This is a genomic window from Halomonas sp. 72 (assembly GCF_052379785.1).
In the GTDB taxonomy this organism is placed as follows: domain Bacteria; phylum Pseudomonadota; class Gammaproteobacteria; order Pseudomonadales; family Halomonadaceae; genus Vreelandella; species Vreelandella citrativorans.
Genome location: NZ_JBQSYY010000022.1, coordinates 1 through 57486, shown reverse-complemented (window position 1 = coordinate 57486; position 57486 = coordinate 1). Strand labels below are relative to the sequence as shown.

52 protein-coding genes and 1 pseudogene (1 of these 53 only partly in view) are annotated in these 57486 nt (G+C 55.5%); 18 read left to right on the top strand and 35 right to left on the bottom strand.

Translation table 11 applies throughout. From position 1 onward, the window contains the following. The 6 genes and pseudogenes from ACT3T6_RS15865 to ACT3T6_RS15840 all read right to left on the bottom strand — a co-directional run. A pseudogene (locus tag ACT3T6_RS15865) lies at positions 1-156 on the bottom strand (YifB family Mg chelatase-like AAA ATPase); its annotated part reaches 693 nt to the left of the window's first position; the annotation flags it as partial. Positions 157-293: 137 nt separating this feature from the next. Beyond that, complete coding sequence (locus ACT3T6_RS15860) at positions 294-1175, bottom strand: ABC transporter substrate-binding protein (RefSeq protein ID WP_193054106.1); 882 nt, start codon at positions 1173-1175, stop codon at positions 294-296. 141 nt (positions 1176-1316) lie between these two features. Beyond that, on the bottom strand, positions 1317-3434 hold the full coding sequence (locus ACT3T6_RS15855) for a TonB-dependent siderophore receptor (protein WP_193054105.1): 2118 nt from the start codon (positions 3432-3434) through the stop codon (positions 1317-1319). A 111-nt stretch (positions 3435-3545) separates the two neighbouring features. Then, complete coding sequence (locus tag ACT3T6_RS15850) at positions 3546-4469, bottom strand: helix-turn-helix transcriptional regulator (protein ID WP_193054104.1); 924 nt, start codon at positions 4467-4469, stop codon at positions 3546-3548. 19 nt (positions 4470-4488) lie between these two features. Then, positions 4489-6618: a TonB-dependent receptor gene (locus tag ACT3T6_RS15845; RefSeq protein WP_193054103.1), complete on the bottom strand. Its 2130-nt coding sequence runs from the start codon at positions 6616-6618 to the stop codon at positions 4489-4491. Between the two features lie 113 nt (positions 6619-6731). Next, positions 6732-7094, bottom strand: coding sequence for an accessory factor UbiK family protein (locus tag ACT3T6_RS15840; protein ID WP_193054102.1), 363 nt, complete (start codon positions 7092-7094; stop codon positions 6732-6734). Positions 7095-7459: 365 nt separating this feature from the next. On the opposite strand from ACT3T6_RS15840, the gene ACT3T6_RS15835 reads away from it, so the two are divergent. The 3 genes from ACT3T6_RS15835 (at position 7460) to glnK (ending at position 9594) form a co-directional block, all read left to right on the top strand. Continuing rightward, positions 7460-7798 carry a P-II family nitrogen regulator gene (locus ACT3T6_RS15835; protein WP_172116897.1) on the top strand — a complete coding sequence of 113 codons (339 nt, stop codon included), beginning with the start codon at positions 7460-7462 and terminating at the stop codon, positions 7796-7798. A gap of 46 nt (positions 7799-7844) precedes the next feature. Continuing rightward, positions 7845-9092: an ammonium transporter gene (locus tag ACT3T6_RS15830; protein WP_193054101.1), complete on the top strand. Its 1248-nt coding sequence runs from the start codon at positions 7845-7847 to the stop codon at positions 9090-9092. A 163-nt stretch (positions 9093-9255) separates the two neighbouring features. Continuing rightward, a complete protein-coding gene (glnK, locus tag ACT3T6_RS15825) occupies positions 9256-9594 on the top strand; it encodes a P-II family nitrogen regulator (protein WP_027337179.1) in 339 nt (112 codons plus the stop codon). 155 nt (positions 9595-9749) lie between these two features. On the opposite strand, the gene ACT3T6_RS15820 is transcribed toward glnK, so the two are convergent. Next, positions 9750-10526: a ferredoxin--NADP reductase gene (locus ACT3T6_RS15820; RefSeq protein ID WP_087110558.1), complete on the bottom strand. Its 777-nt coding sequence runs from the start codon at positions 10524-10526 to the stop codon at positions 9750-9752. Positions 10527-10692: 166 nt separating this feature from the next. Here ACT3T6_RS15820 and ACT3T6_RS15815 point away from each other — a divergent pair, with 166 nt between their 5' ends. After that, positions 10693-11619 carry a LysR family transcriptional regulator gene (locus ACT3T6_RS15815; protein WP_087110560.1) on the top strand — a complete coding sequence of 309 codons (927 nt, stop codon included), beginning with the start codon at positions 10693-10695 and terminating at the stop codon, positions 11617-11619. Between the two features lie 4 nt (positions 11620-11623). Here ACT3T6_RS15815 and ACT3T6_RS15810 read toward each other — a convergent pair whose 3' ends face one another. The 8 genes from ACT3T6_RS15810 to phnD all read right to left on the bottom strand — a co-directional run bounded on the left by ACT3T6_RS15810 (position 11624) and on the right by phnD (position 21723). After that, entirely contained in the window at positions 11624-13480 is a 1857-nt protein-coding gene (locus ACT3T6_RS15810) for a methyl-accepting chemotaxis protein (protein ID WP_193054100.1), read from the bottom strand. Positions 13481-13632: 152 nt separating this feature from the next. After that, positions 13633-15744, bottom strand: a complete 2112-nt coding sequence (locus tag ACT3T6_RS15805) for a methyl-accepting chemotaxis protein (RefSeq protein ID WP_193054099.1) — start codon at positions 15742-15744, stop codon at positions 13633-13635. A 51-nt stretch (positions 15745-15795) separates the two neighbouring features. Beyond that, positions 15796-17667 carry a methyl-accepting chemotaxis protein gene (locus ACT3T6_RS15800; protein ID WP_193054098.1) on the bottom strand — a complete coding sequence of 624 codons (1872 nt, stop codon included), beginning with the start codon at positions 17665-17667 and terminating at the stop codon, positions 15796-15798. Positions 17668-17786: 119 nt separating this feature from the next. After that, a complete protein-coding gene (locus ACT3T6_RS15795) occupies positions 17787-18218 on the bottom strand; it encodes a host attachment protein (protein ID WP_172116903.1) in 432 nt (143 codons plus the stop codon). A gap of 65 nt (positions 18219-18283) precedes the next feature. Next, positions 18284-19093 carry a phosphonate ABC transporter, permease protein PhnE gene (gene phnE / locus ACT3T6_RS15790; protein WP_172116904.1) on the bottom strand — a complete coding sequence of 270 codons (810 nt, stop codon included), beginning with the start codon at positions 19091-19093 and terminating at the stop codon, positions 18284-18286. Beyond that, positions 19087-19899, bottom strand: coding sequence for a phosphonate ABC transporter, permease protein PhnE (phnE, locus tag ACT3T6_RS15785; RefSeq protein ID WP_193054097.1), 813 nt, complete (start codon positions 19897-19899; stop codon positions 19087-19089). The genes phnE (ACT3T6_RS15790) and phnE (ACT3T6_RS15785) overlap by 7 nt, the downstream gene beginning before the upstream one ends. After that, complete coding sequence (gene phnC / locus ACT3T6_RS15780) at positions 19886-20683, bottom strand: phosphonate ABC transporter ATP-binding protein (protein WP_172116906.1); 798 nt, start codon at positions 20681-20683, stop codon at positions 19886-19888. The genes phnE (ACT3T6_RS15785) and phnC overlap by 14 nt, the downstream gene beginning before the upstream one ends. A gap of 53 nt (positions 20684-20736) precedes the next feature. Then, complete coding sequence (phnD, locus tag ACT3T6_RS15775) at positions 20737-21723, bottom strand: phosphate/phosphite/phosphonate ABC transporter substrate-binding protein (protein ID WP_172116907.1); 987 nt, start codon at positions 21721-21723, stop codon at positions 20737-20739. Between the two features lie 182 nt (positions 21724-21905). Here phnD and ACT3T6_RS15770 point away from each other — a divergent pair, with 182 nt between their 5' ends. Then, complete coding sequence (locus ACT3T6_RS15770; protein WP_193054096.1) at positions 21906-22502, top strand: histidine phosphatase family protein; 597 nt, start codon at positions 21906-21908, stop codon at positions 22500-22502. A 20-nt stretch (positions 22503-22522) separates the two neighbouring features. Here ACT3T6_RS15770 and ACT3T6_RS15765 read toward each other — a convergent pair whose 3' ends face one another. From ACT3T6_RS15765 to ACT3T6_RS15705, 13 genes are all read right to left on the bottom strand, one after another. Then, on the bottom strand, positions 22523-23251 hold the full coding sequence (locus tag ACT3T6_RS15765) for an amino acid ABC transporter ATP-binding protein (RefSeq protein ID WP_193054108.1): 729 nt from the start codon (positions 23249-23251) through the stop codon (positions 22523-22525). A 95-nt stretch (positions 23252-23346) separates the two neighbouring features. After that, on the bottom strand, positions 23347-24447 hold the full coding sequence (locus tag ACT3T6_RS15760) for an amino acid ABC transporter permease (protein WP_193054095.1): 1101 nt from the start codon (positions 24445-24447) through the stop codon (positions 23347-23349). A 20-nt stretch (positions 24448-24467) separates the two neighbouring features. Continuing rightward, positions 24468-25658: an amino acid ABC transporter permease gene (locus tag ACT3T6_RS15755; protein ID WP_193054094.1), complete on the bottom strand. Its 1191-nt coding sequence runs from the start codon at positions 25656-25658 to the stop codon at positions 24468-24470. Positions 25659-25746: 88 nt separating this feature from the next. After that, on the bottom strand, positions 25747-26772 hold the full coding sequence (locus ACT3T6_RS15750; protein ID WP_193054093.1) for an amino acid ABC transporter substrate-binding protein: 1026 nt from the start codon (positions 26770-26772) through the stop codon (positions 25747-25749). A gap of 224 nt (positions 26773-26996) precedes the next feature. After that, positions 26997-28007, bottom strand: a complete 1011-nt coding sequence (locus ACT3T6_RS15745) for an amino acid ABC transporter substrate-binding protein (RefSeq protein ID WP_193054092.1) — start codon at positions 28005-28007, stop codon at positions 26997-26999. A gap of 83 nt (positions 28008-28090) precedes the next feature. Further along, positions 28091-28951: a polyamine aminopropyltransferase gene (speE, locus tag ACT3T6_RS15740; protein WP_193054091.1), complete on the bottom strand. Its 861-nt coding sequence runs from the start codon at positions 28949-28951 to the stop codon at positions 28091-28093. Then, positions 28951-30063, bottom strand: coding sequence for a uroporphyrinogen decarboxylase (gene hemE, locus ACT3T6_RS15735; protein WP_193054090.1), 1113 nt, complete (start codon positions 30061-30063; stop codon positions 28951-28953). Before hemE ends, speE begins: the two co-directional genes overlap by 1 nt. 221 nt (positions 30064-30284) lie before the next feature. Further along, the gene (gene mnhG / locus ACT3T6_RS15730; RefSeq protein ID WP_193054089.1) at positions 30285-30692 is read right to left on the bottom strand and encodes a monovalent cation/H(+) antiporter subunit G; all 408 of its coding nucleotides are present in this window, start codon (positions 30690-30692) and stop codon (positions 30285-30287) included. After that, on the bottom strand, positions 30689-30967 hold the full coding sequence (locus ACT3T6_RS15725) for a K+/H+ antiporter subunit F (protein WP_087110601.1): 279 nt from the start codon (positions 30965-30967) through the stop codon (positions 30689-30691). Before ACT3T6_RS15725 ends, mnhG begins: the two co-directional genes overlap by 4 nt. A gap of 12 nt (positions 30968-30979) precedes the next feature. Beyond that, entirely contained in the window at positions 30980-31477 is a 498-nt protein-coding gene (locus tag ACT3T6_RS15720; RefSeq protein ID WP_193054088.1) for a Na+/H+ antiporter subunit E, read from the bottom strand. After that, positions 31474-33093 carry a monovalent cation/H+ antiporter subunit D gene (locus ACT3T6_RS15715; RefSeq protein ID WP_193054087.1) on the bottom strand — a complete coding sequence of 540 codons (1620 nt, stop codon included), beginning with the start codon at positions 33091-33093 and terminating at the stop codon, positions 31474-31476. Before ACT3T6_RS15715 ends, ACT3T6_RS15720 begins: the two co-directional genes overlap by 4 nt. Next, the gene (locus ACT3T6_RS15710; RefSeq protein ID WP_172116917.1) at positions 33093-33434 is read right to left on the bottom strand and encodes a Na+/H+ antiporter subunit C; all 342 of its coding nucleotides are present in this window, start codon (positions 33432-33434) and stop codon (positions 33093-33095) included. Before ACT3T6_RS15710 ends, ACT3T6_RS15715 begins: the two co-directional genes overlap by 1 nt. Continuing rightward, complete coding sequence (locus tag ACT3T6_RS15705; protein WP_193054086.1) at positions 33434-36340, bottom strand: monovalent cation/H+ antiporter subunit A; 2907 nt, start codon at positions 36338-36340, stop codon at positions 33434-33436. The genes ACT3T6_RS15710 and ACT3T6_RS15705 overlap by 1 nt, the downstream gene beginning before the upstream one ends. A 260-nt stretch (positions 36341-36600) precedes the next feature. On the opposite strand from ACT3T6_RS15705, the gene ribA reads away from it, so the two are divergent. From ribA to trhA, 4 genes are all read left to right on the top strand, one after another. Beyond that, the gene (gene ribA, locus ACT3T6_RS15700) at positions 36601-37236 is read left to right on the top strand and encodes a GTP cyclohydrolase II (RefSeq protein WP_172116919.1); all 636 of its coding nucleotides are present in this window, start codon (positions 36601-36603) and stop codon (positions 37234-37236) included. Positions 37237-37395: 159 nt separating this feature from the next. After that, positions 37396-38565, top strand: a complete 1170-nt coding sequence (locus tag ACT3T6_RS15695; protein ID WP_193054085.1) for a zinc-dependent alcohol dehydrogenase — start codon at positions 37396-37398, stop codon at positions 38563-38565. A gap of 22 nt (positions 38566-38587) precedes the next feature. Then, complete coding sequence (locus ACT3T6_RS15690; RefSeq protein ID WP_193054084.1) at positions 38588-39124, top strand: hypothetical protein; 537 nt, start codon at positions 38588-38590, stop codon at positions 39122-39124. A gap of 156 nt (positions 39125-39280) precedes the next feature. Then, positions 39281-39952 carry a PAQR family membrane homeostasis protein TrhA gene (gene trhA, locus ACT3T6_RS15685; RefSeq protein WP_193054083.1) on the top strand — a complete coding sequence of 224 codons (672 nt, stop codon included), beginning with the start codon at positions 39281-39283 and terminating at the stop codon, positions 39950-39952. Between the two features lie 14 nt (positions 39953-39966). Here trhA and ACT3T6_RS15680 read toward each other — a convergent pair whose 3' ends face one another. Both ACT3T6_RS15680 and djlA read right to left on the bottom strand, forming a co-directional pair. Further along, positions 39967-40587 (bottom strand): glutathione S-transferase family protein, encoded by a 621-nt coding sequence (locus tag ACT3T6_RS15680; RefSeq protein ID WP_193054082.1) that lies wholly within the window; start codon positions 40585-40587, stop codon positions 39967-39969. A gap of 158 nt (positions 40588-40745) precedes the next feature. Further along, positions 40746-41513: a co-chaperone DjlA gene (gene djlA / locus ACT3T6_RS15675; protein WP_193054081.1), complete on the bottom strand. Its 768-nt coding sequence runs from the start codon at positions 41511-41513 to the stop codon at positions 40746-40748. A gap of 660 nt (positions 41514-42173) precedes the next feature. Here djlA and cheZ point away from each other — a divergent pair. Next, positions 42174-42857, top strand: a complete 684-nt coding sequence (cheZ, locus tag ACT3T6_RS15670) for a protein phosphatase CheZ (RefSeq protein WP_192527760.1) — start codon at positions 42174-42176, stop codon at positions 42855-42857. 125 nt (positions 42858-42982) lie between these two features. On the opposite strand, the gene dxs is transcribed toward cheZ, so the two are convergent. The 3 genes from dxs to ACT3T6_RS15655 are packed head-to-tail and all read right to left on the bottom strand — an operon-like array spanning position 42983 to position 46077. Next, a complete protein-coding gene (gene dxs, locus ACT3T6_RS15665) occupies positions 42983-44905 on the bottom strand; it encodes a 1-deoxy-D-xylulose-5-phosphate synthase (RefSeq protein WP_193054080.1) in 1923 nt (640 codons plus the stop codon). Beyond that, the gene (ispA, locus tag ACT3T6_RS15660) at positions 44906-45796 is read right to left on the bottom strand and encodes a (2E,6E)-farnesyl diphosphate synthase (protein WP_193054079.1); all 891 of its coding nucleotides are present in this window, start codon (positions 45794-45796) and stop codon (positions 44906-44908) included. Further along, positions 45790-46077: an exodeoxyribonuclease VII small subunit gene (locus ACT3T6_RS15655; protein ID WP_193054078.1), complete on the bottom strand. Its 288-nt coding sequence runs from the start codon at positions 46075-46077 to the stop codon at positions 45790-45792. Before ACT3T6_RS15655 ends, ispA begins: the two co-directional genes overlap by 7 nt. Before the next feature lie 263 nt (positions 46078-46340). Here ACT3T6_RS15655 and serA point away from each other — a divergent pair, with 263 nt between their 5' ends. After that, positions 46341-47585: a phosphoglycerate dehydrogenase gene (serA, locus tag ACT3T6_RS15650; protein WP_172116927.1), complete on the top strand. Its 1245-nt coding sequence runs from the start codon at positions 46341-46343 to the stop codon at positions 47583-47585. A 120-nt stretch (positions 47586-47705) separates the two neighbouring features. Here the strand turns inward: serA and ACT3T6_RS15645 are convergent, their stop codons facing one another. Beyond that, complete coding sequence (locus tag ACT3T6_RS15645) at positions 47706-48395, bottom strand: pirin family protein (protein ID WP_172116928.1); 690 nt, start codon at positions 48393-48395, stop codon at positions 47706-47708. Between the two features lie 240 nt (positions 48396-48635). Between ACT3T6_RS15645 and trhO the strand changes: the two genes are divergently transcribed. From trhO to ybiO, 4 genes are all read left to right on the top strand, one after another. Then, positions 48636-49595, top strand: coding sequence for an oxygen-dependent tRNA uridine(34) hydroxylase TrhO (gene trhO / locus ACT3T6_RS15640; RefSeq protein ID WP_193054077.1), 960 nt, complete (start codon positions 48636-48638; stop codon positions 49593-49595). Positions 49596-49772: 177 nt separating this feature from the next. After that, the gene (locus ACT3T6_RS15635; protein WP_172116930.1) at positions 49773-50594 is read left to right on the top strand and encodes an IclR family transcriptional regulator; all 822 of its coding nucleotides are present in this window, start codon (positions 49773-49775) and stop codon (positions 50592-50594) included. Between the two features lie 18 nt (positions 50595-50612). Further along, positions 50613-51050, top strand: a complete 438-nt coding sequence (locus tag ACT3T6_RS15630) for a YqaA family protein (RefSeq protein WP_193054076.1) — start codon at positions 50613-50615, stop codon at positions 51048-51050. 171 nt (positions 51051-51221) lie between these two features. Further along, entirely contained in the window at positions 51222-53609 is a 2388-nt protein-coding gene (gene ybiO, locus ACT3T6_RS15625) for a mechanosensitive channel protein (protein ID WP_193054075.1), read from the top strand. A 107-nt stretch (positions 53610-53716) separates the two neighbouring features. Here the strand turns inward: ybiO and ACT3T6_RS15620 are convergent, their stop codons facing one another. Continuing rightward, a complete protein-coding gene (locus tag ACT3T6_RS15620; protein WP_193054074.1) occupies positions 53717-54463 on the bottom strand; it encodes an SDR family oxidoreductase in 747 nt (248 codons plus the stop codon). A 160-nt stretch (positions 54464-54623) separates the two neighbouring features. On the opposite strand from ACT3T6_RS15620, the gene folK reads away from it, so the two are divergent. The 3 genes from folK to ACT3T6_RS15605 all read left to right on the top strand — a co-directional run bounded on the left by folK (position 54624) and on the right by ACT3T6_RS15605 (position 57444). Continuing rightward, positions 54624-55070, top strand: a complete 447-nt coding sequence (folK, locus tag ACT3T6_RS15615; protein WP_193054073.1) for a 2-amino-4-hydroxy-6-hydroxymethyldihydropteridine diphosphokinase — start codon at positions 54624-54626, stop codon at positions 55068-55070. A 105-nt stretch (positions 55071-55175) separates the two neighbouring features. Continuing rightward, positions 55176-55994, top strand: a complete 819-nt coding sequence (locus tag ACT3T6_RS15610; protein WP_193054072.1) for a flagellin N-terminal helical domain-containing protein — start codon at positions 55176-55178, stop codon at positions 55992-55994. Positions 55995-56184: 190 nt separating this feature from the next. Beyond that, entirely contained in the window at positions 56185-57444 is a 1260-nt protein-coding gene (locus ACT3T6_RS15605) for a 2-aminoadipate transaminase (protein ID WP_226913509.1), read from the top strand. Positions 57445-57486 lie beyond the last annotated feature (42 nt).

Below are 57486 nucleotides of genomic sequence, written 5' to 3'. Positions count from 1 at the left end.
TGCGCTACGCACGCGTTCACGACTTTCCTTGACTGCTGTTTCGGGTAACCCAACCAGCGTAAGCCCCGGTAAGCCGTTGGCAAGATGTACTTCTACATGGACGGCTGGTGCATCCAGGCCCACGCCCGCACGCGTGGCCACAATGGCTAAGGTCATTCCGCTTCCTCGCTTATTTCCTAATTCTACTTGACGTTAGCGGTTAACTTAACGCAACTAAGAAAACTTTGATAGCAGGCAGGGTTTTCAGCGTTATGATTTTGGCGGGAATATGACGCGAAGTGCGAACGTCATTTCTAAGGAGTGGGCTGGTTGTGGCGGGAAAAGTCATCCAGGGCGGTAGCCAACACACGGGCAAAGCGCTGGGCTGAGGGCAGTGCGCCAAAGCTCCATACGGGTGGCAGGCGCAAAAAGTTGCCGCTTTGCACAACGGGCAGCTGTTGCCACAGGCCACTTTCTGCCAGCTCTTCTTCTACGCCCATGGGCACCGGGTCAACAATTACCAGCGTCGCTTCTGAATAGCGGGCAAGCACTTCGATACCTGCTAAGGCGAACCCCCAGGCGTTGGTGGGTTGGTCCCAGGCATTGTCCAGGCCAAGCTGCTCAAGCACCGCATTGTAAAGGCTGTTATCCCCGAAGATCCGCACATGGCGTGCATCCATAAACTGCACCATCAATAGCGGTGCGGTGTCAGGTTGCGCTTCACGTAGTGATGCCATTAGCGTCTGTGTGTCGGCAATTAACTGTTCTGCCTGGGGCTGTCGCTCGGTGAGCTCACCCAGTTGGCGCGTTAATGCCTGGATTTCCTGCCAGGTATCGGCGCCGGGAGAGTAAAGCGGAATGGAGGTTACCGGTGCGATGCGCTCCAGACGAGGCGTGAGTGCAGCAAACATCGGCGAGATCAATATCTGCTCGGGAGCCAGCTGGGCCAACAATTCAAAATTGGGCTGGGTGCGCAGCCCAAGGTCGGCCACACCTTCTGGAAGTCGCGGCTCGCCGACCCAGTCGTAGTAGTCCTTCTGTTGGGCCACGCCGCTGATCGGCGCGTCGATAGCCACCAACGTCTCGGCAATGGTCCAATCCACCGTGGCAAACTGGGCATGGGCGCTGGTAAATGCTAGCAGGCTGGTGAGCAGAAGCGCGGCTCGGGCGAAAAAAAGCGTCACGGTACGGCGCATGAGAAAGAGCCATTTTGAAAGAAGAGCTTTATTTAAACGATAATCTTTCTTGCTTGCAACGCCGTGCAGGCTTGTCGTTAGCTAAACCCCGACGACGTGTGGTTAAACAGGGCGACGGGGCTCAGCGGCTCTCTTAAGTGTTTAGAAACGGTAGTGAACGCTTGCTGTAATCCCGCGCTCAGCGCCAAAGTAGCAGTAATCCAGCGAGTTGCATGACGCTACGTAGGATTTATCCAGTACGTTGTTGACGTTAAGGCGGGTTTCGACGTCGTTAACGCCCACATGGCTGAGGTCGTAGCCGATGGTGGCATCGACCAGCGTGTAGTCGGGTACGCTTTCGGTATTTGCGCGGTCTGCGGCGATATCCGCGTAATGCCTCACACCAACGCCTACATCCACGCCGTTTAGCCAGCCGCTGTTCGCTTCATAATGTCCCCATGCCTGTAGCTGGTGCCGGGGCGAGTAAATCGCATTGTTGCCCTGGTTGCCGTCGTCACTTTTAGCGTAGGTAATATCGGTAAAGCTATAGCCTGCCTGAAGCGAGAGCGTTTCGGTCAGTTGGGTCTGGGCTTCCAGCTCAAGTCCTTGGGATTCAATTTCACCCACGGCGCGGTAAGGGTCAGAGGGCTGCTCTTTGGTGGCTACGTTTTCCTGGCTGATATGGAAAATGGCCGCGCTGTACTGGTTGGCGCTACCGCTGGGTTGGTACTTCACCCCGGTTTCCCACTGCTCGCCTTCCATGGGCGAGAGCAAATCGCCGCTTTCATCCACAAAGCTTGTGGGCGTAAACGCGGTGGAGTAACTCAAGTAAGGCGCTACGCCGTTATCGAATAGATACACCACGCCCGCACGGCCGCTAAGCTGAGTATCGTTTAGTGAGCTTGAAGCGTCGGTATCCTTGTTCGTGTTATCAATGCTTACCCAGTCATAGCGTCCGCCCAGCGTGAAGCGCCAGTTATTAAGCGCAATTTGGTCCTGTAGATAAACACCGGTCTGTTCAATGTTATGTTGTTCCCGAGTAGGGGCATAAAATGCGACGGGATCATCGCCATAAACGGGCTCAAAGGCGTTAATGGGCTGGAAGGCACCGGAAGGCCATGACACGTTGTTTTCGCGCTGCTGGTAGTCCACGCCAAAGAGCAGTGTATGCGCCATAGCAGCGCTATCAAATCGAGCTTCAAGCTGATTGTCGATGGTCCATGCTTCAAGGGACTCGTCGCTGCCGGAGTAATAGCGGGTTAACTCATTGGAAGTGGGCGATGTCCAGCCAAAGCCATATACCTGATTGAGTACTACGTCCGAATTCAGGTAACGCAGCATCTGACGGCCAGTGACCTGGTCATTAAAGCGGTGCTCAAGCGAGTAGCCGAACATACGCTGGGTGCGCTCGTAGGCGTCGTAATCTTCTTCTCCGTCAAAGAAATTATTGCTGATTTTACGCCCATTGCGGGGTGTTACGGCACCTTCATAAGGCACGCCGGAGTGATAGCCGCCTTCAGGTTCATCCTGCAGGTAGGCTTCAACCGTTAGGCTGGTGTCGTCGGTCATGTCCCATGTCAGGCGTGGTGCGATGGCGTAGCGCTGCTCTTCGGCGGACCCGAACTGGGTGTCCGCACCGCTGGCAATACCCGTTAAGCGAAATGCTATGCGCTGCTGCTCGTCAATCGGCCCGGTGAGATCGAACGCAGCGCTACGCTGGTTATTGTTGCCCACTCGCAAGCGCAGCTCGCCGCCTTGCTCAAACTCAGGACGCTTGCTGTTCAGCGCTACCATGCCGCCCGGAGAGGCGCGGCCATAGAGCACGGAGGCAGGTCCGCGAACGACTTCGATGCTTTCCAAAAACCAGGGGTCGATACGCATCGAACTGTGGGAGTTGGCATCGCCCATCACTTTCAGGCCATCCAGAAACGTATTGCTTAAGCTGCCATCGGAAAAGCCGCGCAACACTAAATAGTCGAAGCGGTTTGAAGCGCCCACCTGATTGGAGTAAACGCCTGGCGTGTAGTCGGTTGCGCGCTGGACGGTCGTTACGCCACGCTCTTCCATCTGCTTCTGGGTAATGGTTGACACACTTTGTGGCGTCTCGATAAAGGGTGTTTCTACCTTGGTGGCAGCCTGCTGAGCAGTGACCGTGACTGTCGTTAATTGATGAGCAGCATCCGGTGATGCTTGGGCGTAGGCGGCAGATACCGAGCCGCCTGCCAAGGCAATGGACAGCGCAAGGTGGCGATAGGAAAAGCGGTGCGGGAGCATAAGCATGACAATAATTCTCTACCGGTTATAGTAATGAGAATTATTGCTTTTTAAGGATCTGTTGAGCTATGCAATATGCCAAATCAGCTATGCGTGATGCCAGTGTTGATGATGCGCTTAATGTGTTCTGGCCCTGCTGCTCACTTCTGTTGGCGCAACACCGAAGTGGCGTTTGAAAGCCGTTGTAAAATTGGTGGCATGGCGATAGCCACAGGCATGCGCTGTCTGTTGAACACTATAGCCTTTTTCCAAGTGGCTATAGGCTTGTTGAAGCCGACAGTGGCGTAAGTGATCAAAAATTGAGCAGCCGTAAAGTGCACTAAATTTCTGGCGCAAGCTGCTGGAGCTCATCGCCGCACGACGAGCCAGGCCGCTCAGGCAGTAATCGGTCATTGGGTTATTGCGCAGCTCGGCATGTAATTGAGCAAGCTGTTCGCGTTCGCGGGCTTTGATGCCTCGTGCAGGTTTACCCTCTCTGGCAGGCGGCGCGGGTAAGCCGTGCCCAAGAAGCTGGAGGGCAAGCCCCTGCCAGACTAATGAATGCCGCCAGTCGTCCAGTGGCGCTTCGCAGGTGGCGCGTAGCTGAGCAAAGAGTGTGGAAGGTGGCGCCCAGGCATGCAGCTGAGGCGCTTGAGCGCTAGGCAACGCATTAGGAATAGTGGCCAGTACCGCAATATTGAGAGTACGCAGCCGTGGCTGTGCCGGTTGTTCAACGATCAACGGCGCCTGCGGGGTAAAGTGCGCGCAAAGCCCCTGCCCCGCGCCTATAGTCAGCCGCTTCTGGCCTTGGGCGATGTCAATCCAGCCTTCCAAAACAATACTTAGAAACCAGGGCACTGTCTGCGTGGAACGTGAGGCGTAGCGTTGGCGTACTTCAAGATCGGAGAGTGTGATATGCAGCCCTGGGGGCAGTGGTAAGTCGCTAACGCTACCCAGCGCAATGGGATGATCATGCCCTTGATAAGCGTGTAAGTAATCGATGCCGAACTGATGCCCCAGTTGGCTAAGTGTCGACGGTGTGAGAGACGTAATAGTCGGCATCGAAAGACTGACCTGTGGCTTAGTAATCCAGTGACCAACTCAGCGTGAATGTGCGGCCACGACCTTGGTAATCGTAGAGGTATTCCGGACCGTAGGTGGGTGAATAAAAACCCACAGCGCGTTGCCCCCAAGGCGTTGAGTACTGCTCATCGGTCAAGTTGCTGATGCCCAGGCTCATGGTGCCAAAGTCGGTGTTTTGGCTGCCGATCACATCAAAGGTGGTGAAGCCATCAATGCGGTCACCGTCGCTGTCCTTGTAATCGCGTGCATGGTTGCTCTGAAGGCGCAGCGTTCGATCATTGTCTGACCAGGCGATATGAGTGGTCAGGCTATCCTGAGAAGGATAAGGCGATACGGTAATGCCACGATCCTGCCAACTGCCATTCTCCTTACTCTCTGAAACGAGGGTGTTTAATGTACCGCCCACTTCCCAATGGTCACCGATAAACCGGGTGACCGACGCTTCCAGGCCGTAATCGCGGCGGTCGTCGTCGACCTGAGCGATGTTTAAGTCACTATCAAGCTCCATGGCAGTATCCGACCAGGCGTAGTAAACCGCAGCTTGAGTTATCCAGTCGCCGCCACGGTAGCGCCAGCCCAGTTCCATCTGCTGGGTCTTGATACCATTCAGCGGGTTGTCAGCAACGGTTTGCCCTGCTTTTCCGTAGTATTTAGACGGGTCGGGTAGCTCAAAACCTTCTGAATAGCCGAGCCAGCTTTGGTGGCCGTTATCGAAGTCGTACAGGGTGCTGATATTATATAGCGTGACGTTGTAGTTGCTTGAACCGCCGGGTACGTTATTGTAATCGTCGATATCCACATCCATGCGCTGGTGGCGAATGCCGCTGCTAAGCTGTAACTGATCGGTGATCCACCAATCGCTTTGGGCAAATAGGGCTATTGTGTCGATATCGAAACCTGGATAGCGCGGTGTTACGCGGTCGGCTCGTTGTATAAGGCCGCCTGACGCATCGCTTGCCGCGCGGTCAAAACGCATTTGCGTGGCATCGAAGGATTCTCGATCCATATCGGCGCCGTAGGTTAGGTTGAGGCTGTCGGTCAAATCTGCCGAGAAGAGCCCCTTCAAACCACTTAACGTGGTATTTTGCTGAGAGGCCGCAAAGTAGTAGCCGCCGTCTTGGGCTGCGTAAGGGAAGGGATGGAAGCTGGATTCCTCCTCACGATGAAAAGCCTGGAGATAGAAATCCTGGTTCAGCAGATTGGCATGATGGTAGTTGACGCTGAACATCTTGCGGTCGGTGCGCGGGTCGCGGTCGGCGGCAAAGCCGTCACGGATATTGGCATCGTTAAGATTAGGCGCAGCAGTCGCCAAGTTTGGATAGTAAACCCCGCGGTCACCTTGCTTGCCTGATTCGTAAAGTTGGCCACTGAGCATCAGCGTTTGTTCGTCGCTTAGCTCAACGCGCACATTGCCTAAAATATCCAGGCTACGGTTGTCCTGCAGATCGCTCTGGGCGATATCTGGAAAGATCTCATCGCCATGAGCATCGTACTGGCGACCATTTTCGACCAGAGATACGCCAATACGCCCCTGCACCGTTTCGTTGCCACCGCTTGCTGACTGAGAGAGGCGCCGGTCAAGATCATGACTATGGTTAAAGCCGCTGGTCACGCTGGCCTGGGTTTCGAAATGTGGGCGGCCGCTTTCACCCTGTTTAGTAATAATATTGATCAGCCCGCCCGTGGCACCACCGCCATACAGGCTAGTGGCGCCGGAAAGTACTTCGACCCGCTCGATATTGAACGGGTCAATGGCATCGAACTGGCGCGACAAGCCGCGTGAGTTATTCAGTGAAATGCCGTCAATCAATACTTGAACGCTGCGCCCGCGCATATTCTGCCCTGCATTGGTGCGCCCTTGCGGGCCAAAATCAAGCCCCGGTACCAGTCGGCCTAGCGACGTTTTCAGATCGGCTCCTGAGTTGATCTGCTGTTGAAGCTCGGCACCTTCGACCACATAAACCGCACCAGGAATCTGGCTGATCTGCGTAGGTGCGCGCGAGCCAACTACCACCATGGTTTCCTGTGAGATACTTTCAGTTTGTGGCGGTATCTGAGACTGAGAAAAGGCGAGCATAGGAAAAGCGCCGCTCAAAAGGCCGGCGCTTAACAAGGCAGTACGGTTCATGGGTTCTCCAGAGAACAGGTTTTGTTAACCGTGATCCTACCATTGGCGGCATGAAACGCAATGATAGATGTTCTCATCTCTGGTGATGACTGGCTGTTAAAAAAGCCGTAGCGCTACTTATCGTCTTGCAGATCACTATCCGGTGCGGGCTTTTTCGCGTCGGCAGTTTCAGCCCGGGGCGAAACGTTATTGGTCGCCGCAGTAGCGACTGGTAGGTGCTTCTCAGGCTGACTCGCTTCCATCGTAGCTTCCAACTGCGCTACTTGCCTCTCCAGGGCTTCTACCCGCGAACGCGTGCGCTGTAGAACGTCCATCAGGATATCGAAGTCTTCCCGCGATACGAGCTCCAGCCGATCAAAGGCACCACGAACCACCTGTTGAACGCCTTTCTGAATATCTTCGGGCGCTTGTGACGCATTTTGTAAGCGGTCGCCAATCTGTTGTGCCAAACGGCTAATACGGTCCTGGGGCGTCATGGTTCTCTCCTTAAATAATGATGCTTTAAAAGTGGGCACTATTTTAAGGATACGCAACCCGCCGCCAGTACGCATGTATTGCGTATGGCATTGGTGCATTTATTCGTTTATCTCGTTGCCCAGTCATGGTGCGCCAACCGTTCGTGCCGGTTCTTTTTTGGTGCAATCGGTTGCGTCCTACGCCTTTCGCGATCTTGGGGTGTGCGTAAAAGCGCCTTATTTTTTGTTAAACCACTAAAAATTAATAAGAAATTAGCTAATGGCACGGTATGCGCATTAGTAGAGCATCGCCATTTTCAGCGGCAATGCCGCTAGCTATCTAGCAGGACTTATCTAGCAGGACTTATCAGCAGGAGAGATATGGGATGAAACTCATCACCGCCATCATTAAGCCATTCAAACTTGACGATGTCCGCGAAGCACTGGCCGACAACGGCGTGCAGGGCATTACCGTGACAGAGGTAAAAGGTTTTGGGCGTCAGAAAGGGCATACCGAGCTCTACCGGGGTGCTGAGTACGTGGTCGATTTTCTGCCCAAGGTAAAAGTAGAAGTGGCGGTTGACGATGCGCGCCTGGAAAGCGTGATGGATGCCATTTGCAATGCCGCCAACAGTGGAAAAATCGGCGATGGCAAAGTATTCGTTACGCCGCTCGACGATGTTATCCGAATTCGTACCGGTGAACGCGGCGTTGATGCCGTTTAAACAGGGGCTTACCGGGCTACTTCGTAGTTCAACGGGGAACTAACAAATGAACGAACTGGCTGATCTGAGCTACGCGCTCGACACGTTTTACTTCTTGATGTGCGGTGTATTGGTCATGTGGATGGCCGCAGGCTTCTCCATGCTTGAAGCAGGCATGGTGCGCGCTAAAAACACCGCCGAAATTCTGACGAAAAACATCGCGCTGTTTGCGATTGCCTGCACCATGTATCTGCTGGTGGGGTATCACCTCATGTACTCCAGCGGCGCAGGTGGCTTCTTGCCAAGCCTGGGCTTTCTGCTGGGTACTGAGCACAGCGTAGATTCAGTGCTGGCGGGTGGCGAAGGTGCGCCGTACTACTCCATGCGCGCTGATTACTTCTTTCAGGTTGTCTTTGTGGCTACTGCCATGTCGATTGTCTCCGGTGCGGTCGCTGAGCGCATGAAACTATGGGCCTTTTTGGCCTTCGCTGTGGTCATGACCGCCTTTATCTATCCGGTTTCTGGCTACTGGACCTGGGGTGGCGGATGGCTGAGCAGCGTGGGTTACTCGGATTATGCCGGTTCGGGTATCGTCCACATGGCAGGCGCTGCCGCTGCTCTGGCAGGCGTGCTGATTCTGGGGCCGCGTAAAGGTAAGTACGGTAAAGATGGCGCTATCCATGCCATTCCCGGTGCCAACATGCCGTTGGCAACGCTGGGTACGTTCATTTTGTGGATGGGTTGGTTCGGTTTCAACGGTGGCTCTGAGCTAAAAGTCTCGGATATCGAGTCGGCCAACAATGTCGCTCAAGTGTTTGCCAATACCAATGCGGCCGCTGCTGGCGGTGTGATTGCCGCGCTGGTCTTGGCCAAACTGTGGTTCCGTAAAGCGGACCTGACCATGGCGCTTAACGGTGCGCTGGCAGGCCTGGTGGCGATTACCGCTGACCCGCTCTCGCCAACGGCATTAGGTGCCACCATTATCGGTGCGGTGGGCGGTGCCATTGTGGTCGTAGCGATTGTATCGCTTGATAAGCTCAAGCTGGATGATCCGGTCGGTGCTATTTCCGTTCACGGCGTGGCGGGTATCTGGGGCGTGCTGGCGGTGCCTATCACCAATGATGGCGCGTCCTTCAGTGCTCAAATGATGGGTATTGCCGGCATCTTCGGTTGGGTGTTTCTGACAAGCCTGGTGGTCTGGTTGGTGCTGAAAGCCATCATGGGCATCCGGGTGAGCGAAGAAGAAGAGTATGAAGGCGTGGATATCGCGGAATGTGGTCTTGAAGCCTACCCTGAGTTTAGCGTTAAGAAATAAGCATAATACTAAGCAAGTGAGCTGGCGTGCTCCTTATGGCCTTCCTTTCGAGGAAGGCCTTTTTATTCTCCGCCTGTAGCGGTGTATGCTTAGCACCAGAGGTGGCTGGCTTTCGCCGCACCCAATAGACAAGACAATGGCCACCAAGCTAGAGGATGTCGCAATGAAATTGATCTCAGCCATTATCAAGCCGTTTAAGCTTGATGACGTACGCGAATCGCTCTCCGATATCGGCGTGCAGGGCATTACTGTCACAGAAGTAAAAGGGTTTGGTCGTCAAAAGGGCCACACGGAGCTTTATCGTGGCGCTGAGTACGTGGTGGATTTCCTGCCCAAAGTGAAGCTGGAAGTCGCTGTCGATGACGATATGGTTGAGCAGGTAATTGATGCGATTACCCAAGTCGCCAACACGGGTAAAATCGGCGATGGTAAAATCTTTGTGATGCCGCTTGAGCAGGTCATTCGTATTCGTACCGGCGAAACGGGTAAAGACGCGGTTTAAGCGGGTGAAGGGTGAGTCGTGAGGGATAAGTAGTAAGTCATGAATCAAAGCCCTGCGGAGTATCTCCGCAGGGCTTTTTATCAGCGAGTGACGTATGAGAGGGCAGTGATCAGGTTCGACTATTCACACCTCGCTCTTCACGCCTCGCCAATCCATCACTTCTCAACAAACGCACGCTCAATCACGTAGTCACCAGGCTCACCCATGCGCGGTGAGATATTCAACCCCAGCTCATCCAGCAGCGCGCTGGTGTCATCCAGCATTGCGGGGCTGCCACAAATCATGGCGCGGTCCTGGCGCGGGTCGATCGGTGGAAGGCCGGTATCTTCGAAGATTTTACCGCTGCGGATATGGTCGGTTAAGCGGCCCATGGTATGGAACTCTTCACGCGTTACCGTGGGGTAATAGACCAGCTTATTGGTGATATCTTCGCCCAGATACTCGTGGGCAGGCAGCTCTTTGGTAATAAAATCAGCGTAGGCCAGCTCAGACACTTCACGCACACCGTGTACCAGCACGACTTTCTCATAGCGCTCATAGACTTCCGGGTCCTGAATCAGGCTCATAAACGGTGCAAGGCCCGTTCCGGTCGAGAGCATATACAGGTTGCGACCCGGCAGCAGGTCGTCGCACACCAGCGTACCGGTCGGCTTACGGCTGACCATGATTTGATCGCCTACTTTCAGATGCTGTAAGCGTGAGGTCAGCGGGCCATCGGGCACCTTGATGCTGAAAAACTCAAGGTGATCTTCATAGTTCGGGCTGGCGATGGAGTAAGCACGCATTAGCGGTTTGCCGTTCACTTCCAGACCGATCATGACAAACTGGCCGGTTTTAAAGCGCAGGCTGCGCTCACGTGTAGTGCGGAAGCTAAACAGGGTATCGTTCCAGTGGTGAACGCTGAGAACTTCTTCCAGAGCAAACTTACTCATACCAATGTCTCCCTATAGCGATGCTGGCAGGAAATCACAGCATCTATATTCTTTAAAAGAATAAAAAATCATGAAATATGTTGTCATCAATTCTAAGTAAAGGTGGTATATCTGTTAAGCGAATTATATTGATAACACTTATCTTTAAAATCGATATAGGCCCTGTATGCACTATACCCTTCGGCAATTGGAAGTCTTTGTCGCGGTTGCTCAGCACGAGAGCGTCTCGCAAGCGGCGCGTGCGCTGGCCATGTCTCAATCGGCTACCAGCACGGCGCTTGCCGAGCTTGAGCGCCAGTTCGACTGCCAACTGCTTGACCGCATGGGAAAGCGGTTAAAATTAAATGCGCTGGGCTTTCAACTGTTGCCCAAGGCGGTAGCGTTGCTTGATCGCGGCGAGGAGATCGAAGAGCTTCTTCGTGGCCAGCAAGGCGTTGGGGCGCTGGACGTGGGGGCCACACTAACCATTGGCAACTACCTGGCAACGCTTCTGATCAGTGATTTTATGCAGCGTTACCCAGGCAGCCGGGTGCGCCTTTCGGTACGTAATACGCGCCATATTATTGAGGGCGTGCGCCAGCACTCACTGGACCTGGGTCTGATCGAAGGCCAGTGCGATGACGAAATGATCATCAGCCAGCCTTGGGTTGAGGATGAGCTGTGTGTTTTCTGCTCGCCGCGCCACCCACTGGCGGGAAAAGAGCACCTCGAACTTGAACAGCTGCTGCGCGAAGACTGGATCATGCGTGAAGAGGGGTCAGGCACCCGCATGACACTAGAGCACGCCGCACGCCACCGGCGCAGCCGGTTTAATACGTTGCTGGAGCTGGAGCATACGGAAGGGATTAAGCGGGCGGTAGAGTCGGGGCTTGGCATCGGTTGTGTCTCGCGGCTAGCGCTACGCGATGCCTTCCGGCGGGGAAGCCTGGTACCGCTTCCCACGCCGGAGTTGGATTTAAAGCGTCAGTTCACCTTTATCTGGCACCGCCATAAATACCTCACCACGGGCGTGCGTGAGTTCCTGCGCCTGTGTCGTGAAATGACCGCAGGCGCTAAACGCAGTGACGATATTGAGCTGCCGCCGGTGCCTTAAGTGCTCAATGCTCGGTCACCGCGTTGGGCGAGTGTAATGCCAGGGGCGCTGATGCGTGCTGCGATAATTTAAAGCTGCCAATGGTGGTGGCTAAATGATCAGCCTGCTCTTTTAACTGCTCGGCGGCGGTGGTGGACTCTTCCACCATGGCGGCGTTCTCTTGGGTCATGCGGTCCAGTTCGGCAACTGCAATGTTGACCTGGTTGATACCGTCGCTTTGCTCGCTGGTGGCCGCTCTTATCTCTTCTAGTACGTCCGAGACGCGTGTGATGTGGGCCACAATATCCTTCATGGTGACCCCCGCATTACGAACAAGCGTGGTGCCGTTATTGACCTTGCTTTGTGAATCTTCGATCAGCTTTTGGATATCGTTGGCCGCTTCGCTGCTGCGTCTGGCCAGCTTGCGTACTTCCTCGGCGACCACTGCAAAACCACGCCCATGTTCGCCTGCGCGGGCGGCTTCCACCGAGGCGTTGAGTGCCAGAAGGTTGGTCTGAAACGAAATACTGTTCATCAAGGTAACGATGTCACCGATTTTATCGGACGCGCGGGTAATGTCTTCCATGGTGGTGACAACATTCGCGACCACTTGGCCGCCTTCATTGGCGACTTCTGAGGCGGTCTGCGAGAGCTTGTTGGCTTCCTGAGCCGAGGCAGCGGTGTGCTGTACGGTGCTGGTGATCTCTTCAATAGACGCCGACGTTTGCTGCAGGCTGGCCGCGGTGTTGTCGGTCCGGCGGGATAAATCCTGACCACCCATGGCGATTTCATTCGCTGCGTGATGCACCGATACGCTGCTGGTGCGTACATCGATCAACACAGCTTCCATTTTGCCGACAAAACGGTTGAAGGCACCACTTATCTGAGCGACTTCGTCACGCCCATGCTCGGGAAGTCGACGAGTCAGATCCCCTTCGCCGCTGGCAATATCGTCCAGCGCGTCCCGCGCTCGTTCAAGGCCAGAAAAAGCACGTTTGAGCCACAGGCTTAGCAGCAGCACCGTCACGGCGATGATTGCTAACAGGGTGATCAGCGAAGAGCTCAGAATAGCGCGCAGGCCAGACGTCGCTTCATGCTCATCAAGCGCGACACCTAGCTCCCAGTTGGTACCGGCGATAGACGTCACAGACAAACGTTTGGTCTGGCCGCTTACGTCAATAGGCTCCCAAGCGCCCTGGGTGGCACTCAGTCGTTGAAGGGCGCTAGGCGTTAAGGCGTTGCTGATTTGGCTTAGCGGCGCAAGCGTTAGCGCCGCATCAGGGTGCGCAATCACCGTCTCGCCACCGCTACTCAGGAAAGCGAAGCTTGATGGGGTGGGTTGAATAGCGTTGACCTGACTAACTAGATTATCAATCACCACATCACCGCCGATGACGCCGTAAAGGCGGCCATCGCGTTTGACCGGTGTTGCGAACGTAACGACCAATTGATTGCTGTTGGCATCCACGTAGGGTAGCGAAACGATAGTGCCATCCTGGGCCACCGCCGCCTGGTACCAGTCGCGCTGGCGCGGGTCATAATCATCACCGGGTATCCAGCCATCGGACGAGAGATGGCTGCCATCAGGCTGGCCAAAAAACGCCGCCAGAAACCCGCCAGATTCCGCTAGCTGCACCAGCGGTGCGAGCGGGTCGTTATCAATCACCGGCGTGCGCGCTGCTTCCAGTATGGCTGCACGGGCGGCCACCCACTCCTCAATGGCTAGCGCGTTACCCTGTGCGATGGATTCGAGCTGCTGGGCGACCTGCTCGTCGTTATGAGTTTGTAGGGTCGAATAGCTGACAAAAGCGTTGATGGTTAACGCCAGAGTGATCACAACCAACGTGATTACCAGAATGCGCAAGCGTAGGGACGACAGCATGAGTAGAGCCTCATTAATAAGGAAAGCAAGGGGTAAGGCCTTCGTGAGTGTAATATCTTCGCTCGTCGGCTTTGGATGTTCAATGGCGCGGATATAACCGGTATCCACCCAATACGGCGGCGATATAGCAACCTATCGCCGCCACTGATGGGTTAGTAGGACGAAGAGGGTGGAGGCGGCAACTGATGGCGAGAAGAAGTGTTGCTGGCTTCAAGCGTAAAGCCACTGACTAATGTCGAGAGCCGTTCAGACTGATCCTTGAGCTGCTCGGCAGCCGTAGTGGACTCTTCTACCAGCGCCGCGTTTTGCTGGGTCATCTGGTCCAGGTCGGTCACGGCGATGCTGACCTGGCTGATGCCGTCGCTCTGCTCGCTTGCCGCGGTGCTTATCTCGGCCAGCATTTGGGTGACGCGTGTGACACTTTCCGCCAGCTCATGCATGGCCGTTTCAGCGCTCCGGACCAACTGGGTGCCACTTTCCACCTTGCCCGTTGAGGCATCAATGCGCTGGCGGATATCTGCGGCGGCGTCGCTACTGCGAGACGCCAGTTTGCGGACCTCATCGGCGACCACCGCAAACCCACGGCCATGCTCACCCGCACGCGCCGCCTCTACCGACGCGTTCAAGGCCAGCAGGTTGGTCTGGAAGGCGATGCCGTCAATCACGGTTACAATTTCCTGAATTTCAGCCGAGGTAGTGCGAATGTCATCCATTGTGACCACCACCTGCTCAAACGCCGAGTTGGTCCGCGAGGCCAGCTGTGACGCTGTCTGAGAAAGCCCGCTGGCTTCCTGGGAGGCACTGGAGGTATGGCCGACGGTGCTGCTGATCTGCTCCATGGCCGAGGACGTTTGTTGCAAGCTGGCCGCGGTCTGGTCGGTGCGCCGTGAAAGGTCCTGGCCGCCCTGGGTAATCTCACTGGCGGCATGGTGAACGGATTCACTGCTGGCGCGTACATCCACCAGTACATCGTGGATCTTGACCGCAAAGGCGTTGAACTGAATGGCAAGTTCGGCGCTTTCATTGCGTCCACGCACTGGTAGGCGTTGGGTTAAGTCGCCATCGCCTGAGGCAATGTCACGCATACGCTCGGCGAGGGTTCGCAGCGGGCGAGAAATGCTGCTGCCCAACACCCAACTGGCCAGCAAGCCCAGAAACGCGATGACGAGGCCCATGCCCAGCATGCTCAACATGGAGGCCGTGCGTTGCTCATGCATCTGCTCCTGCATGTTGTTTAAGCCAGCAAACACGGCTTGCTCGGGTAAGCGAAGCATCAATACCCAAGGCGTTTCAGTACCGCCGATGGTAAAGGGCCAATAGAGTTCGATCATCCCCTGCGCCTGGTCAACGTTACGGACCACGTCGCCCTGTTGGGCGCTGCGAATATGTGCCTGTAGGGAGGGGTTAAAGGCTTCGTTTGCTGATTTTCCAACCAGGGAGGCATCGCTGGTGTAGGCCGTGATGCCTCCCTGTGAGGCGATAAGTGCTATTTCGCCTGCGCCGCTGTATAGCGTTTGGTTAGCCTCGTTAAGTATCGACTGAATAAAGTCGACCGTATAATCAACGCCTGCAACGCCACGAAACTCTCCATCAACAACGATAGGGGCATTGAACGAGGTGACCAACGTGAGCTTGCCGTCGTAATCGAACTGCGCCGGGTCAACGATACAGGGGGCTAGCGTTTCACGCGGGCATAGATAGTACTCGCCGCTGCGCACGCCGCTTGCCTGAATAGCCTCACTCTCCATAGTCTCTCCTAGAGGAAGCGCGGCTAAATCACCGTTCTCGGTGCGATACCACCAAGGTTGGAAACGGCCATCGTCACCGTAGCCAAGACCCTCGCGCCCGGCAAACCGCGCATCCAGACCAAAGGCGTTTGGTTCCCAGCCGATATAGGCATCCAATATTTCGGGGTTGGTGATCACCGTTTGGCGTACCAGCAGCGAAATTTCACGGCGGCTGAGGTTCAGTGCCGGTCGGCCGTTGTTATCCCGCTGTCCCAGCATGGCATTGGTGGCGGCCAGATTTTCGGCAATCTTGAGGGTTTTTTCAAACTGGCCCTGGATAAGCTCAGCCTGCGCTGAGGCAACCGCCGTTAAGCGTGCTTCGATATTGCGCTCAAGCAGCTCTTTGGTCTGGTCTTCTACCACCGCCTGAGAGCGCTCATTGGCAACCAGTGAGTAGGCGGCCAATGCCGCCACCACCAGCAAGATACAGCCGCCTACCAGGAGGGTAATTAACGTACGGACTGACTTGAAATTCATGGTTTTTATTGCCCTCAGCACTTGGTTATGTCGTGACTAGCCATGCCGTGATTAGCGATGGCGTGACGCGAGGGTGGGAGAGGGCGGTATAAGCCGGCCATGTTGGGATGCTGAACCGTTTGATAGGGTGAAACCGCCAACGACATCGGAAAGGCGCAGTGACTGCTCTTTTAGATGCTCGGCGGCGGTAGTGGACTCTTCCACCATCGCGGCGTTTTGTTGGGTCATGCGGTCAAGCTCAGCCACCGCGATATTAACCTGATGGATGCCGTCGCTCTGCTCGCGCGTGGCGGCACCAATCTCACCCAACACATCGGTGACACGGGTAATACTCTCCACAATGTCACGCATGGTGGCACCGGCGCTTTGAACAAGTTCGGTGCCGTTGGTGACCGTCTGGTGTGAGGTATCGATCAGCGTTTTGATGTCGTTGGAAGCATCGCTGCTGCGCTGTGCAAGCTTACGAACCTCATCCGCCACGACCGCAAAGCCCCGACCATGTTCACCGGCACGGGCTGCTTCAACGGAGGCATTCAGGGCTAGCAAGTTGGTCTGGAAAGCAATGCCATCCATCAGTGACACAATATCACTGATTTTATGCGACGCTGCCGAGATGTCGCCCATGGTGGCCACTACCTGATCAACTACTTGACCGCCTTTGTTGGCCACTTCAGAGGCATTCATCGAAAGCTGGTTGGCCTGTTGTGCAGCCTCTGCCGTGTGTTCAATGGTGCTGGTAATCTCTTCAATAGATGCCGAGCTTTGTTGCAGGCTGGATGCGGCATTATCGGTGCGGCGAGACAGGTCCTGCCCGCCCATGGAAATTTCATTGGCGGCGGTCTGTACCGACTGACTACTATCGCGAATGGTCAGCATCACCTCATCCATTCTGGCGACGAATCGATTGAAAGAGTGGGCGATTTGGGTGACTTCATCGTTGCCTTCTTCAGGCAGGCGTTGGGTCAGGTCCCCCTCACCAGAGGCGATATTGTCCATGGCGTTACGCACACCCAACAGGCGGCGCAGCAGCAGCGACAGCAGTAGGCCAAAGGCGAGCGCCGTTATAACCGCGACCACCACCAGGATAATAAGGGAAGAGGTAGCAATGGCGCGTAATCCTGCGGTGGCTTCGTACTCGTCCAACGCGACAATAAGGCGCCAGCCGTTTTCACCGCCAATCACGTGGCCTAGCAATAGCTTGTTGTCGCCTTGCAGGGCAAGAGGCAGAGGCGTGGTAGCGCCCATTAATTGATTGATGGAGCCTGCCGTAAGCTGTTCGTTAATGGCTGACACAGGCGTCAGTATCAAGTCAGCATCGGGGTGGGCGACCAGCGTGCCATCGTGGGTGGTGAGAAAGCCAAAGCTTGAAAGGGTCGGCGAAATGCCTGTCACTGTCTCGACGATGTTGCTGATAGGAATATCAGCACCTACCACGGCAGTCAGTTCACCATTCAGGTAGAACGGGCGAGCGAACGTGACCACCAGCTCGCGAGTTTGAGCGTCAATATAGGGCGCGGTAATAATCGCTTCTTGTGTGCTTACTGCCGCTTTGTACCAAGGGCGTTCTCGTGCGTCGTAGCCGCTTGGGGGCTGAAAGTCGTTATCATAGGTAATCTCTCCCGCCCCAGGGTAGCCAATATAGGTGGAAATAAACCCACCTGAAGTAAGGAGCTGACGAAGTGCCGGGCCGGGGGCGTTACTGGTGGCTGCTGTTTCCATGCTTTCCAGCATATCCAGTCGAGCGTTAAACCACTCGTTCAAGGCTTTGGCATTGCCGCTGACCACCGCTTTAAGGTTACGTGCTATCTGTTCATCGTTGTGATGTTTTACCGTTGCGTAGTTGACCACGCCATTGATTATCAAGCCAAGGGTGATCGCTGCAAGAGCGGCCAGAAGAATACGTACACGAAGGGAGGAAAACATGATCGCTCTCTTTGTCGATAAGCAACCGTATGCGCTGCTGCATACGGAGTAAGGGTGATTAGCTTATCGGCGAAAGCGACCACTACTTTAGTAGAAACCCCATCATTGCCAGAAATTATTTACCGCATGTCGCTAACGGCTTCCTGGATGTCGTTAAGTGATGCTTTGCTAAGATCTTTCGAGAGCGTATGGAGTACCAGTTTCTGGGTTGGCGCATCAAGCTTTTCGCGCAGCAGGCCCAGGAATTTGGGCGGTGCGACGATAATCAGTTTTTCCATACTGTTATTGACGCGGGCATTATAAAGGCATTGAGCCACCTCTTTGGCAAACAGCTCGTTCTCATGTTTTAACGCTGTCCCCCCTTCGGCAGACGAACGTGAACTCGATGACATGGACTCATGTACATCCGCGCCTGCACTGTCTGTAATCAGATCCCCCTCATGCAGGCGCCCTTCGGCATGAACCAGGCTCTCTTTCTCCTTCAGATGAAGAAAGTCACGAGTGAAAATGCGTGCTCGAGCGGCATCCGCTACCACGATATAGGTTGTCATCAGTCAACGTCCTCCATGCCGTTAGGGATATATTAACCATGGCAAGCGTTTGGCATTCGGTCAAACTAGAGCACTTTACGTCGTAAGAGACTGGTTATTGCTTCACCAATCAGCACTAGCACAATAATTGCGATCAGAATGGTCGCCACGGTAGGCCAGGCAAAGGTATCAATGGCACCCTGCAGAATGACGCCGATCCCGCCTGCGCCCACCAGTCCCAGCACGGTAGATTCGCGAATGTTGATATCCCAGCGCAGGATCACGATGGCGAAAAACGCTGGCATCACCTGGGGCACGATGGCATAGACAATTACCTTGGCCTTGGAGGCGCCGGTGGCTTCCATGGCTTCGACCGGTCGCTTATCGATTTCTTCGATTGCTTCGCCCATCAACTTGCCGATAAACCCGATAGAGCGAAACACAATGGCGAGAATGCCTGCCAGCACGCCGGGGCCGAAGATCGCCACGAACAAGAGCGCCCAGATGATGGTGTTCACCGAGCGGCTGGAAACCAGAATGAACCGCCCCAGCCACAGGCAGGCCCGGTTGGGCGTAGTATTCTGTGCGGCGATATAGGCCACCGGCAATGCCAGAAAAATGGTCAGGAAGGTGGCAAGCGTGGCTATGTGTACCGTTTCGATCAGGGCATTTACGATATTGCCAAGCCCGGCAGCGCTGGGGGGCCACATGCGCGCGCCCAGCCCGGAAATCTGGTTGGGCGCATCCCACACCCAGGGCCAGAAGATATCGATATCGCGAACCGCCCATACCACCACCATCAGAGTGATGAGCAGCACGGCAAAGCGAATAAGACGTTCCTTGCGATCAAAACGTTGCCAAACGTGGTCGGCGAGTTTCTGTGCATGATCTACCATATTTTTTTCCTCACCCAGCCGCTGATACCTTCACTGAGTAAAATGACCGCGATGATGACCAGCAGGATCGCAAAGGCGAAGTCATAGTCATAGCGCCCGAAGGCGTTCATCAGCGTGCCGCCAATGCCGCCGGCACCCACGATACCCACCACGGCAGACGCCCGCAGGTTGCTGTCCAGCTGGTACATGGAAAGCCCTACCTGGCGCGGTAGAATCTGCGGGAATACGGCGTAGAAGAGCGTGGCCAGATACCCGGCGCCAGCGGCGCGCATGGCCTCTACTTGGCCCCAGTCTATCTCCTCGATCTCCTCGGCCAGAAGCTTGCCGACAAAGCCGATGGAGTAGAGCGTGAGCGTCAAGATGCCCGCCAGTGGGCCAAACCCCACGGCGGCAACGAACAGAATCGCCACGATCACCGGGTGAAAGCTACGCGAGATAATGATGACTGCACGGCCAATCAGGTAGATCGGCATGGGCGCAATATTACGCGCCGCCATCACGGCAAAAGGGATCGACAGGAAGACGCCCAGTAGCGTGGCCAAAATGGCGATCTGAAAACTCTCCTTGAAGCCGGTCAGGAGAAGTTCGTAGCGCTCGAGGTTGGGTGGAAAGCCGCCGCTGAAGATACGTGCGGCGCGGGGCAATCCTTCAGAGATGCGCGCCCAGTTGAACGGTAGCGAACCAAATGCCCACACCAGATACACTGCCACGACGATGATCAGCCCGTAGCGAAGTAGAGGATTGGCAATGAACGGCGGTTTCTTCCAGGTGCGCGGCGTGCTGGATGAAGCCTCAGGCGGGGTCATGGGCGCGCTCCTCTGATGGGGCGTCGCTTATCGCATCGTCCGGTGCTTCGATGCCGCCGTAAATGGCGTCCAGCGCGTCTTTATTGAAATCACTTGGCACGCCATCAAAAATCATCTTGCCGTGGCGCAAACCCACAATGCGCTCTGTGTAGGTTTTGGCCTGGGCCACGTTGTGGATATTGATCAGCACCGGCAGTGAAAGCTCGCTTGCCAAGCTCTGCAGTAGCATCATGATCTGCTCGGAGGTGCGCGGGTCAAGCGAGGCGGTGGGTTCGTCGGCCAGCAACACGTCGGGCTCCTGCATCAGCGCCCGTACCACGCCTACCCGCTGGCGCTCGCCACCGGAAAGCTCATCGGCGCGCTTGTTGGCGTAGTGGGCAATGCCCACACGCTCCATCAGCATAAATGCGCGCTCAATATCCGCCTGCGGGTAGCGGCGGGTAATTGCCTGATAGAGATTCACGTAGCCCAGCCGCCCAGCCAGCACGTTCTCCATTACCGTCAGGCGGTCCAGCAGGTTGAAGCCCTGAAACACCATGCCGATCTTGCGGCGCGCACGGCGCAGGTCAGCGCCCCTGAGATGCACAAGCTCGGTACCGTTGAGAGTAATGGAGCCGGAGGTCGGCTCCACTAGGCGATTGATACATCGCAGCATGGTACTTTTACCGGCGCCGGAGGCGCCCACAATCGATACCACGCTATTGCCCTCAACCTTCAGGTCGAGACCTTCCAGCACGGCTTTGTCGCGGCCATACCGTTTGACCAGATTCTTGATTTCCAGCATGTTTTCGCTTCCATCGGTAGCTAACAAACCGCGCCACGCGGGCGCGGTACGTTTTACTCTTCCAGATTGTCAGGCGTATAGCTCACGCCATTGGCAGCCTGGATGGTGCGAATTACCTGCCAGTTATCCTTGTAATTGATGGGAATGAACTTCTCGACACCCTCAAACTCTTCGCCAAGCTCTGTGCCTTTAAAATCGAAGCTGAAGAAGGCCTCTTCGATCTTCTCGACCAGGTCCGGGTGCAGATTGTAGGCGTAGTTATAGGAGGTGGTGGGGAAGCGGTCGGATTCAAAAATCATGCGGACGTCGTCGGTGTCGTAAAGCCCGCGCGCGGCCATTCGATCAACCACTTCCGAGGCCACTGGGGCGGCGTCGTAATCGCGCGCCACGACGCCCAACATGGATTGGTCGTGGCTGCCAGAGTAGACCACTTCGTAATCTTCGTCAGGTGTTATACCCAGTTCAGGCAGTAGTGCCCGAGGCGCCAGATTGCCTGAATTAGAAGTGGGTGATGTATGGGCAACCCGTTTACCTTTCAGGTCTTCCAGTTCATGGATGTCGGAGTCTGCGTGGGTGAAAAGCTGTAGGGTATAGCCAAACTGGCCGCTATCTGAGCCCATTAATGCAAAGGGAACTGCCCCTGCCAGGTTGACTGCAAAGGGCGTGGGACCGGTAGAAAAGCCCGCGATATGCAGTCGCCCGCTGCGCATTGCCTCCACTTGGGCCGCGTTGGACTGAACGGCGAAGAAGCGCACATCGCGGCCGGTCACCTCTGACAGGTGGTCGATAAAGGGCTGCCATATATCGGAATAGATGGCTGGATCTTCCACCGGGGTATAGGCAAAGATAAGCGTGTCGGGATTTAGCCATTGCGCCTCATCGGCGGGACGGTCCGCGACCATATCGGAGTTTTCGTCACAGTAAAGCGCATCAAGGTCGCCGCGTTCGCATTCGGCGTAGGCATGACTGGAAAGCAGTGCCAAGAGCGTAGTTGTGGTCAGTAGGGCAAGCGGACGCTTGCAAAACGTCATGGAAGTCATAAGGGGCCTCATTCATGAATTATTTTTGTGTTCTTGCAGTTGCTCAGCAGGCTAATGATGTTCTTTTATATACTTTGTGCCATGATCAAAAGGCGTCAAGTGTTTCGAAAATGTACATTTAGCCATCAAAATATTTATTTTTCGAAAATCGACACTCTCAATCTAGGGTTTGTTACAAAGTTATGTCAAACACTTTTCTTGCCGCCTCCTACCATTGGCGTAATCGTTACCTGTTGATGCGTCATGGTCATAGCCAGGCAAACCAGCAAGCGTTGATTATCAGTAGTCCCGGGCGGGGTGTTGAAGCGTTTGGACTCTCCACTATCGGCGAGCAGCAACTGGCGAGCGCCGTGCATGCATGGGCCTGGCCGGTGCCAACGCAGGTGGTGCATTCTGATTTTTTGCGCACCACCCAAACGGCTGCCCGCGTGGCCGAGGCCTTTAAGCTTACGATGACGGCCGACAGGCGCCTTAGAGAGCGTTCCTTCGGTGAGTTGGAGGGCGGCTCGGACGAGCGTTATCCGGATGTGTGGGCGCTGGATGCCCAGAATGCCGACCACACTTCACACCAAGTGGAGGCTGTGAGCGCGGTGGCTGCGCGCATGATGGCGGTGATAGAGGAGCGGGAGCAGCAGTGCGAGGGAGAAACCATCCTGGTCGTTAGTCACGGCGACCCGCTACAGATACTGCTGACCGCCTTGCAAGACAGGCCACTCACCCAACACCGTGAGCAGCCTGCTCTGTTACCGGCCAGCATTACCCAAGTGGGCGCGCCTTAGATCGCGCCTCCCCGTATGCCTTAGTGCCCCAGGATCTGGCTCAGGAACAGCTGGGTGCGCTCGGACTGCGGGTTATTGAAGAGCGGCTCCGGCGCATTTTCTTCGATGATCTGCCCCTGATCCATGAAAATCACTCGGTCGGCGACGGTTTTGGCAAAGCCCATCTCGTGGGTCACGCAGAGCATGGTCATGCCCTCTTCGGCAAGCTCGACCATGACGTCCAGCACCTCTTTGATCATCTCCGGGTCGAGTGCCGAGGTAGGCTCATCAAATAGCATCACATCCGGGTGCATGCACAGCGAGCGGGCAATCGCCACGCGCTGTTGCTGGCCGCCGGAGAGTTGGCCGGGGTACTTTTGAGCCTGCTCGGCGATGCGTACGCGCTCCAGGTAGCGCATGGCCTGCTCTTCGGCCTCCCTGCGCGGCTTCTTTTGAACCCACATGGGCGCGATGCAGCAGTTCTCCAGCACTGTCAGGTGGGGGAACAGGTTGAAGTGCTGAAACACCATACCCACGCTGCGGCGTATCTGCTCAATACGTTTTACGTCTTGGGTCAGCGGCACCCCGCCGACTACGATATCGCCCTGCTGGTGCTCTTCCAAGTGATTAATGCAGCGAATCAGCGTTGATTTACCCGAACCGGACGGGCCACAGATAACGATCCGCTCGCCGCGTTTTACTTCGAAATCTATATCGCGCAGTACGTGAAAGTCGCCATACCACTTGTTAACGCCGCGCATTTCGACCATTAGGTCAGACGTGCTTTTAGACATGCTGTTGCCAGAGAGGTTGGTGGCTGCTTGTGTCATGATTAAATCCTGCTCAAATTCTTGAAAAAGCGGCGTTAGCGCTTGTGGCCGGTGTTCAACTTGCGTTCCAGATACTGGCTATAGCGCGACATGCTGAAACAGAAAATCCAGAACACAAACGCGGCAAACACGTAGCCTTCCAGCGAAAAGCCCAGCCAGTTGGAGTCGGAAAGCGCCGCCTGCACGATCCCCAGCAGGTCAAACAGCCCAATGATCATGACCAGCGTGGTGTCTTTAAATAGCGAGATAAACGTATTCACGATGCCTGGAATCATCATCTTCAGCGCCTGGGGCAAAACGATCAGGCCCATGCGCTTCCAGTAGGTCATGCCCAGTGCCGCGGCGGCCTCCTCTTGGCCCTTGGGGATCGCCTGAAGACCGCCACGAATGACCTCGGCCATGTAGGCACTTTGAAACAGCGTTAAGCCAATCAGCGCCCGCACCAAGCGGTCAACGCTAATACCAGAGGGTAGAAACAGCGGCAGCATCACCGAGGCCATGAACAGTACGGTGATTAGCGGTACACCGCGCCAGAACTCAATGAAAATCACACAGAAGCTTTTCACGATGGGCATGTTAGAGCGCCGCCCCAGAGCCAGCACGATGCCAATCGGCAGCGCCCCGATCATGCCTACAGATGCCAGCAGCAGGGTCAACATCAAACCGCCCCAGCGATGGGTAGGTACGCGTGGCAGGTCAAAGTAGCCGCCGTGAAGCAATACGTAGGCCGCGATGGGAAAGCCCACCAAGGCAAACACGGCTACCCAGCGCTTGAATGGCAGGCGCGGGATAGCAAGCCAGGCGATCAGGGAGAAAAAGCCGCCAAACACAATATTGGCGCGCCAGATCTCGTCACGCGGGTAAAGCCCATAGATGAACTGCGTAAAGCGCGCATTAACGAACACCCAACAGGCGCCCTCTCGCGAGCAGTCGTCCCGGGTGGTGCCTACCCAATCGGCGTTGATGAACGCCCACTGAATGGTCGGTACCAAAAGCAGGTAAAGAACGTACAGCCCTACCAGCGTAAACAGCGTATTGAGCGGGCCGCTGAACAGGTTGGCGCGCAGCCAGGCCACGGGCCCCAGGGTATTGCTGGGGGCAGGCCGCTGATCAATCATTGTTTGATTATGAATCATAAAGCTATCCTCACCGGCGCCTAGCGCTCAACCAACGCTACGCGGGCGTTGAACCAGTTCATGAACATGGAAACCAACAGGCTGATGGTCAAATACACCGCCATGGTCATGGCGATTACCTCAATGGCCTGCCCCGTTTGGTTAAGCGTGGTGCCCGCAAACACGGAGACCAGGTCGGGGTAGCCGATGGCCGTGGCAAGTGAGGAGTTCTTGATCAGGTTCAGGTACTGGCTGGTGAGGGGCGGAATAATGACCCTCAGCGCCTGCGGAATGACCACTAAGCGCAACACCAGGTTACGCGGCAGGCTCAGTGCCTGGGCGGCTTCGGTCTGGCCATGGGAAATGGCCTGAATACCCGAACGGACAATTTCAGCAATGAACGCGGCGGTATAGATGGAAAGTGCCAGCCACAGCGCCAGAAATTCCGGGATCACGGTAAAGCCACCGCGGAAGTTAAAGCCGCGCAGTTCCGGAATATCCCAGGTGATCGGTACGCCGGTGGCGACCGTAATCAGCAGCGGCAGCCCCAGAATCAGCGCAAGCGATATCCACCCGGCTGGGATGCGTTTACCGGTTGCCTCTTGGCGACGCTTGTTCCACACACACAGCGCAATACTGGCGATAATCGCGACGATAAAGGTCGCTGGAATCATCCCAAAGCCTGACTCAAAAAGCGGCTCAGGCAGATACAGACCGCGCACGTTAAGAAAAATAACCTCGCCAAACGAGAGGCTGTCCCTTGCACTGGGTAGCGTGCGCAGCACGGCGAAGTACCAGAAAAAAATCTGTAGCAGTAACGGGATATTGCGGAAAGTTTCGATATAGGCGGTGGCCAGGCGTGCCAGTAGCCAGTTGGGCGACAGGCGAGCAATGCCGACAATAAAGCCAATCAGCGTCGCGGCCACCACACCCAAGGCGCCGACCAATAGCGTATTGAGCAAGCCCACCAAAAAGGTGCGGCCGTAGGTATCCTGAGAGGAGTAGTCGATCAGGCTTTGTACGATACCAAAGCCTGCGGTGTTATTTAAAAAGCCAAAACCGGTGGTGATACCCCGGGCGGATAGGTTGTCCTGAGTATTGCCGACGATATACAGCAAAAATACGACAACGGCTGCCGTTAAAAGCAGCTGAAAAACAAGTGCGCGTTTGGCACGGTCTCGCCAAAACGGTGGCTTGTGGCCAGCGGGGCGAGTGTTGGGTCTTACGGACATGGGTGGCGTCTCCGCTACACGGAAGGTCAATCAAATGGCCCGTCGGCACTCATCTGCTAAGCGCGACGGGCCGGGTCAAGCGAGACGCTTAGCGAATCGGCGGTGCGTACTGGAAACCACCCTGGTTCCATAACGCGTTGGCACCGCGTTCAATCTCAAGCGGTGAGTCCATGCCAACGTTGCGCTCAAAGCTTTCGGCGTAGTTACCGACCTGGCTAATAATGTTGTAAGCCCAGTCAGCGTCAAGCCCCATGCCTTCACCGTAGTTACCGTCTTGGCCAAGCAGGCGGGCGATGTCGGGGTTTTCGGAGCTGGTCATTTCCTCTACGTTTTCACTGGTCACGCCGTACTCTTCAGCATTAAGCATGGCAAACAGTGACCATTTCACGATGTTGAACCAGGTGTCATCGCCCTGGCGAACCACCGGGCCCAGCGGCTCCTTGGAAATGATATCGGGCAGAATGACGGCGCCATCCGGGTCATCTAACTGAATGCGCAGCGCCGCCAGCTGAGAAGTATCCGAGGTTAGAACGTCACAGCGGCCAGCCTGGAAGCCGCCCACGGTCTGCTCTGAGGTATCAAACACGATAGGATCAAATTCCATATCGTTGGCGCGGAAGTAATCGGCCACGTTAAGTTCGGTGGTGGTGCCCGTTTGGATACAGATCGCCGCACCGTCCAGCTCATCAGCACCGCCGATGCCCAGGTCACGGCTAACCATAAAGCCGATACCGTCGTAGAAGTTGACGCCTGCGAAGTTCAGGCCCAGCGTGGTATCGCGGGTGGTGGTCCAGGTCGTGTTACGAGAAAGCAAATCGACTTCGCCAGACTGCAGCGCAGTGAAACGCTCAACGGCATTGAGAGAGATGTAGTTGACGGCATCCGCATCACCCAGCACGGCAGCGGCGACCGCACGGCAAACATCGACATCCAGCCCTTGCCAGTTGCCATCACCATCGGGTGCTGAAAAGCCTGGCAAACCGTCGCTGACGCCACACTGCACGGCTCCACGTTCAATGGTTTCTTCAAGTGTTGCTGCGTTAGCGTTAGTGGCGCCTGTCAGTGTGATGGCGCCTGCAGAGGCCAGTAATACCCAGTGTTTCTTGTTCAACATGGTAATTCCCTTCCTCGATTAATATTGTTATGCATGCGAAGGCATGACATATAAAGCTAGCAAGGAAGATGCCAATGTGGGTACAACGCCAAATTCAGCGCTTTTCAACGCAAAATGATTCTGCTTCTACGAAAGTTTAGGTGCAAAAAAATAGAAACGGTTGCCGCATGCGCTGTTTTGGTGCGACAACCGATGGTTGATGGCAGACAGCTGACCGGTAAGCCCTAGCGAATGGGCGGGGCATACTGAATGCCGCCATCGCGCCACAGAGCATTTAAACCACGAGTAATATTGAAGTTAGAGTCCACGCCCACGTTGCGATCATACATTTCGGCGTAGTTGCCCACCTGTTTGACGATTTGGTAAGCCCAGTCGTCATTGAGTCCCATGCCTTCACCAAAACTGCCGTCCTGGCCCAGCAGGCGGGCAATATCTGGATTATCGGAATCCGCGTGTTCATCAATATTGGTGCTTGAGACACCCAGTTCTTCAGCATTGAGCATGGCAAACAGCGACCATTTTACGATATTGAACCACTGGTCATCGCCCTGGCGTACGGCGGGGCCAAGCGGTTCCTTGGAAATAATCTCGGGCAGCACTACCGCCATGTCGGGGTTGGCAAGCTGCATGCGTTGGGCATACAACTGAGAAGCATCGGAGCTTAAGACGTCGCAGCGCCCGGCTTCAAAACCGGCAATCGACTGTTCGGGAGAATCAAACACCACTGCGTCATAGTGCATGTCGTTAACACGGAAATAGTCTGAAAGGTTCAGCTCGCTGGTCGTGCCTGACTGCGTGCACACCGCCGCGCCGTCCAGGTCTTCGGCACTTTGCACGCCCAGGTCGCTTGCGACCATGAATGCTTGGCCATCGTAATAGCTCACTCCGGTAAAGTGCATACCTTGGGTGGTATCGCGGCTAGAGGTCCAGGTCGTCGTGCGCGAGAGCAGATCCACTTCGCCGGATTGCAGGGCGGTAAAGCGTTCCACCGAATCGAGTGGTACGAAATCAACCTTGCTGGCATCGCCTAATGCCGCCGCGGCAATCGCGCGGCAGACATCGGTGTCCAGGCCGCGATACGTATCGTTATCGTCCAGTGAGGAGAAGCCGGGCTGGGCGGCGTTCACCCCGCAGCGTACGCTATCGCGGGATTGAACGGTTTCTAACGTGGTGCCCAAGGCAACCGTCGGGGCCAGGGCGCACGCGCCAATGCTTATCCATTTAAGGGTTTTCATTGTTGGTTCCTTAACGTGGTGACACAAAAAAGGCCGAGCAGTGCCCGGCCTCATCGCTTACTGGCGTGCTATTCAAATAAACGTCAGCCGAACGCTTTACGCATGAACGGTGGCAGCGCCAGGGCGCCCCGGTGGGCATCCACTGTGTAGTACTGTAGCGGCATTTTGTGGCTAGCGGCAGCCTCTTCGCGGAAGGTTTCCACGTTGGTGCCTTTACCGGCAAGCGTCACACTCCACCAGCCGGAAGGATAAACCGGCTGGGGGAAGGGCAGTGTGGCGACACTGGCAAAGCCCGCTTCGCGCATGTCATGGCGCAGCTCACGAATAATCGAGCCGCTGTGATAAAGCGGTGATTCGCTCTGCTGTACCATCACGCCATCGGCTTTCAGAATGCGGTGGCAGCGCTTAAGGAAGTCAGTCTTGAACAACCCTTCGGCGGGGCCGACCGGATCGGTAGAGTCGATAATCAGCACGTCGATGCTTTCATCGGCAGCGTCATCCACCCACTTCACACCATCAGCGAACAGCAGCTCAGCACGCGGGTCGTCGTTGGCTTCCACCAGCGCCGGGAAGAAACGCTCTGCGGCCTTGGTGACTTCTTCATCGATATCGATCTGGGTGACTTTTTCAACGCCCGGGTGGCGCAGCACTTCTTTCAGTGTGCCGCAGTCGCCGCCGCCGATAATCACCACGCGCTTGGGCGCCGGATGAGTAAACAGTGCCGGGTGGGCGATCATTTCGTGATACAGGAAGTTGTCACGGTCGGTGAGCATCACGCAGCCGTCCAGCACCATCAGGTTGCCGTAGGTCTCGGTAGCGTACACTTCCAGGTGCTGGTACTCACTCTGCACATCCAACAGCTTTTCAGAGATCTTCAGCGAGAAGGCGCTGCCGTGGCTATCAAACACTTCGGTGAACCACTGGTCGCCGCGTAATTCGCTCATCAATTGGCTCCTGGTTGTGATGGGGTGGATTGGGCCGGAATGCCTTGGTGATACTGCGGGCTTAACTCGTGCAGCGCTTCCATAAAGGCGGTGACGTTATCCGGATTGGTAAACTGGCTGATGCCGTGGCCCAGGTTGAACACGTGGCCCGGCCCGTGACCGTAGCTTTCCAGCACGCGGGCGACTTCGGCACGAATCGCCGACGGGCGTGCAAACAGCACGTTAGGGTCGAGGTTGCCCTGAAGCGCAACCTTGTGGCCCACACGGGCACGGGCGCTGGAGAGCTCGGTCGACCAGTCGATACCCAGTGCATCAGCACCAGCGCAGGCGATGTCTTCAAGCCACTGGCCGCCGTTTTTGGTGAACAGAATCACCGGTACGCGGCGCCCGTCGTGCTCGCGGATCAGCCCGGAAACAATTTGCTCCATATAGCGTAGCGAGAACTCCAGGTACGCGGGGGTGGAAAGCGCTCCGCCCCAGGTATCGAAGATCTGCACCGCCTGGGCGCCTGCGCGAATCTGCGCGTTCAGGTAATCGGTCACCGACTGGGCCAGGGTATCCAGCAGTTGATGCATGGTGTCTGGCGTATCGTAAAGCATGGTTTTCAGGTGACGGAAGTCTTTGCTGGAACCGCCCTCCACCATGTAGGTTGCCAGCGTCCAAGGGCTTCCCGAAAAGCCGATCAGCGGCATGCGCCCGTTCAGCTCACGGCGAATGGTCGATACCGCACGCATGACGTAGTCCAGGTCGCGCTCGGCGTTGGGCACGCTTAGCGCCGCCACTTCTTCCGGGGTGCGCACGGTTTTGCGAAACTTGGGACCTTCACCGGTTTCAAAATAGAGCCCCAGACCCATGGCATCGGGGATCGTCAAAATATCTGAAAACAGAATCGCCGCATCCAGCGGGTAACGCTCCAGCGGCTGGAGCGTTACTTCGCAGGCCAGGTCCTGGTTGCGGCACAGGTCCATAAAACTGCCCGCATCGGCGCGGCGCTCACGATACTCAGGCAGATAGCGGCCTGCCTGACGCATCATCCATACCGGCGTGCGGTCAACGGGCTGGCGCGCCAGGGCGCGGAGAAAACGATCATTTTGCAACGGTGTGGAAGTCATAAACACGTGCCCTTGGGGAATTTACCTGTAGTGTATTTTAAAGGGTATACAAACCAGTGCTGATACTTTACTTGAAACATGATTGAAAAGGCGCTTGGCTCGGGTCTCTAAAGCTTAAGGCAGAGGTGAGAGTGTACTTGAGAACGCCCAACTAAGCGGCATGGCGACGTGTAAAACGTGCCCAAACCTATCCGCTACGCAGAGGCCGGTGTGGCACGAAGCTACGGCTCTTCCTTCGCAGAAAAGGGATAAACCTCGGTCGTTGTCTTGCTCTTGTTCTCGTTTGCGCTAATGGTTGGGCGGCGGTCACGAGCACGCAGGTCACGATAAACAGCGGTGCGCATCAGCAGCATGGCCACCACCGGCGCAGTGAGCATCACAAAGGCAGTGATTAATAGCTCATGAATGACCAGTCGTGACTGTAGCACCGAGAAGTAGATCATGGAGGCAATCAGAATGGAGCCGGTGCCTAGGGTGATCGTAATGGCGGGGCCGTGAATGCGCTGGAAGAAGTGCGGCAGCCTAACAAGGCCCAATGCACCGATCAGTACAATCGCGCTTCCAAGTAGCAATAGCAGGGTAATGGGCAGGCTGGCCCATAGCGGCAGTGACTCCAGCTGTGGGTTCATTCAATTACCTCGCCACGCATAAGAAATTTGGTAAGCGCGATGGTTGATACAAAGCCCGTCAGGGCAATCAGCATCGCGGCCTCAAAATAGATCACGCTGCCAAACCGGATGCCCAGCGCTAGGGCAAACAGCATGGCGCACATCCATAGTGTATCGAGTGCCAGTACACGGTCTTGTGCGGTTGGCCCACGCAGTAAGCGCACCGTACACAGCAGCATGGCTAACAAGACGCTAAGTAGCGTGATATTAATTGCCAGAGAGAGCAGTGTGGTCATACTGAGCGCCTTTTATTCATGTTCAAAGATCTCGATTAATGGCTGTTCGTAGCGCGTTTTAATCGTGTCGATCCACCACTGCTCATCGTGGAGGTCAAACACATGCAGCGCCAAATCATTAGAGTCTGGCAGCTGTTCTACCCACACGGTGCCGGGAGTTGAATTGATCAGGCACGAAAGCAACGCCAGGCCGTACGGGTCTTTAAGATCCAGTGGCACTCGGACGAACTGTGATTTTACACCCTTGGCATTGAACAAGATGATGCGGCTGACGTTAAAGCAGGAGCGTATGATTTCGATCATCGACATAAACAGCAGGCGTGCCAACACCAGCGGTTTACGCAGTGGTGCTGGGGCGAGTGGGCGCAGTGGTCTGGCGAGCAGCGGTGCGGCAATGGCCAGGACACTGCCCAGCAACACCTGTGCAGGCGCAGTGCTTTGATTCAGCAGTAGCCACATGATTAACAAGGCGCCCGATAAGGCAGGAGAGGGAAGCCAGCGCAGTGTCATTGGTCCGACTCCCCGAACGTACCGCCCACCGCAGCGGTTGATCCTAGACGGTTCAAATAGACCTCAGGCTGGTTGAGCGCTTCTGTGCTGCGCTCCAGATACGCCATCGTCGGGCCTGCTTGAACGGTGAGCAGCAGGCAGGCCAGTAGCAGGGTGATGACAGGCATGACTTCGGAGCGCTGCAGATGAGGCGCGACCGGGTTCTGGACAGCCCAGAAGGTCCGTACCCCAAAACGCATTAACGAAATAATGCCTGCCAACCCGGAAAGTACGACCAGCGCAATAACGACCCAAGTGACGATTCCCCGCTCAATCAGCAGGTCGGTAGGATTCAACAGCCTATGAAAAAGACTGAATTTGGCGATAAACCCTGACAGCGGCGGCAGCCCGGTAATAATCAGGGCGCAGCAGGCGAAGGCCAGCCCCAAAAAGGCCAGCGCGCCAGGAATCGCCTTGCCGACGGGCTCCTCCGGCTTATCCTCCACCGCGAAAGCCTCCATGGTTAATGCCAGCATCGCGGCTCCCGGTGTGCGGATACGCTCAATTAACTCTATCAGCAGCAAAAACGCGGCAACTGCCAGTGTCGAGCTGATCAAGTAAAACAGCGCCACGTTGATAAGCGCCGGTTGGCCATAACCAACGGCGGCCAGCAGCGTGCCTGATGAGATGACCGCCGCATAGCCTGCCATGCGGCCAGGTTCCTGGCTTGCAAGAATACCGATGGTGCCGAAAGCAAGCGTGACAAGGCCTCCCCAGAGCAGCAGGTCAAAGCCGAAACCGGCGGCAGGGCCTTCCGAGAACAGCAGTAACCACAACCGAATCAGCACGTACACGCCAACTTTGGTCATCAGTACCATCATGGCAGCCACCGGCGGCGAGGCCGCCGAGTACGTCGTGGGCAGCCAGAACCCCAGTGGCCACATGGCGCTTTTGGTGAGAAAGGCTAACGCCAGAATAACCACGCCAATTTTTAACAACATGAGGTCTTCCGGCGATAGCATGCTCAAGCGCATCGCCAGGTCGGTCATGTTTAGCGTGCCGGTCGTCGCGTAAATCAGGGCCACGCCAATCAGGAAGAAAAACGACGCTAACAAATTCACCACAATGTACTGCATGCCTGCTCTTATACGCATGCTGTTATAGCCATGCAGTATCAAGCCATACGAGGCCGCCAACATGACCTCGAAGAACACAAACAGATTGAACAGGTCATTGGTAAGAAAGGCCCCGTTAATGCCCATTAACAAAAACTGGAATAACGAGTGAAAGTGCACACCAATGCGGCTCCAGCGGATCATGGCAAAGATCAGAGAAGCGCTCGCCAATATTGACGCAAGCAGCAGCATCACCGCCGTTAGCCGGTCAACCAACAAGACAATGCCAAAGGGGGCTGTCCAGTTAGCAGAGAGGTAGAGGCCAATGCCATCGGGCCAGTATTCGTGGTCCGCCAGCAAAAGCAGTGCGACAGAGGTCGCCAGCATCGCCAGCGTGCTGGCCAGGTTAATAAAAAACTTTTTTTGGTGATGACGTTCATTCACCAGGATCAGCCCTGCCCCGAATATCAAGGGCAGTAAAACAGGTGCCAACATTAAATGGTGCAGCCAAGGAAGACTCATCAATGGGGCTCCTTGCCATCAACGTGGTCGGTGCCGGTAAGGCCGCGAGCACCAATCATCACCACCAGATAAAGGGCTGTGGTGGCAAAGCCGATCACGATAGCCGTTAAGACCAGCGCCTGGGGCATCGGGTCGGCATACAAAGCGGGATCAATAGTGCCTTCGGCAAGCGTTAAGGGGGGCTGGTTGATGGAGAGACGCCCCATGATGAAGATAAATAGATTAACGGCATACGAAATAAGCAATAAGCCCGTAATGACCTGAAAGGTACGTGGACGCAGCAGCAGCCACACCCCGGAGCCAAACATGATGCCCATTGCCATGGCCATAACAGCTTCCATTAGCGGGTCTCCTGTTGAGGGTTGAGGGGCGCTGGCGCCGTGGTAGCGGGTAAGCGGTGGCTGCGTACGGATTGGTGTGCCAGCGCCACAAGCATCAGTATCGAGGAGCCAACGACCACGCCAAAGACACCTAAATCAAACAGGAATGCACTCGGCAGGTGCACCTCGCCAAGCACAGGAAGCGTGAAGTGTGCGGTGTGGGTGGTCAGGAAAGGATAACCCAGCAGCCATGCGCCCAGGCCCGTTGCGCAGGCCGTCAGTAGGCCAAATGCAATCCAGCGGTGAGGGCGTAGGCGTAGATGCGTTTCAACCCACTGCGTACCGGCCAGCATGTATTGAACAATAATCGCAACCGCAAAGATCAAACCGGCAACGAAACCGCCGCCGGGCAGGTTGTGGCCCCGAATAAAGAAGTAGGCCGCGATGACGCCCATCACGGGCAGCAGCAAGCGTAAATAGACGCTGGGGATCCTGAGATAGCCTGTTGCCACTTGCTGGATAGGTGTTTGCCCGGCCGCAGGGTCAACGCTGTTGGTCTGTTGAGCGGGAATGGGCAGGCTTTCAGGGGCGGGACGAAAGCGCCGCAGCAGTGCGTAAACGGTCAAGGCGACAATGGCCAGCACCGCAATTTCGCCCAGCGTATCGAAATTGCGGAAGTCGACCAGCAGCACATTGACCACGTTACTTCCCCCGCCTTCACTTAAGGCATGGGTAAGGAAAAAGTCAGAAATACCGCCTTCTGAAGGCGTGCGTAGCAGTGCCGTATAGCTGATTAAGGCCATTGCCAGCCCCGCACACACCGCAATGACGATATCGCGTGAGCGACGAAATAGTGCGCGTTTAGTGGCGGTAATGTTCAATTCTCGCGGCGTGATACGCGGGGGAAGCCAGCGTAGTCCCAGCAGGATCAGCACCGTGGTAATGGTTTCCACCATTAGTTGGGTAAGCGCCAGGTCGGGCGCCGATAGCCACAAAAACGACAGGCTGGTAATAATGCCCACACCGCCCACTAGGCTAAGTGCTGCCAGGCGATGGTATTTTGCCTGCCAGGCCGCCGCGACAGCGCAAATCGCCCCCATCAGCCATAGCCCGGCAAAGAGCCAGGAGAATTCCCCATTGGCAGGCAGAGCAAGCAGCGAGATAGGGCGTATCAGCAAAATGGGCACCGCCAGAAGCATCACCACCATAAGCAAGAGCTGAGGCTGCAAGCGCCGTGTGCTGAGTATTTTTTCCAGCAACGAGGCGATGGATGAGATCCGCAGCATGGTGTTTTCGTAGGCTTGCTTGCCGTTAAAGCGCCCCAGCAACGGAACATGGGTGGCTTGAATTAGCCCATAGCGGACACGCAGCCAAATATACAACGCCACACCGCCGATTAACGCGACGAAACTCATTGCCAAAGGTAGGTTGAAACCGTGCCAAACGGCGAGACTGTAGTAGGGCGTTGCCTCGCCTAATACCGAGGTGACGGCAGCGTGCAAGAAGGGGCCGATACTCAGGCCTGGAATAATGCCCACCACCAGGCAGCAAAGCACTAAAAACTCAACAGGAAAGCGCATCCAGCGTGGTGGCTCATGCGGTTGGCGAGGCAAGTCATCAGGCAGCTTGCCGAAGAAGACGTAGGTAAAACGAAGCGAATACGTAACGCCAAAGACCCCCATCAACACCGCCGCAATGGACATCCCCCAGTTTTGCGCGGAGCCAACGCTTAGCGCTTCGGCAAAGAACATCTCCTTGGAAATAAACCCGTTAAGAAACGGGACGCCGGCCATCGCCGCACTGGCGACGATTGCCAGCGTGGACGTGTAGGGTAGCGCTTTATAAAGGCCGCGCAGGTGGCGCATATCTCGGGTGCCCGTCTCATGGTCAATAATGCCTGCGGCCATGAAAAGCGAGGCTTTAAACGTGGCATGGTTAACGGTATGGAAAATCGCGGCTACCAGTGCCAAGGGGGTGCCAATGCCCAGCAGTACGGTAATCAACCCCAGATGGCTGATGGTTGAGTAGGCCAGCAGGCCTTTCAAATCGTGTTGGAAAATAGCGGTGAAGGCACCAATCAACATGGTGCATACGCCAGCCCCCATGATGATCCAGCTCCACTCAGGCGTTCCTGACAGCGATGGCCAAAGCCGCATGAGTAAAAAAAGGCCCGCCTTGACCATGGTGGCGGAGTGCAAAAACGCCGATACCGGTGTTGGCGCTGCCATGGCATGCGGCAACCAGAAGTGAAAAGGGAACTGCGCGCTTTTGGTCAGCGCCCCTAACGCGACCAATAGCAGCATGGGCCGATAAAGCGCGTGATTACGGATGAGGTCACCCGAGGCCAACACAACATCAAGCGAGTAGCTGCCTACCATATGGCCAAGCATCAAGACACCGACCAGCAGACAAAGCCCCCCGGTTGCTGTCACGGTGAACGCCATGCGTGCGCCGCGGCGGGCGTCGGCGCGATGATGCCAATAGCCAATCAACAAAAACGAGGTGATGCTGGTTAACTCCCAGAACAGCACCAGCTGTATGAGGTTGCCCGATAGCACCACCCCCAGCATTGAACCCATAAACGCGAGCAGAAACGAAAAAAAGCGAGGTACGGGATCAGCAGGCGACATGTAGTAGCGGGCATAGATAATCACCAGCAAACCGATACCCTGGATTAGCATGGCAAATAACCAGGCCAGGCCATCCATACGCAATACGACGTTTAGGCCGACACTGGGTAGCCAGCCAAATTCACTCCGTACAACCTCCCCGGCGCCTACCTGGGTATAGAGAAAACCGGTAATCAGCAGCCCTAAAAGCGTTACGCCACCCGCCAGCCACGCTTCCCGATTACGGGCATTGGCGGGCATTAATGCGGCCATTATGCTGGCGATAAAAGGCGCTGTGATAAGTATAAGTAGCAGCATAATGTTCCGTCAGATGGTGAAAATTCTGGTGTCTCAGCGGTTATCACGCTGCGGGTAAACGGCTTGTCTGTGGAGTAGTACTATCTTAATCCACGCGCGGTAAATGTATATGCCTGAACAGGGTGAGCCACGCTTGCTCTTCTCTGCTTTAATTTTAGCGAGTAACAGCCGTGAGGCATAGCTCGCTTCCTGATAAACTACCCGCCCACTTTGCTCATACTGTTGTGGTTAACTGGTTTGGTTAATCTGCGAGGTAACCTGTGACCATTCGCTTCATTGCTGCTTCCCAACTGCCCACTCCCTGGGCCACGTTCACCATGCACGGTTTCGAAGACAACGCGACCGGTAAGGATCATATCGCCCTGACGCTGGGCGACCTCACGGGGGACGCGCCGGTACTGGGGCGTGTTCATTCCGAATGCCTGACCGGTGATGCGCTGTTCTCCATGCGTTGCGACTGTGGCTATCAACTGCAGGAAGCGCTTAAGCGTATCGCCGAAGAGGGCCGCGGCGTACTGCTTTACCTGCGCCAGGAAGGCCGCGGCATCGGGCTGCTCAACAAGATTCGCGCCTACCACCTACAAGACCAAGGGGCGGATACGGTAGAAGCCAACGAACAGCTCGGGTTTGGCGCTGATATGCGCCGCTATGACCTGTGCGTACCGATGCTCAACCACCTGGGCGTCACCGCGCTTAAGCTGATGACCAATAATCCGCGTAAAGTGGATGCGCTGACCCGGGATGGCGTTAATGTGGTCGAACGGCTGCCCATCACTACCGGTTTAAATCCACACAATGAACAGTACCTTGCCACCAAGGCAGGCAAGCTTGGCCATATGATGGCGCTGGGTGATTTTACTCAGGCAAGCGATGTCGATATTGAAAGAAAGGGCTGAAATAACGCTTTATTGCCGCTAAAACCTCGAAAAATTGCTTTTTCTTAAACTTTTTTGCCTAGCGTCTGAGCTATGTTGATACAAACCGATATTGGTACAGATCGGTGTTGATACATAGCAGGATGCTAATTATCTGTAAAAGAGTAAGGAGGAGCAATCATGAAAGCACTTTGCTGGCACGGCAAAAACGACGTGCGCTACGACACAGTTCCTGATCCCGAAATAGAACACCCCCGCGACGCGATTATCAATGTAAGCAGCTGCGCCATCTGCGGCTCCGACCTTCATCTTTACGATCACTTTATCCCCGGTATGCAATGTGGTGACGTGCTTGGTCATGAGTTTATGGGCGAAGTCATGGAGGTGGGCAGCGCTAACAAGAAGCTTAAAGTTGGCGACCGCGTGGTGGTGCCGTTTACTATTTTCTGCGGCGAATGCGAGCAGTGCCAGCGCGGCAACTACTCGGTTTGCGAGCGCTCTAACCGTAATAAATCCTTGGCTGATAAGGCTTTTGGCCACGGCGGTGCCGGGCTGTTTGGTTACTCACATTTAACCGGCGGCTACGCAGGCGGCCAGGCGGAGTTTGTCCGCGTGCCGTTTGCCGATACCACGCATATCAAGGTTCCCGATACGCTCACCGACGAGCAGGTACTGTTTTTAGGGGATATTTTCCCGACCGGTTGGCAGGCGGCCGTACAGTGCGATATTCAGCCCACTGATACGGTCGTTATTTGGGGAGCGGGGCCGGTTGGCCAGTTCTGTATTCGCAGTGCCGTTTTGCTGGGCGCCCGCCAGGTCGTGGTCATCGACAATGTGCCTGAACGTCTCTCCATGGCCCAAGCGGGCGGGGCAATCGTCATTAATTTTGATCATGAGAGCGTGCTTGGCCGCCTGCAGGAACTTACCAACGGCAAAGGCCCGGAAAAGTGTATTGATGCGGTCGGCCTTGAAGCGCATACCACGCGCTCGCTGGACTCCGCCTATGACCGAGTCAAACAAACGCTGATGATGGAGACGGACCGCGCCCACGTGTTGCGTGAAATGATCTATGTATGCCGCCCGGCGGGCACTCTCTCTATCCCCGGTGTATACGGCGGCCTGGTCGATAAAATTCCCATGGGCGCGCTGATGAACAAGGGGCTCACCGTGCGGACTGGCCAGACCCACGTCAAACGCTGGACGGATGATCTGCTGCGGCGAATCGATGAGGGGCAAGTTGATCCCTCTTTTGTGATTACGCACTCAATGAGCCTGGACCAGGGCCCTGAAATGTATAAAACCTTCCGCGATAAACAGGATGGTTGCGTCAAGGTGATTCTCAAGCCTTGAACAACACGCCATGGAGGTAGCCATGCATCATCAATATCATCAATCAAACAACATGACCCGCTCACTCAGCACGGCCGACAAGGTCGCCCGTGGAATTGGCTGGCTCAGCTTGGGCTTGGGTCTTTACCAGCTGTTGGCACCGCATAAGCTAGGTGAACAGCTGGGGTTGCGCGGGCATGAAAATAAAATTCGCGCCTGTGGCGCTCGGGGAGTGATCAGCGGCATTGGCGCACTTTCCGACAACCCCGCACCGTCGATCTGGAGCCGGGTAGGCGGCGACATGCTTGACCTTGCCGCACTCACCTATGTCTTGCAGGATCGGCATAATCCCAAGCGCGTCAACGTTTGTTGGGCACTGACAGCGGCCGGCATGATGACCGCCGTGGATATCTGCTGCGCCCAAGCCTTAACCAAGCGGCATGCCTACCAGGCGGGTATCACGCCGGATTACAGCCACCGCAGCGGCTTTCCCCAAGGCCTGGAAAGCGCTCGTGGAGCCGCCGCAGGATTTGAAGCGCCCCGTGGAATTGAAAACGCGCTGCCCTATCCACCTATTTGACATGCTCCATACAAACCCCAAGCGCTCTATTTTCCGCGTTTGGGTTTTGTCATATTTCAGCGCTATGGTGATGACTCTATTATCCAGAACTCTATTATCCAGGTTAGCCGCGTTGTTCGCTGCCATTCATGACCGTTAACACTCGGTGGAGGGGATATGAGCCACACAGCCAGCGTCAAGTCTGAAGAGTTCAGCGCGTTAGAAGAGCGCTTACACAGTATTAGCCACGGGGTGGGCGCATTACTAAGCATCGTTGGGGCAGTGGTACTGCTGGTGATGGCGAGCATTGCTGCTCAGGTAGACCCATGGAAACTGACAAGCTTTGGCTTGTACGGCATGACGCTGGTATTGCTATATACCGCCTCTACGCTTTATCACGGTATCCCGCATCGGCTTTGGAAGCAGCGCTTTCAACTGTTGGACCACTGCGCGATTTACTTGCTGATTGCAGGCACCTATACGCCTTTCTTACTGGTGAATATGCGCGGCCCAACGGGCTGGGCACTGTTTGCCGCCGTGTGGTCGCTGGCGCTGATAGGCATTACCTGCAAGCTGCTGTGGCCGCAGCGGCTGTCGATTTTCCGCGTGGTTATTTATTTGCTGATGGGGTGGATGATCCTGCTGGCATCAGAAGAAATGGCGGCGAAGCTCTCGGTAACCGGCATCGCCTTACTGGCCGCGGGCGGCATTACGTATACGGTGGGCGTAATTTTCTATGCCGTGCGTGCGATTCCCTACAATCACGCTATTTGGCACCTCTTTGTGGTGGGAGGAAGCATCTGCCACTACTTTGCAGTAGTAGCAGCGGTACTGCCTCATACGGTGTAAAACGCGGTGCTGGCTTACTGAGCGGCAGCTTGTTCGCGCTCACCGGCTTTTGCCAGGCCCGGGCGCTGCGTATGGCGTTTGTGGTAGATCAAGAATGGCTCGGGCAGGCGATGCTGCATGCCAATGGCCCAGGAAAGCGTATGGGTGAGAAACAGGTCGGCCAAGGTGAAATCGCCGCCAAGCAGCGTTTCCTGGCCCTGAAAGCGGCGTTCAAGAGCGCCCAATGCGCGCTGAAACTCCCACTCTGCGGTAGGAATCACGGCCGGTACGCGTTTGTCTTCAGGTAGCGCAAAGGTGTGCTTGGCTTGGGTCCAGAGCGGCTGTTCGATTTCGGTCACAATAAAGCTTAACCACTGGTCGACCTGGGCACGCTCGGCGGCGTTAGTCGGCAGTAGTTTGCCGTTACCGTAGTGCTCGGCCAGGTAGCGGCAAATGGCCGACGATTCAAACAGGGTAAGTTCGCCATCCTCCAGCACCGGTACTTTGCCATCCGGATGACGTGCCAGATACGCCGAGGTTTGGCCTCCCCCTTTCTCCAGCGCAACATGCTGGCACTGGTATTCAAGGCCCAGCTCTTCAAGCGTCCAAGCGGCACGTAGCGAGCGTGAGCGGGGATAGGTGTATAGCGTGATCATGGCGCGCTCCTGACAAGGTGCCAGCCGAGGCTGGCGAAAAGAAGACGCTTTCAATTTAGCGGCCTGGTGTCAGGATGTCGATATTGGCAGGGTGATGGACGCGGCCTTTGCGGGGCCGCGTGCTCTTAGACTGACCTTCCCTTCATCTTATAAGCAGCTTACGCTGGGTTATCGCGCGCCTTGCGAATGCGTTCGTAGGCATTGCCGATTTCACTGGTGCGCGCCTGGGCCACTTCACGCATGCTTTCAGGCAAGCCTTTACCGGCCAGCTTATCCGGATGGTTTTGGCTCATTAAGCGACGGTAGGCTTTCTTGATCTCGGCATCGCTTGCCTCTTCACTCACACCCAGCACGCGGTAGGCGTCCTTAAGCGCCTCTTCACTGGCTCCTTGGGAGTTGGCGGCTGCGCCATGCAGCATGGCTTCAATCTGCTGTACCTCTGCTTCACTACAGCCAATACCCCGCGCTACTCGCACGATCATTTCATGCTCTTCAGGATGCAAGACACCGTCAGCGGCGATAGCCGACAGCTGAACCTGTAAAAACACTTGGCGCATAACCGGTTGGTGGCGGGTTAGACGCCCGACGTTGGCAAGCTCAGCGTCCAGATCAAAGTTATCCGCACGGCCTCGCTCAAAGGCAGCGCGTGCCTTGGCCCGCTGCGCCCCCTGCAAATGCATCTGGTCAAACAGCTTTTCGGCAACGCTAAGCTCGCCTTCGGTCACTTTGCCATCGGCCTGGCAAAGGCAGCCCATAACGGAAAAAATCGACTCTAAAAAGCCTTCTTGAAGGCGCATGCGCGCCTCCCTTAACCGCTTGGCGAGGCGTCGTGCTAGCCACCAGCCCAGTACACCGCCAATTAACAGGCCAGTGGCGCCGCCGATGGCATAACCCACCAGGGCAAAAAATATAATCAGTAGTAACATGGCTCTCTCTAAGCGTCAGAAGTCGTGGGTTTGCAGCTGAGGGCGGCATTTTAAGCTATTGTCGCTTGACCAAACGGCGTTTTTCGCTGCGTAAGGCGGTAAAAGAAAGCGTGCTAACTTTTGTTGCCAGGCTTTCTGCCCTTTTGTTTGGAGAAGCGCAATGCCCTCGTTCCACACGAGTGCCCCAAAAAAACTCTACGGTACACGATCTCAGGGTTTTTGAGTATCACAACCCGGCAGGCGGCCAACGCCCGTGCCCGTTCACTGTTTAAACTCAATCAGCCCGATGGGTTCGATTGCCCCGGCTGCACATAGGGCGACCCTGATATAGAACTCCTGGTTTGAGATCTTCGAGAACGGGGTAAAAGCCGCTTGAAATGCTGCATAACGGCAGCCATGGGATCACCTCGCACTACTTCTTTCCCAAGCTGGGTGGCGCGTGCTAGCGCTGCGTGAGTGATCCCATCCGTTGAATAGGTCTAAAAGCGCCAGACAAGGGCTTTCAAATAAAGCAAACGCTCAAGTTTTAGGAGGGTACGCCGAAGATAGTTAACGGGCTTTAACGCTTGTCTGTCTGAAAACCATAGCGGATACGTATATTGATGGTGACCAGATCATCAACAGCGACATTCAACAAGTTTTTTCCACAAGAGGATTGTCATGAGCACTGTTAACAACGCCCACGACACGACCATGCCGTCGGTGCTGGGTAAAAAAGACAGTAATGATGAGATGGTGCATCGTATAGGCCACTTGACCCGCCTGCTGCGGGATAGCATGAAGGAGCTGGGCCTGGATCAGCAGATCAGCCAGGCAGCGCAGGCCATACCCGATGCCAATGACCGGCTTAACTATGTGGCCTCAATGACGGAACAGGCGGCTGAGCGGGCACTGAATGCCGTTGAACGTGCGCAACCCGTGCAAGACAAGCTTGAGGAGGAGGGCGCCGCGCTTAATACGCGCTGGCAGGCAGCGGCGGCTCTAGCCGTTGTAGAAAGCGACCCATCGCTTATCAAGGACACGCAGCTCTATTTGAGTGATTCGCTTCCGACCGCCACGGGGTCTACGCAGAAAGAGCTGCTTGAAATCATGATGGCTCAGGACTTCCAGGATCTAACCGGCCAGGTGATCAAGAAGATGATGGAGGTCATCCAGCTAATTGAAGAGCAGCTTGTTCAAGTGTTGGTCGACAATGTTCCTAACGTCACCGATGGGGTGAACATTGATGATAATCGCGATGAGCATGCCAAACTGCGCAATGGCCCGCAGGTAAGTGAAGGCAAGGTAGATGCCGTGTCAGGGCAGGACCAGGTGGATGATTTGCTGGATGAACTCGGTTTTTAAACCAGCATCTCTTTCCCGGTGGCTTGGCGCCCATTGTCTGGCACTTGCTTTGCGATGGCCGCCCGTAATAGGGCGGCGCTTATCTCGCTATTGAGTGTGCTTGTCGATCAGTCACGGTGTTGCTTTTAACTTGAGAGTGAAGGCAGCCGCTGGCGAATGGCGGCTTCGATGCCCTCTGCGTCCAGACCACAGTCCCGCAGCAATTCATCCGGTGTGCCGTGCTCTACAAAGGTGTCGGGCAGGCCGAGATTGAGCACTTCTACCTGCACTCCTTCAGCGTTGAGCAGTTCGTTAACAGCGCTTCCCGCGCCACCCGCAACGACGTTCTCTTCAAGGGTTATTAGAAGCTCATGCTCGTCGGCCGCGTGGAGGACCGTGTCGCGGTCCAGCGGCTTGATAGAGCGCATATTGATATGCGTGGTGTTGAGCTTTTCGGCAACGTCAGCGGCTGCGGTGTTCAGGCTACCAAACGCGAGTAGCGCAATGCGCACGCCATCGCTTTGTGACTGACGGCGTACCTCCGCCTTGCCAATCGGAAGCGATTCCAGGTGCTCAGGAATTTCCACGCCGGGGCCAGTGCCGCGCGGGTAACGCACTGCCGCAGGGCCGGGATGATGATAGGCCGCACTCAACATGGCGCGACACTCGGCTTCATCGGCAGGTGCCAGAATGACCATGCCGGGTACGCAGCGTAAAAAGGACAAATCCATGCTGCCGTGGTGAGTGGGGCCGTCTTCACCCACAAGCCCTGCCCGGTCGATGGCAAAGGTGACGTCCAGCTCCTGTACCGCTACGTCATGAATGAGCTGGTCATAGCCGCGCTGCAAAAATGTTGAGTAGATCGCCACCACCGGCTTCATGCCTTCGCAGGCCATGCCCGCCGCGAGCGTCACGGCGTGCTGTTCGGCAATGGCTACATCAAAGTAGCGCGCTGGGTACTCTTTGGAGAAACGAATCAGGTCGGAGCCTTCGCGCATGGCGGGGGTAATCCCTATCAGGCGTGAATCGCTTGCGGCCATATCACACAGCCAGTCGCCGAATACGTTGCAGTATTTTCTCTTGGGGGCGGACGGCACTTTGGGCGGCGGCGTGGGTGCCACGCTGGCTTTCTCAAGTTTGGTGATGGCGTGGTAGCCAATCTGGTCCGCCTCGGCGGGTAAAAAGCCTTTGCCTTTGCAGGTTTTGATATGCAGAAACTGCGGGCCATCCAGATCGCGCAGGTTACGCAGCGTTTCGGTCAGTGCCTCAAGGTCGTGCCCGTCAATCGGGCCGATGTAGTGAAAACCCATTTCCTCGAACAGCGTGGCGGGGCTGACCATGCCTTTCATGTGCTCTTCGGTGCGCTTGGCAATTTCCAATGCGCCGGGCAGATGAGAAAGTACTTTTTTGCCCTCTTCGCGCATTTTCAGGTAAGGCTTACTCGACATCATCCGGGCGAGGTACGTCGCCAGGCCACCGACGTTTTCCGAGATCGACATCTCGTTGTCGTTGAGCACGACCAGCATGTTGGCGTTGACGTGGCCGGCATGGGCCAGCGCTTCAAAAGCCATGCCCGCCGTGAGCGCGCCATCACCAATAATCGCACAGACGCGGCGATTATCGCCTTTGGCCTGAGCAGCCAACGCCATGCCGAGCGCTGCGGAAATCGAGGTGCTCGAGTGGCCCACGCCAAAGGTGTCGTATTCGGATTCAGCGCGGCGCGGAAATGCCGCCAGGCCGCCGTGCTGGCGAATGCTGAGCATCGCTTCACGGCGGCCGGTGAGAATCTTGTGCGGATAGGCCTGATGGCCCACGTCCCACACCAGGCGGTCCTTGGGCGTATGAAAGGCGTGGTGCAGGGCCACGCTCAGCTCTACTACCCCCAAGCCTGCGCCAAAGTGGCCGCCGGAAACGCCCACGCTATAAAGCAGGTAGGCACGCAGCTCGTCAGCCAGTTGGGCAAGCTGCTGGGTATTCATGGCCCGCAGTGCAGCGGGGTGATCAAAAGAGTCGAGCAGCGGCGTTGCCGGACGCTCGCGGGGAATCTCGTCGAACAGCTTCATGGGCATCTAGTGGTCGCGCTCGATCATATAGTGGGCTAATTCGGCCAAGGGGGCGGCTTGCTCGCCTAATGGGGCGAGAGCGGCAGTGGCCTCGTCAATCAGGGTGCGCGCTTTTTGTTGCGCGCCTTCCAGCCCCAACAGGCTGGGATACGTCGGCTTGGCGCGCGCAGCGTCAGCGCCGGATGTTTTGCCGAGTGTTATGGTGTCACCCGTCACATCAAGGACATCATCATGAATCTGGAAGGCTAGACCAATGGCGCGCGCGTAGCGAGTCAGGGCGTTTATACGCGGGTCGCTCTCGTCAACGGCAATCAGCCCGCCCATACGCACCGCCGCCACAATCAGCGCACCGGTTTTATGAGCGTGCATGTGCGCTAGGGCGTCCACGTCAGGGTGGCCGCCGATAGCGGCCAGGTCCAGTGCTTGGCCTGCCACCATGCCTCCACGGCCAGACGCCGTGGCAAGCGTCGTGATCAGGCTGCCAAGCCGCGGGTGAGCGGTGCGTGCCAGCACGTCAAAGGCCAGCGTTTGTAGCGCGTCGCCTGCCAGAATCGCGGTCGCTTCGTCATAGGCGATATGCACGGTGGGCTGGCCGCGGCGCAGATCGTCGTCATCCATGGCGGGCAAGTCGTCATGAATCAATGAATAGGCGTGGATGAGTTCAATGGCGGCGGCCGGCGCGTCGAGGTCTTTATCGCGTGCCCCCAGCGCCTGCCCAGCAAGATAAACAAGCAGCGGGCGCAAGCGCTTGCCGCCCACTAAAAGACCGTGTCGCATGGCGTTATCAAGCCGCGGTACCACGGCGCGCTCGTCAAAAAGCGCGTTTAGCGTGGCGTCTACCCGGGCATTGCTGGCCTGACGTAAGGCGGTCAATGAGGGAGCGTTGGTCGCTACCATGGGGGCGTCTCCTTACCCTCGTCATTGTCATCCTTGGGCGATTCACTATCAGCAAACGGCGTGACGTTTAAACGGCCTTCGCTATCTTCGCTCAGCGCGCGGACTTTTAGCTCGGCGGTATCCAGGCGTTGCTGGGCATCGCGCGTCAACCGTACGCCCTGCTCAAAGGCGCCCAGCGCATCTTCCAATGAGAGCTCGCCTGACTCCAGACGTTCTACGATGGTTTCCAGCTGGTCAACCGTGGCCGCAAAATCCTGCGGTGAAGGTGTGGTATCGCTCATTGGTCAATGCCTACTGTTTTCTGGCGCCCCATCAAAAAGGCTGCGCGTGTGCCTGCCATGACAAACGCACAGTATACACCGAGGCCAGGGGGTGGCGTCTGCCCCAGGCCGCTTTGTGCGTATGACTTGCACTGTTTTCATCTTGATAACGCACACATTTCATCAGTTCGTATCGGCCTGATGGGCGTGCGGTATGCTACTATACGGCCTTTTCGTGAACCGATACACGGCGCACGCCGCCGACCATAGAGGTTGATTCAGCCATGGCTAAAACGTCCCTGGAAAAGAGCAAGATCAAGATCCTGCTACTCGAGGGCGTCCACCAAAGTGCGGTGGACAATTTTCAAAATGCCGGATATGAAAATATCGAGCATCTGCCGACATCGCTAGATGAAGCATCGTTGATCGAAAAGATCCGTGATGTACATTTCATCGGTATTCGCTCGCGTACCCAGCTTAATGAGCGAGTATTTGCAGCGGCAGAGAAGCTGGTCGGCGTTGGCTGCTTCTGTATCGGAACCAACCAGGTGGACCTGAATGCGGCGCTAAAGCGTGGTATTGCCGTGTTCAACGCGCCTTACTCCAATACTCGTTCGGTCGCTGAGCTGGTATTGGCAGAAGCGATCATGCTGTTGCGTGGCATTCCTGAAAAAAATGCCCGTGCTCATCAGGGCGGCTGGCTGAAATCAGCCAAAAACTCGCACGAAGCACGCGGTAAAACGCTGGGTATTGTTGGCTACGGCAGCATCGGCGCGCAGCTTTCTGTGCTGGCCGAGTCGCTGGGCTTTAACGTTATCTACTACGATATCATCACCAAACTCGGCATGGGTAATGCAAGCCAGGTCACCAGCCTTGAAGAGCTGTTAAACCGCTCGGATGTGGTGAGCTTGCACGTACCGGACTTGCCCTCTACCCGCTGGATGATTGGCGCGAAAGAGATTGCTGCGATGAAACCAGGTGCCATCTTCATCAATGCCTCACGCGGCAGTGTCGTGGAAATTGAACCCTTGGCGGATGCCATCAAAGCAGGCCATCTCAATGGCGCTGCGGTGGATGTGTTCCCGGTGGAGCCCAAGGGCAACGATGAAGAGTTTGAAAGCCCGTTACGTGGTTTGGAAAATGTGATCCTGACCCCGCATGTGGGTGGCTCTACGCTCGAAGCCCAGGAAAATATCGGTATTGAAGTGGCCGAAAAGCTGACGACCTACTCGGATAACGGCACCACGATCACCTCGGTCAACTTCCCCGAAGTGGCGCTGCCTGCCCACCCCGATAAGCACCGCTTGCTGCATATTCATGACAACGTGCCGGGCGTACTGTCGGAAATTAACCGCGTGCTGTCCGAAAACGGCATTAACATCTCGGGCCAGTACCTGCAGACCAACGATAAGGTCGGCTATGTGGTCATTGATGTCGACAAAGCTTACGGTCCGCAAGCGCTGGAAGCATTGAGGCAGGTAGAGCACACGCTGAAAATCCGTGCACTTTACTCAGCGCACAATAGCTAGGATTGATTGGCAGCTGCGAGGCTTGGTGACAACGCAAAACACTGGGCTGATGGCGTAAAAAAACGGCTCCCGAAAGGGGGCCGTTTGGGTTGTTAAGGCGGGTAGCACTGAGTAAAAGGGCTAAGCAAGATCAAACAGCAGTACTTCGCTTGTATCCTGGCCGGTCACGCTGATCGCGTCGCCAGGCTCAAACGCAGCGGCATCGCCGGTACTGAGCTGTTCACCATTGACCTCGACCGCGCCCTTTACCACGTGCAGCCAGGCATAGCGCGTAGCCGGTGTCTTGACGCTGTCGCCTGCATCAAATGAGCCTGCATAAAGATTAACGTCCTGGTTCAGGCTCACTGAGCCTTCACGGCCCTGCTGTGATGCTACCAGGCGCCACTGGTTTTGGCGGCCTGCGGCTGGAAATGCTTTCTGCTCGTAGCTGGGCTTAATGCCAAGCGCTTTGGGCTCAATCCAGATCTGCAGGAAGTGCAGTCCGTTCTCTTTGGAGTGATTAAACTCGCTGTGCACAACGCCGGTGCCCGCTGACATGCGCTGTACATCGCCCGGGCGCATGACCTCGCCATTGCCCATGTTGTCCTTGTGCTCCATTTCGCCTTCCAGCACGTAGGAAATAATCTCCATGTCCCGGTGCGGGTGGGCACCAAAGCCATGACCACCGGCGACGCGGTCTTCGTTGATCACCCGTAGGGCGCGAAAGCCCATATGCTTGGGGTCATGGTAATTGGCAAACGAGAACGTATGGTACGAACGCAGCCAGCCGTGGTCTGCATAGCCCCGCTCATCCGCGCGACGAATTTTCATGGTGTGCTCCCAGTTGTGTTGAAGGAGTAGCTGTTGAAGGAATGCGCTCAATATACGCCTGAAACCGCACGGCGTGGGGTGAAGGTTTCTGCACGATAACGTCGATTAAATCGACGAATTTTTAAACCGCGAGTGACCTGCGTCAATCTGGCAGGATTCAAGCGCTGCGCCGTTTGCGCTAGACTATGCGCGTTTATTAACCCGGTCCGCCCTTTACGAGGGTGACTACTGGAGCTTGTTATGTCTGCACCTGTTTCTGAAGCTGGCGATATGCCGCGTATTGTCGTGGCAGCATTGTATAAATTCGTTACGTTAAATGACTTTGAAGCGCTGCGTGAGCCGCTGCGCCAAGCCATGGTCGATCATGATGTTAAAGGCACGCTGCTGCTCGCTAAAGAGGGCATCAATGGCACCGTCGCGGGGACTCGCGAAGGTATTGATGCACTGCTTGGCTGGCTGACCGCTGACCCGCGCTTGACCGATATCGACCATAAAGAGTCTTACTGCGACGAAACCCCGTTCTATCGCACCAAGGTTAAGCTCAAAAAAGAGATCGTGACGCTGGGCGTACCAGGCATTGATCCTAACAACACCGTTGGTACCTATGTTGAGCCTGAAAACTGGAACGAGGTGATTTCAGACCCCGAAGTGCTGGTGATCGACACTCGCAATGATTACGAAGTGGCGATTGGCAGCTTCGAAGGCGCGGTTGACCCAAAAACCACCACGTTCCGTGAGTTTCCCGACTACGTGCGTGAGCATTACGACCCAGAGAAGCATAAAAAAGTCGCCATGTTCTGCACCGGCGGTATTCGCTGTGAAAAAGCCTCCAGCTTTATGCTCAAAGAGGGGTTTGACGAGGTCTACCACCTCAAGGGCGGCGTTTTGAACTATCTGGAGAAAGTCCCGGAAGAGCAGTCGTTATGGCGTGGCGAGTGCTTTGTGTTCGATAACCGCGTTACCGTGCGTCACGACCTGAGTGAAGGCCTGTTCGAACAGTGCCACGCCTGTCGTATGCCGATTTCCGAAGACGACATGCAGTCATCAGCCTACGAGCCTGGGATTAGCTGCCCAAACTGCATCAACTCGCTGCCCGAGAAAACTCGCGCCGCCGCCCGTGAGCGTCAGCGCCAAATTGATCTTGCCAAAGAGCGTGGCCAGCCCCATCCGCTGGGTTATAACCATCGCGAGAAGGCCTGATAGCGGCGCCAAGGAGTGGCGTAATGTCGGCGGCCACGCCTGTGGCCGTTTTCTATCTATAGCGATGTTCTGCCATTCGCTAGCTTCCTCCATTAGTGGAATTCGTTTCCGTAAACGCGACAGCGGCCTTTGCGGCACGTTATCCTGTTACTCTTTACGCCTTTAGGAGAGAGCAGGGTGAGTGAAGCCAAGCGTAGGACGGTCGGGCGTCCGGCAAATGCCGCTAAAGCGAGTGGCGGGCATAGCCAGTCGCTGGTACGCGGCTTAACGTTACTGGAGTTTTTAGCGGCAAGCCCACTAGGGCTTGCGCTGTCAGACGTGGCTGAAAAAGCCGAGTTAGCCCCTTCTACCACCCACCGCTTGCTCCAGGCTCTGCAAAGCCAGGGGTTTGTTAGCCAGGAGAACGAGCAGGGCTTATGGCGTATTGACGTCAAAACCTTCCGTATCGGTAACAGCTTTTTAGAAGCTCGCGATGTGGTGGCATCAAGCCGCCCCTTTCTACGCCGCTTAACCGCTGAAACCGGCGAGACTGCCAATTTAGGGATCCGCGATGGGGATACGGCGGTATTTCTGGCCCAGCACGAATCGCCTCAAATGATGCGCATGATTACCCGCTTGGGCTCACGCGCCCCGCTGCATGCCTCTGGCGTGGGTAAAGCGCTGTTGGCATGGATGCCCACTGACGAACGCGCTCGCTTTTTGGATAACCGTGAACTCACCCGTGTTACCGACAATACACTGTGCAGTCCAGACGCACTGACCGCCGAAATGCACCAGGTGTGTGATCAAGGTTTTGCCTGTGACCGCGAGGAGCACGCCATTGGCCTGCATTGCGTCGCGGCCTGTATCTTCGACGAGCACGCCACGCCGCTGGCGGCTATTTCTGTTTCAGGCCCCATGGCGCGTATCCCTGAAGCACGCCTGCTGGCGCTGGGTAAGCTGGTGCGCCAGGTCGCCGATGAAATTACCGCTCAACTTGGGGGGCAGGTGCCGCAGTAACGTTCGGCTACCCGTTACATGCTGAGTCTTTTCCTTGTTGCGTTTGTTAGTGCGACCCTGCTGCCTGGCGGCTCTGAAGTTTGGCTTGCCAGACTTTGGTGTTTGGGGGAGCCGGCTATTTTACTCTGGGCGGTAGCGACCACTGGTAATACGCTGGGCAGTCTGGTCAATGTGGCGATGGGCCGCTATGCACGTCAGTTTCAGGATCGCCGGTGGTTCCCTGCATCGCCTAAACGCCTTGCCCAGGCCGAGCGCTGGTACCACAAGCTTGGCGAGGCCAGCCTGCTGCTTTCCTGGCTGCCGGTGGTGGGCGACCCACTGACGGTACTGGCCGGGTTGTTTCGGCTTCCCTGGTGGCGTGCCTTTTTATGGATTTTAGTTGCAAAAGGCGCCCGCTACGCGGTTGTGCTGGTTCTGGCACACCAGTGGCTATTGCCGCTTTGTCAAATTAAGTAACGCGCTGCTACTTCTCATATTCGTAGTGTTAACGGTCAAATCATCTTATGTTCCCATGTTACTCTGTGGGCTTTGTATGTTATCAACATGCTCGGTGAGCACATTTGTGTTTGCATAAAGCGGGCTAACAATTAAATTTAATAAAGCATTTATCTAAATGGAGGTTAAGGCGTGACGCCATTACGTATATTTCCCTGGCTAGGCATTTGGCTAATGACACTGCTTGTGTTTTTTGCCACGCCGGTATTAGCCCAAACGACGACGGTCGAAAGTGATCGTGCATCGCCTCCAGCGGAAGTGCCCGCTTCTTACGAAGCACTTGCTGATCTCCTCGAAAATGAGCAGTCGCGCCAAGAGCTAATTGATGTATTACGTCAACAGGCATCCGCGTTGCCCGCCGGTTTAGAGGCTGAGTTATCCCCTGAAGCCGCCGCTCAAGGAAGCGATTTGGCTCCAGAGGATGTCTCATTGCCACGCCAGTTGGCAGAGCTGACAAGCGATGTTGTCAGTAATATTGGCCTGCAGATTGAGCAAGCTTTTTCCATCATGGGTAACCTGTTTACCGGGCAAGGCGCGAGTGCTTTTGATTCGTCAGCTTTCGTCCAGGCCGCGATTAATCTGGGCCTCGTGATCGTTGCGACCTTCGTGATTTTCTTCGCACTGCGTCGGATGGCCAAGTCTGCCTTTACCCGGGTGAGCAAATGGTCGCTCAATGGCACCGGAATGACGCCAGTGCTGCGCTTGATTTGCTGCGTCATTATTGCGGCACTTATTGACTTTATATTGGTGGGACTTGCGTACGTGGGCGGTAACCTGGTGGCCACGTTCGCGATTGGTGAAACGGGCGAGCTTTCCACACGGGCCTCGCTGTTTCTCAATGCTTTCCTGGTCATTGAGTTGATGAAAGCAGTGATGCGGATGCTGTTTTCCTCACACTACGAAGGCCTGCGATTGTTGCCAATTTCAACCGGTGAAGCCTCCTACTGGAACCGTTGGATAGCACGTCTTATCGGCATGGTCGGTTACGGACTAATGGTTGCCGTGCCGCTGATCAATTTCTACCTGGCTGCCAGCGTAGGCCAAGCGGCTGGCACATTAATTATGATTGTGGCCTTTGTTTATGCGGTCAGTGTGGTGCTCAAGAACCGTATTCGCATCCGGGGGCACTTGAATGATGCGGCGGCCAATACGTCGATGGTGGCAAGCCGTGTATCGCTTCAGCTCTTTGCACGTACCTGGCACTTTTTTGCGCTGACCTACTTCTTAATGGTCTTCGTTTTGATACTGACGCGTCCTGGCGATGCACTGCCTTTCGTGCTTTTTGCAACACTGAAAACATTGGCTGCGGTGGTGATAGGGCTTCTGGTATCGACTTTCCTGACCCAAACGATTGGGCATCGCATTCGCTTGTCGGACGATTTGCGTCGTAAGCTGCCGCTGCTTGAGCCGCGTCTTAACAGCTACGTTCCCAACGCGCTGCGTGTGCTACGCACCATCATCCTGGTCGTCGTTATCATGGTGGTGCTGGATGCCTGGGGTGCGTTCAATTTAGCCAATTGGTACGCTTCTGAACGCGGAACGATGCTGGTAGGGCGACTGGTCAGCATTGCCTTGATTCTGATTGTTGCGCTGGGCGTGTGGTTAGGGCTTGCGAGCCTGATTGAGCATAAGCTCAACCCGGAAACCGGCGGTGGTGAGCCCTCTCCTCGAGCCAAAACGCTGCTGAGCCTGTTCCGCAACGCGCTGGCTATCGCCATGCTCACGATTACCGGGATGATCCTACTGTCCGAAATCGGCATTAACATCGGCCCGCTGATTGCCGGTGCCGGGGTACTGGGTTTAGCTATTGGTTTCGGTGCGCAGAGGCTGGTACAGGATGTTATTACCGGGGTCTTCATTCAGATCGAGAATGCCATGAATACAGGCGATGTGGTAACGCTGGGGGGCATCACCGGGACTGCAGAACGATTAAGCATTCGTTCGGTAGGCATTCGGGACCTTTCGGGCACCTATCACATCATTCCCTTCTCAAGCGTTGACACCGTTTCTAACTACATGCGCGACTACGGTAACCATGTCGGTGAGTACGGCATTGCTTATCGTGAGAGCATTGATGATGCGATTGAGCAGCTCCAGCTTGCCTTTAATGACCTGAAAACCAGCGAAGAGCATGGCTATAAGATCCTTGCCGATCTAACCGTGGCCGGTGTTGTAAGTCTGGGTGACAGTTCTGTCAATATTCGTGTGGTTATCAAAACCACCCCGGGCGATCAGTGGGGTGTTGGTCGGGCTTATAACCGTTTGGTCAAGTTGCGCTTTGATCAGGCGGGCATTGAGATACCGTTCCCGCATACCACGATGTACTTCGGCCAGGACAAGTCCGGTTCAGCGCCGCCTGCCAACCTACGCATTATGCAGCAGGACTTCACTATCGATGGTAGCCCTGCTGGGCAGCCAAAGGCAGCTGAAAGTGAGGTAGATGACCGTTTTTCACCTCGCCGGAAAGATAAAACGAGTGAGACGATTGATCAGAATCTACCCACAGGTGACGATGTCTAATGCTTGAGTGTTAGCACACCTACCTTGCATTTTGGGGCCGCCTTTGGGCGGCCCCACTGCGTTCTACGTTATTAAAAATGTTCTTGGAACGGCTGTTAATCTGGTTGTCACTCTAGATAGTTCTCCGAATGCCGACCTTCCAGGTAGATCGACTCACCGCCATCGACACATAACACTTGGCCGGTAACAAAATCGTTTTCCAGCAGGTAGTACAGCGCCTTTGTTAAGTGGGTGGGCGTTCCCCGCCGGTTAAGGGGAATGCCTTCCAGACGCCATGCAATATAGTCGTGGCTACGCTGGGAAGTGGGCAGTACTACGCCGGGAGAAATACCATTGACCCGGATATGTGGCGCGAATTCGAGTGCGGCCATTTGGGTCATCTCTTTCAGCCCCTTTTTAGACAACAAATATGCCGCATAAGGGTACTGATGATAGGCCACTTTATTATCAATGATATTCACCACACAGCCTTTAGACACCGCGTTAGCAAAATGCTGAATTAACAACATCGGGGTAAATAGATTGACGCGAAACTGCCTCTCGAGGAGTGCCATGTCCGTTTGAGCAATGGGGGCGGCCTGGTACGTGGAGGCGCTATTAACCAGCACCGTTAAATACGGAAAGCGCCGCATGGCGGCTTCAATCAGTGTATCCAGCGGGTCGTGCAAAAAATCACAGGGTAGTATTTCGCACTCGCGCCCTTTACTGCGGATCGTGCGTGCTACCTCTTCAGCTTCATCTCGTGAGCTATTAACGTGAAGTGCAATGTCGTAACCTGCATCTGCTAACACTTCTGAAAAATGCCGTCCCAAACGGGTAGCGCCCCCGGTCACTAATGCTGCTTTAGTCGTCATTGTTATCCCTGTCTTTAATCATTATATGGCGTGCTTCGTTTATCTTGCGTTTGTTATTAGTTGTTTGGTTGCTTGCACACTTAGAGCATAGCGCTAGTCTGAGGTATGATCATTACAGTGATTAAGAATATTTCGACTTCTCTCTAGTTGAGTAATCGTTATGTCAACAACGGCGTTACGAGCCGGGCGAGATACACGGCTGCATGAATGCCTCATCTCGATAGGCTCGAATATTGAACCTGAGCTGAATGTCACACGAGCGTTGTCTCTTTTAAACAGCGAATGCGACCTGGTCACGCACTCTCAGCCAATCCGTACCTCCCCTGTTGGCTTTTTACAGCAGGCCGATTTTCTCAATGCCGCGCTATTGGTGCGCACGCCGCTTCCCTATGCAGCGTTTCGGCTGTATTTAAAAGCGGTCGAGAACCGCTTGGGTCGCGTACGAGGTCTGAATAAATCAGGCCCACGCACCATGGATCTGGATATTGTGGCGTGGAATGGCGAGTTAATGGATCAGGGATACCTTGAGTATGATTACGTCAGGCTCCCTATTGATGAAGTGTTGGCCGCTAGTGGGCGCTCATTAACGATAAAGCATGAGCGGTAAAAATAATTAATGCTTTACCCGTTCAGGCCGATAAATACGTCACTGACGTTGTTAATTGGCAAGTCAGACCTGCGTATTGCGCCTTGCACTTAATGAGGGCCTGAATTGTTCAGCCTAAATACCAATGTGACCTCGCTACGGGTGCAGAGCAATTTGCGCAGTAGTCAGCAAGCGATTCAGACCTCTATGCAGCGGCTATCGTCGGGCTTGCGTATTAATAGCGCCAAGGACGACCCGGCCGGGCAAGCGATTGCCAATCGTATGAACGCGCAAATCCGCGGCATGAATCAGGCCATTCGTAATACCAATGACGGAATTTCGCTGGTGCAAACGGCCGAAGGCGCGCTGAATCAGATCAATGATAATTTGCAGCGCATTCGTGAGCTGAGCGTGCAGGCCGCTAACGGTACTAATAGCAATGATGATCTCGTTTCCATTCAGGGCGAGATCGACGGACTCCTGGACGAAATTGACCGAGTTGCCGGGCAAAGTAACTTCAACGGTATTGATCTGTTCGAGAAGCGCGATCTCACTATCCAGGTGGGGGCCAATTCAGGCAATACCATCAGCATTCGTATGGAAGGCATGGGCCGTAATGCCTTGGGGCTGAGTGATTTCAGCGTGCTTTCGGATGACACCGCAACGCCCAACCCGATGGAGGCGATGGACGACGCCATTAAGCGGGTGGATCGTCAGCGTAGCTACTTTGGCGCGATGCAAAACCGCTTTGAAAGCGTCATCGACGGGCTCAACAACAATATCGTCAATCTATCAGCGGCCCAGTCGCGCATTCAGGATGCGGATTACGCTCGGGAAGTTTCCAACTTGATCCGCGCACAAATTCTCCAGCAGGCGGGCATGGCGATTCTCGCCCAGGCCAACCAGCAGCCGCAGATGATCCTGCGTTTGCTGGAAAGCTTGTAGCGTTGCTCTGCCATTTTATAAACGTTATCCATTCCTTTTTTTGGCCTGCCTTTCGATATGACGGTTTAAAGTGCGTGCTTGTCTGCTTATGCATTCCAATTTGGCATGCGTTAAACGTTTTTTTTCGTTTGTGGTCTTGTCTGGTAATTTGCTTTGATAACGCCATTCACCCCTGAACGGCAGGAAAATAATGGCGATGGAACTTTCTCATGTGAGTGCTGCGTTAGGCGTTTTGCACCCGATTTGTATAGCCCGTGGGCGTAATGCGGAGGTTTGGGATGAATCGGGGCAGCGTTATATCGATTTTATCGGCGGTATTGGTGTTCTTAACCTTGGTCATAGCCATCCGGCAGTAGTGGAAGCCGTTCAAAGCCAGGTAGAAACGTTAATGCATTCTGCATTTAACGCAGTGCCACATCGCGGTTACCTGTCGGTAGTCGACGCGTTAAACCAGTTTGTACCGGTTTCTTATCCGCTCTCTTGTATGCTCACCAATAGTGGTGCGGAAGCAACTGAAAATGCTCTTAAAGTTGCCCGGGGTGTCACTGGACGACAAGCAGTTATAGCCTTTGACGACGCTTTTCATGGTCGAACGCTGGCTGCCTTGAACTTAAATGGCAAAGTGAAACCGTACAAGTCGGGTCTTGGCGCCTTGCCGGGCCCAGTTTACCATCTGCCGTTCCCAAGCCGTGATAGCGGCGTGACTGATGAACAGGCGCTGGCCGCGCTGGAACGGCTATTTGAAGTTGAAATACCTGCCGATGAAGTGGCTTGCATGATCGTCGAACCCATCCAGGGAGAAGGTGGTTTTCGTCTACTGTGCCCTCAGTTCGCCAAGGCAATGCGCGAAATCTGTAATCAACACAATATCATACTGATATTTGACGAAATTCAATCAGGATTCGGGCGTAGTGGTAAGCGCTTTGGCTTTTCACATTTAGGCGTTGAGCCAGATCTTCTTTTGATGGGCAAAAGCATCGCCTCGGGGTTGCCACTGGCGGCGTTAGCGGGGCGGGTAGAGCTGATGGACGCGTTACCCAAAGGTGCGCTGGGTGGCACATACTCAGGCAATGCAGTGGCATGCGCAGCCGCACTGGCCGTCATGGACATCATGCAGGAGAAGGAGCTTGCCAGCTGGGGAGAGCGGCAGGAAGCACTGATAGTTGAGGCTTACCAGGCGTGGCAGTCAAGCGGCCGCTTTCCTATGCTGGGAGCCATGACGGGCATTGGCTCAATGCGGGGTATTGTTTTTAACGATACGCAAAATGCCACAGGTGCCGAGCATCTGACGGCGCTATTGACCGCCGGACGTAACGCTGGCGTTCTGCTGATGCCCAGCGGACGCAAACGCAATATTCTACGTTTATTACCCCCGCTCACCATCGAGCCAGAAATATTAAAAGAAGGTCTAAGCCTTATTGAACAGGCGTTGGAGACGCTAAGCGCATGATCGCTATGGAAGCCGGTGAAGGTGTTAGCGCGATATACCAGT

Bases quoted from the DNA above. Each gene is read 5' to 3' on its own strand.
- ACT3T6_RS15860 (WP_193054106.1), bottom strand. From the start codon at position 1,175: ATGCGCCGTACCGTGACGCTTTTTTTCGCCCGAGCCGCGCTTCTGCTC.
- ACT3T6_RS15855 (WP_193054105.1), bottom strand. From the start codon at position 3,434: ATGCTTATGCTCCCGCACCGCTTTTCCTATCGCCACCTTGCGCTGTCC.
- ACT3T6_RS15850 (WP_193054104.1), bottom strand. From the start codon at position 4,469: ATGCCGACTATTACGTCTCTCACACCGTCGACACTTAGCCAACTGGGG.
- ACT3T6_RS15845 (WP_193054103.1), bottom strand. From the start codon at position 6,618: ATGAACCGTACTGCCTTGTTAAGCGCCGGCCTTTTGAGCGGCGCTTTT.
- ACT3T6_RS15840 (WP_193054102.1), bottom strand. From the start codon at position 7,094: ATGACGCCCCAGGACCGTATTAGCCGTTTGGCACAACAGATTGGCGAC.
- ACT3T6_RS15835 (WP_172116897.1), top strand. From the start codon at position 7,460: ATGAAACTCATCACCGCCATCATTAAGCCATTCAAACTTGACGATGTC.
- ACT3T6_RS15830 (WP_193054101.1), top strand. From the start codon at position 7,845: ATGAACGAACTGGCTGATCTGAGCTACGCGCTCGACACGTTTTACTTC.
- glnK (WP_027337179.1), top strand. From the start codon at position 9,256: ATGAAATTGATCTCAGCCATTATCAAGCCGTTTAAGCTTGATGACGTA.
- ACT3T6_RS15820 (WP_087110558.1), bottom strand. From the start codon at position 10,526: ATGAGTAAGTTTGCTCTGGAAGAAGTTCTCAGCGTTCACCACTGGAAC.
- ACT3T6_RS15815 (WP_087110560.1), top strand. From the start codon at position 10,693: ATGCACTATACCCTTCGGCAATTGGAAGTCTTTGTCGCGGTTGCTCAG.
- ACT3T6_RS15810 (WP_193054100.1), bottom strand. From the start codon at position 13,480: ATGCTGTCGTCCCTACGCTTGCGCATTCTGGTAATCACGTTGGTTGTG.
- ACT3T6_RS15805 (WP_193054099.1), bottom strand. From the start codon at position 15,744: ATGAATTTCAAGTCAGTCCGTACGTTAATTACCCTCCTGGTAGGCGGC.
- ACT3T6_RS15800 (WP_193054098.1), bottom strand. From the start codon at position 17,667: ATGTTTTCCTCCCTTCGTGTACGTATTCTTCTGGCCGCTCTTGCAGCG.
- ACT3T6_RS15795 (WP_172116903.1), bottom strand. From the start codon at position 18,218: ATGACAACCTATATCGTGGTAGCGGATGCCGCTCGAGCACGCATTTTC.
- phnE (WP_172116904.1), bottom strand. From the start codon at position 19,093: ATGGTAGATCATGCACAGAAACTCGCCGACCACGTTTGGCAACGTTTT.
- phnE (WP_193054097.1), bottom strand. From the start codon at position 19,899: ATGACCCCGCCTGAGGCTTCATCCAGCACGCCGCGCACCTGGAAGAAA.
- phnC (WP_172116906.1), bottom strand. From the start codon at position 20,683: ATGCTGGAAATCAAGAATCTGGTCAAACGGTATGGCCGCGACAAAGCC.
- phnD (WP_172116907.1), bottom strand. From the start codon at position 21,723: ATGACTTCCATGACGTTTTGCAAGCGTCCGCTTGCCCTACTGACCACA.
- ACT3T6_RS15770 (WP_193054096.1), top strand. From the start codon at position 21,906: ATGTCAAACACTTTTCTTGCCGCCTCCTACCATTGGCGTAATCGTTAC.
- ACT3T6_RS15765 (WP_193054108.1), bottom strand. From the start codon at position 23,251: ATGGTCGAAATGCGCGGCGTTAACAAGTGGTATGGCGACTTTCACGTA.
- ACT3T6_RS15760 (WP_193054095.1), bottom strand. From the start codon at position 24,447: ATGATTCATAATCAAACAATGATTGATCAGCGGCCTGCCCCCAGCAAT.
- ACT3T6_RS15755 (WP_193054094.1), bottom strand. From the start codon at position 25,658: ATGTCCGTAAGACCCAACACTCGCCCCGCTGGCCACAAGCCACCGTTT.
- ACT3T6_RS15750 (WP_193054093.1), bottom strand. From the start codon at position 26,772: ATGTTGAACAAGAAACACTGGGTATTACTGGCCTCTGCAGGCGCCATC.
- ACT3T6_RS15745 (WP_193054092.1), bottom strand. From the start codon at position 28,007: ATGAAAACCCTTAAATGGATAAGCATTGGCGCGTGCGCCCTGGCCCCG.
- speE (WP_193054091.1), bottom strand. From the start codon at position 28,951: ATGAGCGAATTACGCGGCGACCAGTGGTTCACCGAAGTGTTTGATAGC.
- hemE (WP_193054090.1), bottom strand. From the start codon at position 30,063: ATGACTTCCACACCGTTGCAAAATGATCGTTTTCTCCGCGCCCTGGCG.
- mnhG (WP_193054089.1), bottom strand. From the start codon at position 30,692: ATGAACCCACAGCTGGAGTCACTGCCGCTATGGGCCAGCCTGCCCATT.
- ACT3T6_RS15725 (WP_087110601.1), bottom strand. From the start codon at position 30,967: ATGACCACACTGCTCTCTCTGGCAATTAATATCACGCTACTTAGCGTC.
- ACT3T6_RS15720 (WP_193054088.1), bottom strand. From the start codon at position 31,477: ATGACACTGCGCTGGCTTCCCTCTCCTGCCTTATCGGGCGCCTTGTTA.
- ACT3T6_RS15715 (WP_193054087.1), bottom strand. From the start codon at position 33,093: ATGAGTCTTCCTTGGCTGCACCATTTAATGTTGGCACCTGTTTTACTG.
- ACT3T6_RS15710 (WP_172116917.1), bottom strand. From the start codon at position 33,434: ATGGAAGCTGTTATGGCCATGGCAATGGGCATCATGTTTGGCTCCGGG.
- ACT3T6_RS15705 (WP_193054086.1), bottom strand. From the start codon at position 36,340: ATGCTGCTACTTATACTTATCACAGCGCCTTTTATCGCCAGCATAATG.
- ACT3T6_RS15695 (WP_193054085.1), top strand. From the start codon at position 37,396: ATGAAAGCACTTTGCTGGCACGGCAAAAACGACGTGCGCTACGACACA.
- ACT3T6_RS15690 (WP_193054084.1), top strand. From the start codon at position 38,588: ATGCATCATCAATATCATCAATCAAACAACATGACCCGCTCACTCAGC.
- trhA (WP_193054083.1), top strand. From the start codon at position 39,281: ATGAGCCACACAGCCAGCGTCAAGTCTGAAGAGTTCAGCGCGTTAGAA.
- ACT3T6_RS15680 (WP_193054082.1), bottom strand. From the start codon at position 40,587: ATGATCACGCTATACACCTATCCCCGCTCACGCTCGCTACGTGCCGCT.
- djlA (WP_193054081.1), bottom strand. From the start codon at position 41,513: ATGTTACTACTGATTATATTTTTTGCCCTGGTGGGTTATGCCATCGGC.
- cheZ (WP_192527760.1), top strand. From the start codon at position 42,174: ATGAGCACTGTTAACAACGCCCACGACACGACCATGCCGTCGGTGCTG.
- dxs (WP_193054080.1), bottom strand. From the start codon at position 44,905: ATGCCCATGAAGCTGTTCGACGAGATTCCCCGCGAGCGTCCGGCAACG.
- ispA (WP_193054079.1), bottom strand. From the start codon at position 45,796: ATGGTAGCGACCAACGCTCCCTCATTGACCGCCTTACGTCAGGCCAGC.
- ACT3T6_RS15655 (WP_193054078.1), bottom strand. From the start codon at position 46,077: ATGAGCGATACCACACCTTCACCGCAGGATTTTGCGGCCACGGTTGAC.
- serA (WP_172116927.1), top strand. From the start codon at position 46,341: ATGGCTAAAACGTCCCTGGAAAAGAGCAAGATCAAGATCCTGCTACTC.
- ACT3T6_RS15645 (WP_172116928.1), bottom strand. From the start codon at position 48,395: ATGAAAATTCGTCGCGCGGATGAGCGGGGCTATGCAGACCACGGCTGG.
- trhO (WP_193054077.1), top strand. From the start codon at position 48,636: ATGTCTGCACCTGTTTCTGAAGCTGGCGATATGCCGCGTATTGTCGTG.
- ACT3T6_RS15630 (WP_193054076.1), top strand. From the start codon at position 50,613: ATGCTGAGTCTTTTCCTTGTTGCGTTTGTTAGTGCGACCCTGCTGCCT.
- ACT3T6_RS15620 (WP_193054074.1), bottom strand. From the start codon at position 54,463: ATGACGACTAAAGCAGCATTAGTGACCGGGGGCGCTACCCGTTTGGGA.
- folK (WP_193054073.1), top strand. From the start codon at position 54,624: ATGTCAACAACGGCGTTACGAGCCGGGCGAGATACACGGCTGCATGAA.
- ACT3T6_RS15605 (WP_226913509.1), top strand. From the start codon at position 56,185: ATGGCGATGGAACTTTCTCATGTGAGTGCTGCGTTAGGCGTTTTGCAC.